Raw genomic sequence first — 56,992 nt, 5'->3', positions numbered from 1 at the left:
GGCAATGGCGCCCATGTTCCAGATGACGGCACGCTGGGTGTCGAGGTTGGTCGTCAGGACGAAGAGGCGACGGCCTTTTCGGTGCTCGGCAGCAACCTGCTCAAGGACTGCGGGCGTGATGAAACGCTCGACCATCCGTTTCAATGGCTCGGATCTCAGCAAGCTCGAGCCCAACAATCCGCCAAGGCTCTTGCTCCGGGCAAGGTCGTTGGCGACGCCGCTCGTGTAGAGATGCACCAGGGTGTCGTCATAAGCCGATCCGAGGAATGCCAACGGAGCGATCAGGGCTCCCGTGCTGACGCCGGTGACGACATCGAACTGCGGGCGCGTCTGTGCAGAGCTCCACGCCGCGAGCACGCCGACACTGAAGGCGCCGCCCGAGCCGCCGCCCGAGATCATCAGGACGTCGAGTCCACCCGGCTTGGTCGCCGGAGCCCATTCGCGGGCATTTTGTGGAAATTCATCGAGCCGGGCGTCGAGATAGCTTCGGATCTCGCCATAGCCCGCGATCGAGGCCCTGTCGGCCTCCTGCGCGTCGAGAGCTCTGTCGAGCGTCTGCATGCAACCGGACAGGATGAAGGCGACCGGAACCAGAGCCATGAGCACTCTGATCAGGGCTTGGGCAAGGCTCGTCACGAGGTCGCGCCGGTCCTGGTGGATTTCCTGCTGGGACACGGTCATCTCTGGCCATGACCTCGCTTTGCGGGGCTGCGCTCAAAGGCGATCGGCTCGCGATCGTTCGAGACATGCGTTTCCTCGCCGGCGATCTCTTGGCGTGGACCGGTTCGGTGCACGAGCCGTTTTAGAGCCTCGAGTAGGTCGTCAACGAAGGTGAAGATGACCGGGATGACAATGAGGCTGAGTAGTGTCGACATGATCACGCCGCCGATCACCACGATGGCCATGGGCTGCCGGAAGCTTGAATCGCCCCCCGTCAGGCTGAGCGCCGCCGGAAGCATGCCCGATCCCATGGCGATGGTGGTCATGACGATCGGCCGCGCGCGCTTGTGGCAGGCATCGACCAGAGCATCGAATCTCGACATTCCCTGCCGGCGCGACATGATCGCGTATTCGACGAGAAGGATCGAGTTCTTCGTCACCACCCCCATCAGCATCAGCAGCCCGATGACGGCCGGCATCGAGAAGCTCGTTCCGGTCACCACGAGCGGCAGCAGCGCGCCGCCGAGCGAGAGGGGCAGGGCCATCAGAATGGTGAACGGCTGCAGGAAGTCGTGGAACAGCACGACGAGGACCGCATAGATACAGAACACGCCGATTGCCATTGCAAGGGCGAAGCTCTGGAACAGTTCCGAACTGCGTTGAAGTTCGCCTTGCTCCACGAGAGTGACGCCCGGCGGCAGATGCTGAAGAGCCGGCAGCGCCTTTGCCTCACGGTAGACGTCACCCAGGATGCGGCCGTTGAGCTCGACGGAAAGAGTGACATTGCGCATTCGATCGATGCGGTCGATCTCGGAAGGGCTGCCACCGATGCGGATGTCGGCGATCGATCCGAGATCGACGCTGCCGGTCGTTCCGGCCACCCGCATGTTCCGGATGTCGTCGAGGTTTGTACGCGTTTTCGGGGCAAATCGGACGACGATGGGGACTTGCCGCTGCGGCAGATTGAGCTTTGGCAGCGCGGAAGAGTATTCCCCGTCTGTTGCCACGCGCACAGCTTCGGCGATGTCGCTGGAGGTCACGCCAAGTGCGGCTGCGCGCGCAAAGTCCGGGGTGATTTGAACCTCGGGGGCCTGCCTGGCGGCGCTCGACGTCACCGCTCCGATACCATTGAGCGTGCGGAGCTGCTCCTCAAGCGCCGTGCTTGCCCCATCGAGGGCATCGGGGTCGTCGCTGGCAAGGGTGATGTCGAGCTGCGTTCCATTGCCGCCGCCGCCGACCGCAACGCGCACACCGGGGAGGAGCGAGAGAGCCGAACGGATGTCGTTTTCGATCTCCGACTGCTTCCGGTCCCGCTCGTCAATAGCCGTCAGCGTGACGACGAGAGTGGCGGTTCCGACGCTGCTGGTGGTGGTGACCTCGGGACCGCCGCCCGACGATGCCGAACCGACCGACGAGAAGACATGCGTCACGTCGGGAAGCTTCCTGACGATACCCGCAGCTTTCCTGGTCGTTGCATCCATCTGGTCGATGGTGGCGCCGGGCTGCAGGGTGAGCGTCACCTGCGTCCGCGCATCGTCGGCAGCGGGCAGAAAGCCCGATTTCAGGAAGGGGATGGTGGAAAGCGAAAGGGCGACGAAGACGGCGGTCACGAAGACGGTGGTCTTCCTGTGGCTCAGGGAGGCCTTCACGATCGCCATGTAGGCACGCATGATGCGGCCATCCTTTTCCTCGGTCGGATGGGCCTTCATGAAATAGGCGGCCATCATGGGCGTCAGCAACCGGGCAACGACGAGCGAGGCGAGCACGGCGACCGCGGCGGTGACGCCGAACTGGCGGAAGAGAAGCCCCGGAATGCCGCTCATGAATGCCGTGGGCAGGAAGACCGCAACCAGCGTGAGCGTGGTGGCGATAACCGCCAAGCCGATCTCGTCGGCGGCTTCGAGTGCCGCATCGACCGGCCGCTTGCCCATCTGCAGGTGGCGGGCGATGTTCTCGACCTCGACGATGGCATCGTCGACGAGGATCCCGACGACCAGCGACAGTGCCAGCAGCGTGATGATATTCAGGCTGAAGTCGGCGAAGTACATGGCGAGGAAGGTCGGGATCACCGACAACGGCAGTGCCACAGCCGATAGGATCGTCGCCCGCCAATCCCGCAGGAAGAGCCAGACGACGACGACCGCGAGGATCGCCCCCTCGAACAGCATGTGCATCGAACCGTCGTAGTTGTCGAGGATCGGCCCGACCGTGCTGTAGGCTTCATCGATCTCGACATCGGGATGTGCGGCGGCGAACTGCTGCATTGCCTTCCCGACGTCGGCAGCAACGCCGGTGTCCGAGAAGCCGTTCGAGCGCTTGATTTCGACGGCCATCACGGGCTCGCCGTCGAGATACGCCAGCGACGAACGGTCGGCGAAGCTGTCCGTGACGGAAGCGATATCGTCGAGACGAACCTGCTGCCCGTTGGCGAGCGGGATACGGAGCCCCTTCAGCGCGTCGACCGACGCGACGGCGCCGAGCGTCCGCAGTGTCTGCCGGGTGCCGCCGATCTCTCCAAGGCCGCCCGACGTGTCCGCCTGCACCGACTTCAACTGCGCCGAGACCGTGGCGGCCGTGACTCCGAGCGACGCCATCGTTGCGGGATCGAGGTCGACATGAACCTCGCGGTCGATCCCGCCGACGCGGCTGACCTGTCCCACGCCCGGTACCGACAGGAGTGCCTTCGTCATGTCGTTGTCGATGAACCAGGAAAGCTCGGTCTCGTTAAGGTGGGTCGAGCGGATCGCATAGGTGACCAGCGCGGCGCTCTGCAGCGTCACCTTCGTGACGCTCGGCGACTCCATCTGCGCCGGCAGATCGGCCTTTGCGCTGTCCACCGCATTGCGGACCTCGTTCAAGGCCTCTTCGCTGTCCTTCTCCAGCTTGAAGGACACTCTGATCGAGACGGTCCCGTCGGTGATCGTCGTGGTGATGTGGTCCAGATAGCTCAACGAGGCGAGCTGGTCCTCGATGATGCGGGCAACCTCCGTCTCGAGCTGCGTCGGCGCCGCGCCCTCGAGCGTGGCGGAGATGCTGATGGTAGGGAGGTCCATGTCGGGGAAGTTCTGGACCGGCAGGCGCTTGAACGCCAGCAGCCCCCCGACGGTGAGCATGGCGAACAGCAGGATCGCCGGTACGGGATTGCGGATTGACCAGGCGGAGAAATTCATCGGCCTTACCCCGCGATATTCACGAGGTCGTTGTCGGACAGAAATGCTCCGCCAGACGTTACGACCTTTTCGGACTGGTCTATGCCGGAGACAATCTCGACTTCGCCATCGTTGCGCCGGCCAGTCTCCACGCGGATCCTTCGCACCCGTCTGTTTTCGTCGGCTGTGAAGACGTAGTTGATCCCATCTCGGTAGACGATCGCCGTCTCTGGGACGGTGAGCGCTGGAGTGGTCTTGAGTTCGATGTTGCCCGTGACATACAGGCCTACGCGCGGATGGACGTCGGCCGGAAGCGCGATGTAGACGATCGCTCGGCCGGTATCCGTGCTGACGGAAGGTCCGACAAGCCTCACTTTGCCCTGAATGGGGCGCTCATCCGGCCCGTTGATCTGGGCGGCCAGTCCTTCCGAAATGCGAGAAAGGTAGCGCGCCGAAACTTCGGCCTGCCACTCGATACGCTGCTGGCGGATCAGGCGGAACAACTCGGTGCCGGAGGAGACGACCCCGCCGAGTTCGGCCGAGCGCGACGTTATGAGGCCGTCGTCAACGGCGGTGATCGTCGTCTGGGCGAGCTTGATCTTCTGACTTTCGAGCGCCGCTTCTTCCGATTCAAGGCTTGCCTTCGCCGTCTGCTCATCGGTCAGCCGTTCGGTGATGTTCTGGGCGGAAAGAGCGCCCGAAGGACGAAGCTGCCGGGCTCGGTCTGCATCTGCCTTGGCCTTGGCCAGATTTGCCTTGGCGGTCTCGACGGCCGCCGCCTGCTTTCGAAGGTCCGCCACGACGCTGTCCTGTGAAAGCCGGACCAGCGTCTGCCCCTTGGTCACGATTGATCCGACATCGACCAGAACGTCGGTGATACGAAGACCGCTTGTTTCGGAGGCGATGATTGCTTCCTGCCATGGTTTTAGCCAGCCGCTTGCAGGGACCGTTTCAGGCCACTCACGTTGCGCCGGCGCCGCCAGCGAGACGGTGAGGGCGGGCGCGGCGGGCTGATCCGCCATGGCGCTGCGGAAGGGAAGCAGAAGCGCTGCTGCCCCGACAAGGGCGGTGGCGAGTGGGATAATCGGCTTTCTCAACGGTGCATCCTCGTAATTTACGACAACGGCGCCTTACCCATCCGCCCCAGTTCGACGAAGGTTCGTTCCGTCGGGGTACGAACATTGGGGCGGCCCGATTCAGGCCCTCAACCGATGTCGCCGTGTCCACGAGTAGCCGGACGAACGTTAAGTGCGGTCAAGTTAGTGTTAAGCTAGGTAAAATCCGGTCGTCCGGTGGCGTTTGTGCTGTATGGGTGGCCGAGATGAATGACGGACGAAATCAGATGAACAAGGTTCTCCTCATCGACGACGATGTCGAGCTGACGACGCTTCTGCAGGAATACCTGACCGAGGAAGGATATGATGTCGCGACGGACACGGACGGTCGCGCAGCTATCGCTGCTGCGGCCGGCAATTCTGCAGACATCATCGTGCTCGATATCATGATGCCTCGAATGAACGGTATCGAGGTGCTGCAGAGGATCAGAAAGATCAGCCAGGTGCCCGTCCTGATGCTCACTGCGAGAGGCGATGACGTCGATCGGATATCGGGCCTTAACCTCGGCGCCGACGACTATGTGCCGAAGCCGTGTTCACCGGGGGAACTCGCGGCCAGACTGCGCGCGATCCTTCGTCGTGCCAGCCAGCCTGTGGTCGGCGCCTCTACCGACACGCTGAAAGCGGGGCGGCTCGTCATGCATCCTGGCAAAAGAACCGCCGAATGGTGCAGAGAGCCTTTGGATCTTACCGGCACGGAATTCAGCCTTCTCGAGGTGCTCGCCCGCAATGCTGGCCAACTGGTCTCGAAGCAGGACATCTCGAAGCGGGCGTTCGGAAAGCCATTGACACCGTTCGATCGCCGCATCGACGTCCACATCAGCAGCGTTCGTCAGAAGCTCGGTCTTAGAGAGGATGGACAGTCCTGGATCCAGTCTGTCCGCGGGCAGGGCTATCAACTTCTTCTGGACTGATCATGCCACGGCTCTTCTGGAAGTTCTTCACGACAATCTGGCTGACGCTTGCAGCGACCATCGCGGTCATCATTGTGATCGTCAACCTCTTCCAGGCGGTTCCTTTTGGTCGGGAACTGGAGCTTCGGCAACAGGAATTCGTTCTGAACCTGACTGCTACGGTGCTTACAATGGATGGAGAGGACGCGGCCGCGCGCTTCGTCCGTACAAGCGAGGGTACGCTGCCGCTGGGCCTAACGATTTCGATGGCTACGGAATCCGGTGCGTGCGCAGACGAGAACACGGCGGAAACAAGGTCCATCCTGAAGGACGGAATTTGCTACCGGATTTCCGTTTCCGGGAAAGCCAGCGTCGTTCTCGACTACCTTGCTCTGTTGATGCCATGGATCGCGATATTCGTCTCGAGCACGATATCAGCGGCTGCGCTCGCCAGATATCTCATTCGTCCGGTCGTACACCTTCGCGATGGTTTGAGCGCGCTCGCCCACGGCCGCTTCGACGTCCGTATCGGCGACAAGATGGCGGGGCGCACGGACGAGGTCACCGCGCTTGCGCACGATTTCGATTCCAGCGCCGCCCGGCTGCAGGAGCTGCAGGATTCACAGCAGCGACTCTTCCATGACGTCTCCCATGAACTGCGCTCGCCGTTGTCCCGGCTGCAGGCCGTCGTCGGCGTCCTTCGGCAAAGTCCGGCGAAGCTCGGTGCCATGCTGGACCGCATGGACCGCGAAGTCGAACGGCTCGACGCGCTGGTTGGCGAAGTCCTGACGCTGGCGAGGCTTACGGCCAGATCCAGCCTTCCGCTGAAAACACAGACTCTGGATGTCGTCGAGCTCCTGAACGAAATCCTCGGCGACGCGGCGTTCGAAGCCCAGGCGCGGGATGTCTCGATCACCACGAGTGTCGACGGCGTCTTCCTCGCCGACGTCGAAGGTGAGCTGATCTACAGGGCGCTTGAAAACGTCGTCCGAAACGCCGTCAAGTACACGGCCGAGCATTCGCGGATATCAGTGCTTTGCGAGACGACGGCCGACCTTCTCAAGATCCGCGTTACTGATCAGGGACCGGGCGTCATGCGCGACGAACTCGAACGGATTTTCCAGCCGTTCTCCCGCGGGAAAGACGCGGTCCCACGCGGTGGATATGGTCTCGGCCTGGCGATTGCCCGGCAGGCCGTCGAGCGGCATGGCGGGCGAGTCTACGCGTCGCTACCGGACACCGGCGGCCTGGCCATCACAATCGAGCTTCCTCGGAAGCCGACCGCGCATGGTCCGGCGAGCAATCAAGGCTGATCAGGATCAATCGACGGAGATGCATGGAGCGTATCCAAGATGGGGCCGCTCAGGTTTGAGTGGTACGCGTTGCAGCGACAGAGAGTGCACTCGAAATTTTACCCAACTTTACACTGCCTTTACCGCCATTAACGCTGGCATCGCTAGAACCTGAACCACGATCCCGGTTCAGAGATTTCGCAAATGCTCTTTAGCTTCCAGCTACCCGAAATACGTCCGCAGGCAGTGCTCTGCGTGTTCCTGCTGTCAACGGTCTCCTCCTGCGCAAACGTACCCTTGCATCAGGGCGCGACGCTCGGTTCCTACGCGGGAATGACCGCCTCGGGCGGCACTCTGACAAAGGCGAAACTGCGGGTGGATCCGGCACCGGTTCTCGCCGCGCAGACAGTGAGAATCGTGCCGACGTCGGCGCAAATCGGCAGCGGCACCGCCTTCGACCCCAAAGACCTGGCGCTCGTCACCAACACCATCGACCGGGCGCTCTGTACCGGTCTCAGCGACCGCTTCAAGGTCGTGGCTCCAAACCAGCCAGCAGACCTCGTCGTCCGCGCGACGGTCACCGACATCGTCGCTACGAACCGGGCTGCCGCAGCGACCTCTACCGTCGCATCGCTCGGCGTCGCGGCGGTGCTCCCAGTTCCGGTTCCGAGGCTTCCGATCGGCCTCGGTGGCCTGTCTGTCGAAGCCGAGGCGGTCGGCCAGGACGGATCGCAGAAGGGGGCGATGCTCTGGTCGCGCGGTGCAAACATGCTCACGACCAAGGCTCGAGTGTCCACCATTGGGGACGCGTATTCCCTCTCTTCCGCATTCGGCACCGACTTCAGCCGTATGCTGGTCACGGGCCGGGACCCCTTCAAGGGGATGATGGCGATGCCGTCGATACAAAGGATGAAGGCGTCGCTTGGCGGCGATCCGAAATACGAGGCCTGCAAGGCATTTGGGTCGGCGCCCGGCATCAAAGGGGCGGTCGCTGGCCAGCTCGGCCTGCCACCGGGCTGGAGCGATAGTGGTGCGGCAGCCTCCCAATAGCAACCGCCAGCGACAGACGAGCGGACCTCGCGCTTCCGGGCGGCCGCTATTCAGCAGCGACGAGGTGCCTGCACGACCTCAAGCAAAATCAAGCAGATCAAGTCAAGAAAGGACAGCGAAATGAAGACGAATCTCCGCGTTGCAGCCGTGTGCGGCGCAATTCTTGCCGCAAGCCCTACATTTGCCGCGGAGGGGCAAGCTTTCCTGCCGCCCCAGCAGGCCGCTGCCGTTCTCGCTGACGGACAGGCCTGGTCAGCGCTTGCGCCGGATGGCAAGACTCTCAAGATCACCCTCAAGAAAGATGGCACCGGAAGCATCCGCGGTCCTCTCCCGTTTACGCTGTCCGTCACCTGGGCGATCAAGGGTGATGGGGTGTGCATCAACGGCAGGATGGGCACCAGGTGCCTTCGGTTTAGCGAGGTTGCCGGAGGGCTTCAGGGTTGGGACGGCGACAAGCCCGATCTGAAGTTTAGCCGCTAGGGACCATCAGGTCAGCCGAAATTCGCAGAAGCATGGCCCTGCTTAACGCGGGGCGAGTAAGAATGAGGTTACCTCGATGAAATCCTTCACGACGTTCGTCTCGGTGGCGTTTCTGTTGGTAAGCCAGTCGGCCGCTGTGGCACAAGTCCCACCCCCGATTCTGCTGCCCCCGCCATTGCCGCTTGGCCCGCCACCCATTGTAGCGCCGCCTCCGCCGCCACCACCACAGCCCGATTACTCCCCGCGATATGGTTCGAGGCACTCTGACTGGTGCACGAACCGCTACCGCAGTTACAGGACTTACGACAATACCTTCCAGCCCTACGAAGGGCCCCGTAGGCAATGTTATTCCCCGTTCAGCTAAGCGGTTGGAGGCATTGAAGCAAAGCCATCGGCGGAGTGGCAGTTAAGGCTGTCACCTCGTCCATCCATGAGGCGTCTTCACGCAACCGATTAGAAGTAAAGCGCCGATTGTTCAAATGCAGGGAAGGGGAAGCACCTGCCGAAGCGAGCCGACGCTCAAGCCGGCACCTGAACTTCTCCAGCACCCCCAACCAAGAAGCGATTATATGACAATCCTCTCTGCCAGGCGAAACGTGCCGCCCGCTACTAGAAGCGGCGCGATGAAGGCCCTCAGTCTGTTGAGCGTCGCGCTGCTTGCAGGTTGCGTCGTCGGACCAGACTACGAGCAACCGCGGCTCGCGCTTCCGACGCATTGGGGAAGCAAGAAGCCGCAGAAGCCCGCCAAGCCGCCCGAGCTGTCGCAATGGTGGCTTCAGCTTCGCGATCCGTTGCTCAACTCGCTTGTTGCCGAGGCAGTCGAGGGCAACCTCGACGTCGCTCTTGCCAAGGCGAAAATTCGCGAGGCGCGTGCGACCTATCGCGAGCAACAGGGAACGCTTTTACCCTCCGTCGACGGTTCAGCCTCGACAACGCGGACGCGCTCGACGTCGTCGGTCACCGGTTCGCAGCCGAGCGTCTACAGCCAATACCAGGGCGGCTTCGATGCAAGCTGGGAGCTCGATCTCTTCGGCGGCAACCGGCGCGGTCTGGAGGCTGCCCGGTACGGGGCGGAGGCGGCCGAGGAGGAACTGCGCGACACCCTCGTCACGCTCGTCGGCGACGTGGCCTCCTACTATATCCAGGCACGCGAATATCAGTCGCTTCTTGCGCTCGCCCAGCGCTCGGCCGCCTCCCAGCGCGAGACGGCGAAGCTCACCCGAGAACAATTGGAGGCTGGCGAGGCAACCGGCGTCGACGACGCCAAGGCGGATGCACAGGCGACGTCGACGGAGGCCGACATTCCGACCTATCAGATCTCCTACGCCCAGGCCGTTCATCGCCTGAGCATCCTGCTCGGCCAACCACCGGCGGCGCTGGAGGGACGGCTGAAGAAGGGCGGCGCGGTCCCGCTGCCGAAAAGGCCCGTCTCGACTGGCATCCCGGCCGATCTTCTCGTGAACCGCCCGGATGTGCGCCTCGCCGAGCGGCAGCTTGCGCAATCCACCGCGAAGATCGGCCAGGCGGAGGCGAACCGCTATCCGTCGATCAGCCTGACGGGAAATATCGCGACCTCGGCGCTGAGCACGAGCGACCTGGGCAAGAAGTCGACGATCGGCTGGAGCTTCGGACCGACGCTTACCGTGCCGATCTTCCAGGGGGGACAACTCAAGGCCGCCGTCGACGTGGCCAAGGCCCAGCGCGACCAATATTACGTGGCTTATCAAGCGGCGGTGCTCTCCGCGATGGAGGATGTCGAGAACGCCATCGTGTCGCTGTCGCAGACGCGGACGCGCTACGCGAAACTCACGGCCTCGACCGCCTCCTATCGCCGAGCCACCGAGTTGTCGCGCACCCTCAACGAGGCTGGCGCCGTCGATTTTCTCGACGTGCTCGATGCGGAACGGTCGCTCTATACCGCCGAAGAGGCACTGATCCAGAGCCGCGCCGATATCGCGATCTATTTCATCGCCCTCAACAAGGCGCTCGGCGGCGGCTGGGACGGTGGCATCGAGGTGTCAAAGCCCGCCGTCGTCGATGCCAATACCGGGCCGCACATCGCGCGCGCCAAGCCGCGCAACAGCGGCTAGACACAGAGCACATCGTTGAGGCGGACCTCTCTGGCTCGGCTCCAATTCCCCGAGCTGCGTGAATATCGAAAGTTGCGTGGCCACATGCCAAATGACACAACATCTGAATCTCCGCATCGATTTCGCGGCTCGACCTTTGAAAGCATGGTTGAGACCTTCACCAGCAGTTTCGGCCCGCTTTTGGTAAAGCCCGTTGGTCGCCCGCGAGACTTTCGCTGGAGTGCCGATTTCTGGTCCGGCGCCGGAGTGACGCTAGTCACCGGATACCATCACTCTGAATGCTCCATGCGAGTAATCGCCGACAGGCTCCAGTACGTCTCGATTATCGTGCCGCAGATCGGCGGTGTGGACGTGGCGCTCGGGCGCCGCACTGTACAAGGGAGGCTGGGCGAACTCCTATTCACCAACAACATCGAGCCGGAACACGTCATCCTGCGAGGCGGCCCTATTGCACTCGATGGACTGCTTTTCGACCATGCAATCTTCGCGAACGCGGTTGCCGCGACTTTCGAAGTACCAGTGAGCGGCTCGCTCGAGCTGGCTCCCGTGCTGTCTCTTTCGACGCCAGCAGGTCGCTTGATCGGAAGCTTGGCGCAGACCCTGATCGAGGGCATGCGCAATGATGGGCCGCTGCTCTATTGTCCCGTCGCGATCTCGAGCCTGGCCAGCACATTCGCCGATCTGGTCATCCGATTGGTTCCCCATCGGCTTTCTCCGCTCCTCGACAAGAAGCCCTTCATGATTGCGCCACGGCATGTCCGCAGCGCCATCAGCTTCATGCACGCCAACATCCACCTACCGATTACGATGCCGATGGTGTCCGAGGCGGTCGGAGTTTCCGTCCGCGCCCTCGAAATTGGCTTTCGAGCCTTCAGGGAAACTACGCCTGGCGCTTATCTACGCATGATCCGCCTAAGAGCCGCTCGAGCGGATCTGCTCGACCCTTCGAACCGCCAGTCCGTACGCGATGTCTGTCTGAATTGGGGCTTCTTTCATTTCGGCCGTTTTTCGATTTTGTACCGCGCCACCTACGGGGAAAGCCCTTCGGACACTAAACGACGCTCGGCCAGAATGTGAAGCACGGCCTGGCGAGTGATGCCGCCATGGCCAGGAGCGTCGGTTGGATCGCGAAGCTGCTCTTCAGGCGGGGCAGGCGAGGGCGTCATTGATCGGCACACTCGGCCAATCGCCGTATAAAATATTGGGATCCGTCCGGTGCTGCCCAAACGGCAACAAAAGCATCGGGAGTGCGCGAAATCTGTGCTTAGCCTCTCAGCGTCTTGAGCGCACGCTCGTGCAGCATTTCATTGGCGGACGCCAGAACATGGCCACCCGCTTCCGGACGCTCGCCTCGCAGCCCGGTCACGACGCCGCCCGCCTGCTCGATAATCGGTATCAGAGCTACGATGTCGTAGGGCTGCAACGCCAGTTCCAGGCAAAGATCGATCTGGCCGGATGCGAGCATGGCGAAGGCATAGCATTCGCCGCCATAGCGCGTCATCTGGACGCTGTTCCGCAAGCGTTCGAAGTTGACGTCCGGAAATTCTCCATAACGGTCGGGAGAGTTTGTGTGCAGGATTGCCCGCGACAGATCTGTCGTGGATCTTGTCTTCATGCGACGGATGCCTGCCGAGTCCTGCGCCCAAGCCCCTTCCTGATCTCCCCAGAAGCGTTCTTTCGTAAACGGCTGGCTCATCATCCCCATGACGCTGCGACCTTCCAGCGTCAGACCGATCAATGTTCCCCATACAGGGATGCCGCAGATGAAGGGCCTCGTGCCGTCGACCGGATCAATGACCCATTTCCAGGGTCCAGTCCCGGTCTCACCGAACTCCTCACCGAGTATAGCGTGATCCGGGTACACAGAAGAAATAAGCTCACGCAATACTTTTTCGGCTTCCTTGTCGGCCAAGGTCACGGGATCAAAACGATAGCCAGGCTTGAACTTCTCTTCGACAGCAAGGGTGGTGCGAAAGCGCGGTAGCGTTTCCTTGGAAGCCTCGTCGGCCAGTCGGTGGAGAAATGATACAGGGGGATTTTCGATCATATGCCCGTCCGAGCTTCGCTCAATTTGATGGACCGCGCCTCGTGTAACTGCAGAGGGCAGTTAGCCAGACAAAAGTTGGCGACGGTGGGGAGGACCACCGTCGCCTACCACCCTTTGCTATTTTGGTAACGTACAGCGGGTGGCAAGTTCGCAGCTAGTTACCCTGAAATATGGTCAGCACGGCATCTCTCTTTAAGGTGGCTTGAGACTCGTAAAGCAAAGCAACCTGGGCGGAAAACTGGCCCACAAGCGGTCCCAGCCACCACAGGCAGAGTGCGGTGAGGATTGCCAAAGTAACTGGCGCGGTTAGCACATTGATTCTGTGTAGCTTCAAGTTCGCCTCCCTACGCCAAAAGCCCATGTGTAGGGTAAGACAACACGCGCGGGAGGTCGCTTTCTCACGTCCGAAATACCTGAAGCAATGTGACGCACGATGTTCCGTCAGTTGCGAATGATGGCTCGAAGTACCGTCCGGAGTCCCGCGGGAAATCAGCCACGGACGAGCTTCGACATCAATGCGTGCAGTTCGCGCGCCACCTCGTAACTGTTCTGCTGCTGTTGTTTCCGGCAGAAGAGCTCGCAACTCCACCACCCATCGTAACCCGTCGATTTGACTGCGTCAGCCCAGAGCTTCAGGTCGATAACACCTGCACCAGTCGGGACGTCTCTCAAAACCACTTCATTGGGAACTCCGCCGGAAAACGCCAACGAGTCGCACACGTGGACGCCGTAAATGATGTCGTTGTCGAGCCGGGCGATGTCGTCGGGGGTATCTCCGGAGGTAAAGCAGTGCCAGAAATCAATGACCATTCGGATATTATCGCGGGCGGCGCCCTCGATGATCATCAGTTGCTTTTCAATCGTGTTCAGGGGCGTCCAGGAAAGCGCCTCGAGGTAAACGAGAAGCCCATAGCTGCGAGCGAGGTCGGCGATCTCGGACAGGTTCCTCGCGGTAAGCGTGATTTGCTCCTTCAGAGTTCGACCGAGCAACCCGCTGTAAAGGTTCGCTGGGCGGCCGGCTTCGTGACGCAGCACCGCTTCCACATTGACGGGGCCAGTCAGCACCTGAACCCCTTTGGCCCCCGCTACGGAAGCGAGACGAAAGAGCTCCTCCGCTTCTTGCATGAGCTGTTTCTTCGCCTCGCCCTGGCGCTCTATGTCTATCAGGAAGCCCATCCCCGGTACGTTCACGCCCCGGAGCAGCGTCGCCAGCTCGGCCTCGGAAAAGCCTGCCTGCAGAAATGCCGCCAGCTTGGCCGCAGACGCTTCTATCCCGTCGAATCCGATCTTTTCAGCGATGTCGAGATCGATCGCGAGCGTAGAATGTTTTGCGACGAGCGAGTGCAGCAGGAGCTGGTTCGTTTTGGTCATGGTCATCAATTTTTCCCGATATGTGTTTCGCTCCCATTCCGGAAGGAAGCCGTTCGCCGTTGCACTGAGGGGTAGGCCCGACACCCCGTCCTCATGATCTGGGCTGTCTCTGAATTCGCGTCCTCGATTGGCCCGAAGGGCGTATTCGTCAATCAGACTGAACGTTGCGTGTTCATGCGCTCTCATCAACCGGTCGGATCGCCGTCGCTCGGCCTGTTCTTGCTGCCGAGGCCACTGCTTCGGTCGCGACCAGCGCCGCGAAACTGTCCATGCCAGTAGCCAAGGGGGAAGCTTCACGTCTCGCCGCGCCGACAAACTCTTCCAATGTGGCGGTGTGCAGGTCTCGCTCACGCACGGGGACGAGCTCGTTACGGCCTGCGAGCCGCCGTACCAAAACGCCGGAACCGCGCGAGCTCAATGTACCGCTTGCAATCAGCACGCCGTCGCTCCCGGCTGCCACCACCATGCTTTCAATGTCGGCTGTGCCAAAACTCTCGTGCGCCTGGAGAAGGCTGCCATCCTCCATGCGAATTGTATAAGCCAGATGGTTGGGCGAGCCGTTCGATTCCTTTGCGAAGGCAATCGCCTCGACCGGCTCAGCACCGGTAAGAAAGCGCGCGAGATCGATGTCCTCGGCGCAGACGTCGAGATAGACGTTTCCGCCATTGTGGGGCATCTCCCCCCTCCGATTTGGGGGCGGCTGAAAGGGGCCGCCGCGCAAGATCGATAGAGACTGTATCGACCCGATCCCTCCTTCGAGAACCAATCGGCGCATCGTCTGGTGAATAGCCGAAGCACGAAGGGGCTGGTTGACTGCGAGCACCACTCCACTGTCCGCGCAGTGCTTGTCGAGCCTCTTTGCGGTTTTGCTGTCTTCCGATAGCGGGCCATCGCAGAGGATGTGCTTTCCGGCATCGGCCGCCGCCACAACATAATGTTGGCGACGCTTGAGAGAGGCGCTGATGTAGACGAACTTGACTGCCGGATCGGACCACACGCGCTCCAAATCAGTAGTGGCCTGGGGAATATCCAAGTCATTGGAGAAGTGGAGGGCATCGCCTTGGTCTTTGCTCACCACCCAAAGCGGCGAATGCCCCATCGCACGGATAGCCGCAACCATGTGCTCGGTTGCGATCGTCCCGGTCCCCATAACGGACCATCCCTCCTCGGCGTTCTTTCGCACTGCCATGGTGCCTCGCGTGTCGGCTTTCGGGCACTGTGCGACAGGGACGCTCGCCGGGCAATTTCGCATCCCATTGATGTCCTTCGCGAAAGGAAGTAGAATGTGCTTCTCATTGCTTCAGGCTGGGACGTAGAACGATGGATCAGTTCGGGGGAAATGCCGCGGCTCTGGCGGCCAATCTCAGAACCCTGTGCGAAGGGCACGGGTCGATTGCGGCGGTCTGCCGAAAGATCAACGTCAATCGGCAGCAGTTCAATAAATATCTTTCGGGCGCTCACGTCCCCTCGGCATCCAATCTGAGGATGATCGCGAACTATTTCGGCCTCAGCGTCCCTATATTGTTTTCGGATCCGGACGAATTTCGCACCCTGGTCGACGGCAATTTCTTCCATGCCATGTCCACCGCCCGCCAGCTACCGGAGTTTTCGCGCTTCGTGTCGAACATGATCGTCGAGAACAACTCGCTCGATAGCGACATTCTGGGTGTCTATGACAGGTATCAGTTTTCCTCCATCTATAAGGGCTTCGTCCTGAGATCCGCCTTTTGCATCTATCGCAACAAGGAGTTTCTTCAGCACTACTATGTCGAGCGGTTCCCGAGCTTCGACGATCCAAAGAAAACGGAGTATGTATTCAAATATTATGGCTTTTGTTTTCCGGTCGCCGATCGCATCTTCACGGCCGATTTTGAGGGAATCCAGCGCAACGAACTGACTTTTGGGGTTTATGCTCAGGTCAAGCGAAATTCCAAGAACTTCATGTTCGGCATAGCGAGCGGGATTGCCGCCAATATGTTCAGGTCGCCATATTCCACGAAAGTGGCTCTCCACTACCGTGGACCGGGCCTTTTGAAGCGCGAGCACCTCAACAACCTGACGGTGATGGATCGGAACGACCCGTCCATACCCCGCGAAGCCTTGCAATATCTGGGTGACGGGTCCGACATGATCCAGATGGGCTGAAGCCCGACCGCAAGGCTGGGCTTGTATTCGTCAAGGATGCAACTCCACCGCCAACCAGACGGAGTCGGTGTCGGCGTAGTAGCGGTGCCAGGGATAGGTCCACTCGTTTTTCCCCGTCACCCTGCAGAACGGATCATGCGAATAGCCGACGGGCATCACCACGTCCTCATACAAGGTAGAGGGGTCCCGTTGCTTGAACTTCTGCATCCGGCCAGTGCCGTGGATCTGCGTATGCGTCTCCAGGAATGGGTGCTCATGGTGAATGAAACAGTCCGTGTCGCCGGGTGCCCACCAGAGATTTAGCTTCAACGTGAACGACTGCGGCGCCTCGTGGTCCGTGCGCTCGTTAGTGAAAACGCGCGGGTCCGTCGTGATCGAGCCGACCTCGTCCTGCTTCGAGATAAAGAGGGGAGTGTCTCTCGGGAAACTGCGGATCCGGTTGCCGAGCCAGTCCCAGCCCCGAAACATGGCTCCTCCAAGATTGGTCGCACGCTGCACCTTCACCAGTGCAACCCGCTCGGCGCTCTTGATGCGCCCGCCGCGCAGCCAAGTCGATTTCCAGGCGGGTACGATCGCCGGATGCTCATCACCCGTTACAAGCGGTCGCGGGCTGAGGTTGACGACGATCGCGTCGTCGACCTCATAGTCAACAACGTTCTCGATGAGCTTCGCGTAAATGAACTCGTCGGCAAACGCGAGATCTCTGATTTTGTTCTCCACGGCGAACTCCTCCTGCAAAGACTGCTTTCCTCAAAGGAAGCCACGACAGGAACGAAATGCCTATTGCGCGGGACTCTGATTTGCCACGCAAGTATACGCGCACAGTGCGTCTAGTTGCGAATCCTCTTGAACCTGCCGCCGAGCGGCGCACAGGTCCCAGACCCACCAGGGGCTCGTACTGGCCTAAGATTATCATGCGGAATGCGCCAAGCGAGTGATGCAGACCTCAGCAGGTCTTGCGTCAGTCTGCGTCAGCTAATCGTGTGCTGCGAACTTGTAAGGTCTACTCGAAAGACGGACTGTTTCTCCCATAGTCGGAAGAGCCACGCTGATGAAGGCTCGCAGGCAGGAACACACCGAGGAGGGTAGATCAGATGAAGCTCACAGGCGGTCAAGTCGTCGCGAAAGCGCTTAAGGAATACGGAGTGGAGTATGTGGCCGGTGTTCCGGGACACGGCATCTGGTCGCTTTTTGACGCCTTTCTTGAAGAAGGCTCTGAGATTCCATTCATCCAGGTCATGCATGAGCAGAGCGCCGTGCATATGGCGGATGGCTATTTCCGTGCCTCGGGACGCCCGATGGCCTGCTCGACCTCAGTGGGTCCGGGTGCCGCGAACACGATCATCGGTCTGGCAACGGCCTATTGCGATTCCACTTCGCTCTTCTATGTCTCCGGTTCGCCGCAGACCTACATGCATGGTCACGGCACGATGCAGGAGCTGGAGCGTCAGCAGGACAACGCCTTCCCACGTATTACCGAGCAGGTGACGAAGCGCGCCTGGCAAGCGAACTCGGTTCAGGTCCTGCCGAGCATTATGCATCGTGCCTTCAACGCGATGATGACGGGGCGTCCGGGCCCCGTCCATGTCGAAGTGCCGATGGATGTGCAGGTTGAGGCGGCAGACGTCACCATTCACCCGTTGGAAAAGCGCCTGCCGATCGGCGTTGCCTATCCGGACCCGAAGGCGATCGAGGCGGCCATCAAGGTGCTGCTGAACGCCGAGCGTCCGGTTATCGTCGCAGGTGGCGGTGCGATCACCGCAAACGCCTCGGCCGAACTGACCCGCCTTGCCGAAAAGCTCGGCGCGGCCGTGTCTATCACCTGGAACGGCAAGGGTGCGATTTCGGAAGATCACGGGCTGTTCATCGGCGCCGTCGGTCAGACCGGCACGACCTGCGGCAACAAGATCACCGCCTCGGCTGACGTTGTCGTCTCGGTCGGTTGCCGCTTCACCGATTGGTCGGCATCGTCCTACGCCAAGGGCGTCTCGTTCTCCATTCCCTCGGCCAAGCTGATCCACATCGACCTTGACCCGCGCGAGATAGGCAAGAACTACGAGACCGAAGTCGGCATCGTTTCGGATGCGAAGGTCGCGCTGGAGGCGCTGCTGGCGATGATCTCCGACGCCGATTCTAAGAAGATGCTGTCACGTCGCGAGACGTTCCTTGCCGACGTCCAAAAGGCAAAGGACGACTGGCGCGCTCAAGTTGAGCCGCGTGAAAATAGTCGCGAAACGCCCTTCACCTCCCAACGTCCGCTCATGGCCCTTCGCAAGGTTCTGGACCGCAATGGCATTGTCGTTGTCGGGTCGGGGAACACACAAGGTTCGGTCAAGCAGAGCTTCCCGGTCTATGAACCGCGCACACACCTGACCTCGGGTTCCTATTCCCCGATGGGTTGGGCGGTCCCGGCTGCACTTGGCGCGAAGCTCGCTTGCCCCGACCGTCAGGTCGTGGCGATCGTCGGCGACGGCGACTTCATGATGTCCCTGCCGGAAATGGGCACGGCGGCGATGAACGGCATCAACGTGGTATTCCTCGTCCTGAACAACCAGGGTTACATGTCGATCCGCGGCGGTCAGCGCAAGTTCATGGGGCGCCACATTGCATCGGAGTTCAACCGTCACGCGGGCAATGGTCAGCCCTACTCGGCCGACATTGCGGCGTCGGCGCGCGCCTTCGGCCTGGAGGCCTGGAAGGTGGAGAAGGACGAGGACCTGGAAAAGAGCCTGAAGGCGGCGCTGGAATGCGGCGGTCCGGCCTTGGTTGAAGTCATTGTGTCGCGCGATGCGGCAGGTCCGTTCGCCACCGGCTGGTGGGACTTCCCGTCGCCGGCCTACTACGAGAAGGAACAGGCTGCCTACGCCGAGATGCGTGCACGCGAGCAGCATCTCTAAGCAGAGCCACGCGAGGGGGCGATAGAGCCGCCCTCGCACCTCATCATCCATCACGTTGAGAGTGCGGCGCTTGCGGCGACCGTAAACGAAGAGTCTTTGTCATGATACGGCACATCAAAACAGCGCGGGCCTCAGTAGAAGAAGGCGGTACCGACAGCGCGGTGACCAAAGCAGTCGAAGCGCTTCTCGCAAAAGTCCGAAATGGCGGGGACAAGGCAGTTCGCGAACTGTCGATCCAGTTCGATAAATTCGATCGCGAATCCTATCGCCTTTCGAAGGAGGAAATCGATCGGTCGATCAATTCCCTCACGAAACAGGAGCGGGAAGACCTCGACTTCGCGCAGGACCAGGTTCGGAAGTTTGCGGAAGCGCAGAAGGCAACACTGACCGATCTCGAGGTCGAGACCCTGCCTGGAGTGATCCTGGGTCATCGCAATGTCCCGATCCAGAATGTCGGCTGCTATGTGCCGGGCGGCAAGTATCCGTTGTTGGCTTCGGCGCACATGACCGTCCTGACAGCGCGCGTCGCCGGCTGTGAGCGCGTCATCACCTGCGCGCCGCCTTTCCAGGGCAGGATTTCCGAGAAGATCGTCGCGGCCCAGGCGCTGGCGGGTGCCGATGAGATCTATTGCCTGGGTGGTGTCCAGGCGATCGCGGCGATGGCCTATGGGACAGAAACGATCGCACCGGTCGACATGCTGGCGGGTCCCGGCAACGCCTATGTCGCCGAGGCCAAGCGCTTGCTCTTCGGGAAGGTCGGCATCGATCTCTTCGCCGGTCCGACCGAGACACTTGTCATCGCCGACGATAGCGCCGATGGCGAACTCGTGGCGACGGACCTTCTGGGGCAGGCCGAACACGGCGTGAACTCGCCTGCGGTCCTGATCACGAACTCGGAAAAGCTCGCCCGTGATACCTTGGGCGAGATCGACCGGCTTCTGAAGATCCTGCCGACTGCGGCGATTGCGGCAAAGGCATGGGAGGACTTCGGGGAAATCATCTTGTGCGACACGGTCGACGAGATGGTTGCCGAAGGCGACCGGGTTGCCTCCGAGCACGTTCAGGTCCTGACCCGCGACCCGGACTACTTCCTCAACCAAATGAGGAATTACGGCGCGCTCTTCCTGGGTGCCCGCACCAACGTCTCGTTCGGAGACAAGGTCATCGGTACCAATCACACCCTGCCGACCAACAAATCCGCCCGCTACACCGGCGGTCTCTGGGTCGGCAAGTTCCTCAAGACCTGCACCTATCAGCGTATCGAGACGGACGAGGCATCCGCTTTGATCGGGCAATACGGCTCGCGACTTTGCCTCATGGAAGGATTTGCCGGCCACGCAGAGCAATCGAACATCCGTGTTCGCCGGTACGGCCGCAAGAACGTCGGCTACGCGATGCCGGCAGATCCCAACTAACAACTTCGCGCAAAGAGCCTGCCAAGGGCCCGCGATAAACCGCAACCAGAGAGGAATACATAGATGTCAAAGTTTATTGCAAGTCTTGTCGCTGCCACGATGTTGGTACCAGCGGCGGCGCGTGCGGAAGGCACGATCGAGGTTCTTCACCACTGGGTTTCCCAGAGCGAGGTTGACGCCTTGAACGTCATTCGCAAGGATTTGGAAACCAAGGGCTTCCAGTGGAAGGATTCAGCCGTCGGAGGCATGAGCGGCGCGAACGCGCAGCAGGCCCTCCGGTCACGCCTGACGTCGGGTGACCCGCCGGGGGCAATGCAGTTCCTGGGCTGGGAAGGTCCCCAGTGGGCTGAGCAGGGCGTCGTCCGTGATCTGAACGACCTTGCCAAGGCCGGCGGCTGGCGTGAGGCGCTTCCCCCGCAGTTGCTGACTTTCGTGACGTCCGGAGACGCGTTCATTGCGGCGCCGATCAATATGCACCGTCAGAACTGGATATGGGCCAACAAGAAAATCTTCGACGAGGCCGGCATCGCCGTGCCCAAGTCATGGGTGGACCTGATCGTAGCCGGCAAGAAGCTCAAGGAGAAAGGCGTCACACCGGTCGCCATGGGCGACGAGCCATGGCAGATCGGGATCATCTTCGACGCGCTGCTGTCGGACCTGAACGGCCCGGAATTCTACAAGAAGGCAGCCATCGACCTCGATCCGGCGGCGTTGAACAGCCCGGAAATGGTCAAGGTATTCGATACGCTGCGTGAGGTCCGTGGCCTCGTCGACGACAATTTCGTCGGCCGAGATTGGGCTGTCGCGACCGGCATGGTCATCAACGGCGAAGCTGCGATGCAGTTCATGGGAGACTGGGCGAAGGGCGAGTTCCTCGCCAAGGGGCTGAAGCCGAATACAGACTTCTACTGCTTCGCGACCCCGGCCAAGGTGACCTCGTTCCAGTACGTCATCGACAGCTTCGGCATGTTCACTGTGAAGGACGAGACTGTCCAGAAGGCCCAGGTGGCCCTGGCCGAAACGATCATGGATCCCAAGGTGCAGAAGGGCTTCAACCTGATCAAGGGTTCCATCCCGGCTCGAACCGACGTTTCCGTGGACGACTTCGATGACTGCGCGAAGCTCGGTTTCAATGAACGGGCCGAAGCCATCAAGGCGGGCAGCATGTTGGGCGCGATGACGCACGGCTTTGCCGCCAAGCCGGAATTCGCATCGGTGTTTGGCGACGTGGCCGCTCAGTTCTTTGTCGGCAACATGTCTTCGGAAGACGCCGTCAAGATGCTCGTCGAAGGCATCGACAACGCCCGCTGACACAACGGCCGGGTGCGCAGCACCCGGCCACCTCAATGGATTCGGTCATCGGAGCTAGCTCATGAACGCCGCCAAGAGTATTTCATCGCGATTGGCAGGCTGGCTTCCACGCATTGTCGTCGCTCCCAGCCTGCTCGTCGTCATCGTCACGGTCTACCTGTTCATCCTTTGGACAGGCGTGATCTCTTTCACCTCCTCGAAGTTCGTGCCGGTCTACGACTTCGTGGGTCTCGAGCAATTTGTTCGGCTGTGGGCGACGCCGCGCTGGCACACCGCCGTCGCGAACCTGTTTATCTTTTCCGCCCTCTTCCTGTTGCTCTCGACTGGCATCGGCCTGGTGATGGCAATCCTCCTCGACCAGAACATCCGCTCGGAAGGGGCCTTGAGGGCGGTCTACCTCTATCCGATGGCCCTGTCGTTCATCGTCACGGGAACGGCATGGAAGTGGATCATGAATCCCGGCCTTGGCATCCAGAAGGTTGTCAACGAACTCGGCTGGACCGGCTTCACGTTCGACTGGATCACCGATCCGACTATGGCGATCTACACAGTCGTCATTGCCGGCGTCTGGCAATCCTCGGGTTTCGCCATGGCGATTTTCCTGGCCGGTTTGCGAGGAATTGACAACTCGGTGATCAAGGCCGCGCAGATCGAAGGCGCGAGTCTCCCGCTTATCTATCGGCAGATCATCATCCCGATGCTGCGGCCGGCGATGCTCAGCGTGATTGTTCTTTTGAGCTATATCGCGATCAAGAGCTTCGACCTCGTGCTGGCGCTGACCAACGGCGGCCCCGGATCTGCAACGGAACTTCCGTCGACGTTCATGTTCTCGGCGACGTTTCGCAGAAACCAGATGGGGGTCGGGGCGGCGAGCGCAATCATGATGCTCATGACCGTCGCGGCAATCATCATCCCCTATCTCTATTCCGAACTTCGGGAGCGCAACAATGGCTAACGCCCTCTCGCAGCAGACACAAATTGGTGACGCCCTCTCGCAGAAAAAACGGATGCGTCTAGGTCGTCTGTTCATCTATGGCCCGCTCGGTGTCATGGCAGTTCTCTACCTGATGCCCCTATGGGTCATGGTCGTGACATCACTCAAGCCGCTCGATGAAATCTACGGCGGCTCCTTCATCGGCCCGCCGCAGACCGTCACCCTTGACGCTTGGCGTGCAGCGTGGTCACAGGCCTGCATCGGCACGGAATGCACCGGTCTGAAGCCCTATTTCGTGAACTCGCTGCTCATGGTGATTCCGGCGGTCGTCCTTTCGACCGGCATCGGGGCCATCAACGGCTACATCCTGACGAAATGGCGGTTTCCGGGCGCGAACTTCGTCTTCGGCTTGCTGCTCTTCGGATGCTTCCTGCCGTATCAGGCGATCCTGATACCGATGGCGCGTACCCTCGGCCTGCTCGGTCTCGCGGGCAGCATTCCGGGACTTATATTCGTCCATGTCGCGTACGGCATATGCTTTACGACGCTGTTTTTCCGCAACTATTTCGTCTCGTTGCCGGACGAACTCACCAAGGCCGCCATGGTCGATGGAGCAGGCTTTTTCAGGATCTTCTGGAGCGTCATCCTGCCCACATCGATTCCGATCATCGTTGTCTCCTGCATCTGGCAATTCACGCAGATCTGGAATGACTTCCTGTTCGGCGTTTCCTTCACATCCGGTGGCAACAGCCCGATAACGGTCGCGCTGAACAACATCGTCAATGTGACGACCGGGCGCAAACAATACAACGTCGACATGGCCGCAGCCATGATCGCCGCCATCCCCACACTCTTGGTCTACATCGTCGCAGGACGCTACTTCGTCCGCGGATTGACCGCCGGCGCCGTGAAAGGCTGATCCAATGTCCACTCTTGAAATCGATCGCGTTCGCAAAACCTACGGCAACCTCGAAGTCCTCAAGGAGGTGAGCATCTCAATCGGAACGGGAGACTTCCTTGTCCTTCTCGGTCCGTCCGGATGTGGCAAGTCCACCCTTCTGAACATGATTGCCGGTCTGGAAAACATCTCAGGCGGAGAGGTCCGGATTGCCGGCAAGGTGGTGAACGAGCTGTCGCCGAAAGATCGCGACATCGCGATGGTCTTCCAGTCCTACGCGCTTTATCCGACGATGACCGTTCGACAGAACATCGAGTTCGGCATGAAGATCCGCGGCATACCGCCGGCTCACCGCGAGAAGGCCGTTCGAGCTGCCGCGGAGCTGTTGCAGATCACGCACCTTCTGGATCGCAAACCCTCGCAACTGTCGGGCGGTCAGCGCCAGCGTGTTGCGATGGGACGCGCCATCGTGCGCCAACCCAAGCTCTTCCTGTTCGATGAGCCGTTGTCGAACCTCGACGCGAAGCTCAGGGTCGACATGCGCACGGAGATAAAGCGTCTGCACGCGCGGCTCGGCACGACGATCGTCTATGTCACGCACGACCAGATCGAAGCGATGACGCTGGCGACCCGCGTCGCCGTCATGAAGGGCGGCGTGGTCCAGCAGCTCGACGAACCCCAGACGGTGTACGACCGGCCGGCGAACGTTTACGTCGCCAGGTTCGTCGGTTCGCCTGCCATGAACATCATTCCAGGCAAGATCGAAATCGAGGGCGGGTCCGCAACCGCCGTCATCGAAGTCGCGAACCGGCAGGCTGCGCGCGTTTCGGGAATCAATCTCTCCAGCCAGGCCGCGTCCAAATATGCCAACCGAAAAGTCCTCATCGGCATCCGGCCCGAAATGTTCAGCGTCGGCAATGGCCAGACCGAGGGGGCAGTCTCCGTGGACGTTGATGTGGTGGAGCCCACCGGCCCCGATACGCTCGCCGTATTCCAGCTTGGCGGTGTGGAGGTCACGGCCCGATTGCCGCCCAAGCAGGTGAGTGCACACACCCCGGCGACGCTCTCCGTCGATACTTCGAAAGTCGTTCTCTTCGATGCCGATAGCGAAGAGCTGATCAATTGACAGGATATTCCATGCAGCAGGTAGCGGACATCGTAATAATAGGATCGGGCATCGGCGGCAGCTCTCTCGCCTACAGTCTTGCGGGCTGCGGAAAACGCATCGTCATTCTCGAGCGCGGGGAGTATCTCAAGGACACGCCCGAGGCTCGGGACGACGTGGCGATTTTTCAGAAGGGCTTCTACAGGTCGACTGAAGAATGGCTCGGTACTGATGGCCAGTCGTTCCTGCCTGGCAACTACTATTATGTCGGAGGCAATTCGAAGTTCTTCGGGGCGGTGATGTACCGCTATCGGGCCGAGGACTTCGCGCCACGGCAGCATATGGACGGCAGGTCGCCTGGCTGGCCTCTGAGCTACGCCGACATGGAGCCCTGGTATGAGAGGGCCGAGGAAATCTACAGCGTCCGCGGTACGGCGGAACAGGATCCGACGGAGCCGCCCCGATCCCATCCCTACCGCTTTCCGGCTGTCCCCGATGAGCCGGCCATTGCCGCAGTACGTGACAGGTTGCGCAAGGCCGGCGTCCACCCGGCAAGCCTGCCGTTGGCGATCGATATCGAGGAATGGCTGCGACGGGCGAAGACGGGTTGGGACGCTTTCCCGAACACCGGACGTGGCAAGATCGACGCGGAGGTCGGCCCGCTGGCCAGTGCCTTGGCGCACCCGAACGTAAGTGTCATAACGGGCGCCAATGTGGTGCGGCTGGAAACGGATCGGTCCGGCACGAAGGTGACGGCCGCAGTGTTCATCAAAGACGGTAGAGAGCAACGGATCGGCGCCGACACTTTCGCGGTCGCTGCCGGCGCGGTTCAGTCCGCCGCGCTACTACTGAGGTCGGCCAATGACGCGCATCCTCGGGGTCTCGCCAACAGCTCCGATCAGCTAGGCCGCAACTTCATGAATCACAACACGACCGCGATGCTGACGATCGACCCAAGGTCTCGCAACACCGCTGTCTATCAGAAGACCTTGGCCTTCAACGATTTCTACAACAAAGACCCCGATACAGGCTTTCCGTTGGGCAATGTTCAACTCCTCGGCCACATCACCGGCAATATCCTGAAGGCCCAAACGCCGACGGTGCCCGCATGGATGGCAGGGCTAATGGCGCGCTATGCCTATGGGTGGTTCCTCACGAGCGAGGACCTGCCGAATCCCGAGAGCCGCGTCATGGTGCGGGACGGCAAGATCGTGATGCACTGGGTGCGCTCCAACATGCGGGCCCATGAAACGCTGATCAAAAGAACCCGCGACGTCATGCGCAGGGCCGGCTTTCCCATCGTGCTGACACGCACTTTCGGCCGTAAAACGACCTCACACCAGTGCGGCACGGCAAGGCTGGGCGATGACTCTCAGAGCTCTGTCGTGTCCCTCGACTGCCGGACACATGATCTCGACAATCTCTATGTCACCGATGCTTCGGTGCTGCCGACATCTGCTGCGGTCAATCCGGCTCTGACGATCGCGGCACTCGCCATCAAGGCGGGGCACGCGATCAAGGCACGGTCGTAAATTTTGACGATCGGGGAGGACCTAATGGTTGACTACATCGTCATTGGCGGCGGTTCCACCGGCTGCGTGGTTGCCTCCCGCCTGTCCGAAGATCCTGATAAGTCGGTCGTCCTTTTGGAAGAGGGGCCGCGAGACATAAATCCTTACATTCACATACCTGGCGCCTACTACAAGACCGCACAAGGCTCTTTGCTGAAGCGCATGCCATGGATCCCGAGGCCGGAACAGGGTCGATCCGAGGACCCGACAATGGTGCAGGCAAGCGTTCTCGGGGGAGGGAGCTCCGTCAACGCCATGATTTATATCAGGGGCGTTCCCTCCGACTACGATCGATGGGTCGAGCTCGGCGCGACGGGTTGGAGCTACAGTGATGTTCTTCCCTATTTCCTGAAGGCCGAGGATAACAACCGGTTCTGCAATGAGAGCCACGCGGTTGGCGGTCCGCTGGGCGTTTCGGATATCGAATATATTCATCCCTTGACGCGAGCATGGCTGCTGGCCTGTCAGCAGGCGGGTCTTCCCTACAATCCGGACTTCAATTCGGGCAACCAAGCGGGCTGCGGCCTGTATCAGATCACCGCGAGGAACGGCAGGCGGAGCAGCGCTGCGGTCGCGTACATCGGGCCGGCGCGAAAGAGACGTAACTTGCGGGTCGAGACCGGCGCCCGCGTCACGCGCGTGATCATCGAAAAGGGAAGGGCAGTCGGCGTCGAATACGTGAAACGGGGGCGAACCCAGGTCTTGCGCGCCGACCGGGAGGTCATCCTATCGGCCGGAGCCATAAACTCCCCGAAGCTGCTGATGTTGTCCGGCATTGGGCCGGCTGAGCATCTCCAGAAGCACGGCATCAAAGTGCACGCCGATCTTCCCGGTGTCGGCCAGAACCTCCAGGATCACATCGAGATATCCCTGATTTACCAGCTTACCGGGCCCCACAGCTACGACAAATATAAAAAGCCGCATTGGAAGGCGCTCGCAGGCCTGAACTATCTTCTGTTCAGGGGAGGGCCAGCGTCATCAAACCTGATCGAAGGTGGTGCCTTCTGGTGGGGTAACAGAGATGAGCCGGTTCCGGACATTCAATACTTCATGGTCGTGGGCGCCGGAATCGAGGAAGGGGTGGACGCCGTGCCAGGAGGGAACGGTTGCACGATCAATCTGGGACAGATACGTCCCCGATCGCGAGGCCACGTAGGCCTCAACAGCGCCAATCCGGTAGAGCCCCCTCGTATCGCTCCAAATTACTTCGCCGAGTCGTCTGACTTGGATGCTTTGGCGGACGGCACCATGTTCGCCATGGACATCATGGATCAGCCGGCGATCCGTCGGTATCTTGCCGGCCGGCATGTTCCCGCTTCCGCTTCTTCCCGTCAGGAGATCCGAGACTTCTGCCAACACGAGGCTCACGCCGCGTTGCATCCGGCCGGGACCTGTCGGGTCGGGCAGGATGAGAAGGCAGTCGTCGATCCGCAGCTTCGGGTTCGCGGCGTCTCGAGTCTTCGGGTGGCGGATGCTTCGATCATGCCCACGCTCATCTCCGGAAATCCCAACGCGGTGTGCATCATGATCGGCGAGAAGGCTGCCGATCATCTGAAGGAGTCGGTTTAGGGACGTAGTGCGCCGGTCCCGGCGGCATCGATGACGGCGCTGGGCGCGGGCCTTGAGTAGGTGCCGATAACTTAGATCACTTTTCGCGGGAGCACGGAATGACGATTGAGCGTGATGCACGGGCGGTTTTTCTTCCGGCTTTCGACTCGCTGGACTTCCACGAGGTCATGGAGCCGTTCCTATTCAACGGAGGCTGCTCAATCCTGATTGGCGAAACGCGAAGCGAGTATGTCGCCAGGAAGATGTCCAAAGACCGCCTGCTGAAGGAAAGCGCGTCACTGTTTCTCGAGAAGATATCGAGGTTGAAGTCTGACAGCCCCCGCCTCATCGTTGCGGTCGATGAGGAGATGTCAGGCATTCGGCGGCTCGAGGGACTTGCGCCTCCGCTGCCTAGCCTCATCGAAGCGAGATCGCTTCCCCTTGTCGAAGTGGAGGGCAGATGCTTTGAGAACGCAAAGGCGGCCAGAGCACTGGGCGTGACGATGTACCTTGCTCCGATTGCCGATATCGTTGATGGGCAAAATCCATGGCTTGCGGGCCGCACGCTCGGTATCGACAAGGAAGAGGTCGGTCGCCTAGTTTCCGCGTATATCAGCGGAGTGCAGCGTGCCGGGGTTATCGCAACGACGAAGCACTTCCCCGGATTCAATCACCTGGACGCCGACCCAGCGCTGGTCGATGTGTCACTTCGCACCTCCCGCGAAAAAATTCTTGAGAACGCCGGGCCTTTTCATGCGGCCATCAAAGCTGGCACAAAAGCGATCATGGTGGGACCCGCACCGGTCGTCACGATAGATCCGGAAAATGCGGCATGCACATCCGAGCCAATCATCAGCATGCTACGTCGCGATTTTGGATTTGATGGTCTGATCGTTACCGATGACCTTGATGCGCCAGCTACAATGCGTCAGCGGACGTTGCTAGACACTGCGGTTGCTTCGTTGAATGCGGGCGCGGACCTGTTGCTGGTTGCCGGAGGGGCCCATCTCGAAGAGTTGTGCGCCGGTGTTGTCGAAGCAGTGAGGAACGGAGAACTTGCCGAAGACCGGCTTGCCATCGCTGCCAATCGCGTCCGTTTACATGCCAGTGCTTAGAAAGTGGTACCCGATGGTCAATGGCTAGAGGAGGCATAGCTAAGGCTGGAACTCCTACAAATCATACTCGCTCTGCATGGTACGCGACTTGTTGGTCGCCTCAGCGGCGGCAAAAGGTTTGCGAAGCTCTGCGGCGCAGAGTTTGGAGCACCGGCAGGATTTTGTTTCCTCTTGGGCCATCGCCCGGCAACTCTTCGCGCGACATCGCGCCATTCTCTCCTCCAAGCGCGAATACCTCCGCAGCGTGATCGAACTCGCCAACAAGGTTGCTCGCAAGGAGCGTGATCGAGCAGTCCCGGATGCGATCCGAGCCGACGACGATGCTCAGGCCCTGTTCGGGCTACTGGAAGGCCGGCTTTCGGGTCACGGAGGGACCATTATCTCGGCCGATGAAGGCGCGGACATCGCCTTGGCCGTGATCGACATCATTCGGTCGCACCTCATTGTGGGAATCTGGTCAAATGAGGTGGCTCAGAACAACCTGCGCAACGCGATCGACGACTACTTCTTCGACATCCTACGTGTCACGATGCAGATCGAACTCCCCATCGAACAGCTAGATGATCTGGAACAACGGATCCTATGAACTCCTGGACCGCGTGCTCCCTGATTGGGAGCGCCGCAAGCAGCGCCTTGAGTGCATTATGGCCTGAGTGCCTCCGCTCTCCATTCTGCCGGCGGTATGCGACGCTTTGGTCTGAGCTCTGGATGCCAACCGGACACCCCAGATGTCTCTTTCACTGGCAGCAGATTCTCAGAATCTCCCACCGCCAGGCGCTTGGTTACTGAGCAGCAGGGTATTACCTGAGTGACCGCTTTTTGCTCGATCTGCGGTGCTGGCCAGCACGCCGCGACTTTCGCTCAATTCAGACGCCGAAAGGAAGGAAAAGGGAAGACACCATTCTGTGCTCGGCCGTCTTAAGACCTACGACGGCCCGAGGCCGAGCGAGGGCTTCCTTTTGGCGTGCAGCACAATTGCGTGCCATTGCGGGCCGCGATTTTGGCCCGCCGGATGTAACGGTGGTGAAAGCATTAAAACGTCGGTCCACACCCGAAATCTCGTCATCCCTGTGGGTCGCGGGTTGCTTTCCTCGATACAGCGCCCTCTACCACGTATCGTGGAGTACCATGCCGAACAGGGCGCCTGAGAGAGGTCCAAGTCGATCAGCTTCGGCTGCTTTGACCCAGGTTTTGCAGATATGCCGGCTCGCCTTCTGTGGACAATAACGCGGCCCCCCGGCCACGACGGTGACCGTGGTGAGACATCGTTTGTCCACCCTTAAGGTCGGTCCTACAGCCGATCATCATGAACAACAAGAATAGGAAAAGATCGAACCTGGTTGATGCGCCTGATGGGCGAGAAGCCCGCGCTGCCGCCGGTCCCGCATTCGATTCCTGTGCGGGAAGGACCCGCGGTACTTGGCACCGAATCGCTCACAACTCTGCGAGCATGGCCGCAGAGACGCGAGCAAATCCACACCAGCGAGGCGCTGTGGCGACTGTGTGGGCCAAGGATTGCGCGACGCTTCGAAACAAATCGTTTGTAATCTCTCTCGTCGGCGAGAGGTCCTGCCTATTGCGAGCGAGCGTTCGGCAGTCATGGAACGGTCGGCATTCCAGACATGCAAAGATGCGGCATGGTGGTTTCGAGGCGAAACGTTCTGCTTTGGGCGTCAACCATTGATTATGAGCCCACATCTTGCCGCGCATCTGCACGGCTTCGGCGGTTTACAAAAAATGCGTCGCCAGCGTCGCATTTGGCTCTTCACGCCGACTAGCGCATAGCCTCGGCGAGCGCGGCATGCGCATAACGGGCGGCAGGCCGCTACCGGACGCTCGGTCGTAGCAGCGGGCCATGTCACGTCGAGTTCGGCAGCCATCTGTCTTTTCCGGGAGGAAACGAACCGCACACCGCGCTGGAAAGCCCACCAATATAAAAGGCGGCTGCGGTCGAGGTAAGCCGTCACGCGGCACAGGCGATCTGCAGCCCCTCGGTCTCAGCCGAAACGATCCCGTCGGGCCGAGGCGACAGCCCCAACGCGCGCATCGGGACGTCAGCGGTGAAGTGGGCCGATCCTTGACGATTTCGGCAAGCCAGAAGTCGTGCTCTGCCTTCATCGCACCGCGCTCACCCTCGATCCGCTGATAGCAATGTCCAATACGATCTCACCAGGCGAACAGCTCTTGCGCTTTCGCCCATGTCTGACTTCCATTGAACAGGCGGCTGGTTGCCCGAGAATCCGTGCATGGCGTTCGCCTCGTCGTCACGGCTGCCGAAGCCAGATTTATGTCTCTCGCCGGCCCTTTCCTCGTTGCTCATCCAGGCCGAAATGATCTTTTGCCTTGAGCGTTCGCCGCAATGCGTCGCTGATCTCGATCGGCTCCTGGGAATAATCCGGAACTTGCGGCGGTGGCCTTGGTGGTGGTCGCACTCCCGACGCGCCCTGAAGCCTCGTGACCAACTGCCGAAAGCCTTCGATTATGCGCGCTCGAGTCGCTTCGTCATTGTTTACGGGAGGGCCTTCCTCCCATGCGTATCTTCGCGCTTCCTCGGCTGCCCGCCGCTCGCGCTCTCGGAACGGCTCCATCACGCGGTCGATCTCGGCGCGCAATTCCGAGGGCGTTGGCATGAAGGCATGACCGAGCGCATTCTGGTTGATCCTGCGTTCCGCCTCAAACAACGCCCATTGGCCGACGCCTTCAAGCGCCTGCATGTAAGGGCCTTTCATGAGCCTGAAATCGCTCGGTCCCCGGCATCGGTAAACCGCAAGGAGTCGGGTAAGCACGGTCAGCTTCTCAGTGTCGCTGGCCGCCCGGGATATATCCGGGCGGACTGCCGGTAGAGTCTTCGGCGTCGTCATCGAACAGTCCTTCTTGCTTCATAAAGGCATGGCGGGTTTCAGCCAGGGCTTGCTCTGCAATGTGGGGCGGGCGTTGCCGGCGCTTTGCCTCGGCGGCATCCTTCCGAGCCCAAAGCCGCCAGGCGGCATTCCAGTCGAGCTTGCGGCCGGCGGCCCCGGGTTTGGATTTCCAGTAGTCGAGGAAGTTGAGGGCGCTTCGCTGTGCTTCTTCGACCGTCATGCCCTCGGCCAGGGCTACGGAGAGATCAGGGCTGAAATTTTCCGGGAGACGGGTGCCGCGCTCGGGGGTGGCGTGCTTGCGCGCCTCCCCCTTAGTGTTCCCTTCAATGTGTTCACATACAGGGGGGGCACTGGAATCTGTCTTCCGGAGGTCCTGCGCAGATTTTCCGTTAGTCGTATCGTTCACCGGAGCCGCGTTTCCGGTGGTCGCGCCCTCAAAAAGATAGAAATTCGACTTGCCGCGTCCCTTCGGGAGCTGCCGTTCTTCGATTTTGAGCCAGCCGCAGGCGCGAAGATTGACGAGCGAGAGGCGGATCGTGCGGTCGGTCACGCCAACATCGTCGGCAATTGTTTCCTGCTTCGGAAAACAAGCGCCAGTTTCCGCGTTCATGTAGGACAACAAGCGATAGCCCACGCGAAAATCAGTTGCCGACAAGCGTGGGTCGGTCGACATGCGGTCGAGCAGATCGAGTTTCCAGGCGACGAAACGTCTCATGACGCGCCCCCGGCGCGTTCGGCGGCCTTGATCGCGGCGCCCTTGCAATCAAGCGCACGTTTCGGAAAGCCAATTAGGGCTACTTGTTCGTCTCTGGCCATTGCGCGGTTTCCGTTCTTGCTGGAAACCGCCGTCCGGTTGCGCCGGGAGTCCGACAGGACTAAATTCTGGTCGCCTCTTCAGTCCTGTTCGAGCCGCCGCGCCCCTTGGCGGCGGTTAGTCTGTCAGGCTTGTTTCCTGTGCCTTGCGCCGATCACGCTCGGCGATCCGATCACACACCCATTGCTCTACCTCGGCCTTGACGAAGGCGACGCGCTTGTCGCCCAGCGGAACCGCAGCGGGAAACAAACCAAGGGATCGCCAGCGATTGATGGCGGTGCGGCTCAGGCTGGTTAGCCTGCAGACGTCATTGAGGGAAATCAGGGTAGGTGCATCGAAAGACGGGCCACTTGGGCGGTTTGCCCTAAGTCCGGCGATCTCGTCTCTGAGATCGGCAAGTTCGCTTTCGAAGCCCAGCACAGCGGTCTCGTGATCTCGGGGCTCACAGAGTTCCCTGATCCGGCCCGCTTGCTGTCTGAGAGCTTTTTCCATTTTGCCGCTCCGGCGTTGGGAGCGGCTGGTTCGACAAAGCCACTCCGTTTGAAGTGGCTGCCGATTATCCGTGCCGAAACGCGGCCGTCGCGCGTTTTAAATTCCTCGCAATTTATTCCGCGTTTTTTATCCCGGCTAATTTTTTCCGTGTTTTTTATTCGGGCTGGTTTTTTGCGCTTTTGGGTCGGAAGCTCTGTAAAGTTTCACGACGTGATCGGCGCGGCTCTTATGAAACTCAGGCGGAACGCCTCTTTTCCGCAATAGCGCTATCGCGGCGGTAGTCGGTTTCATGCCGCCCATCACAAGGACATGAAGCTCCGCCAGCAGCGTGTCATCGGAAACGACCGGCCCTACTCCTCTCCGACGCCCTGGCCGTGCCCGGGGTTTTTTGTAGTACGGCAGATAGGGGAGTTCCTCGACGTACCGCCCGAGCGGCAACTTGCCGATCTTTTCCCAGAGCTTCCTCTGAGGGTGATCCTCAGGCATTAATTTTGCATTTTCAACGTTGCGGTGGGTCTCGTCCACGAGGCCGAGCAGCGCTTCGATCTCGCTTCTATGGTCGCGCATATAAGCGCCTAGAGAAACTAAGCCTCGGTGTACGCCTTGCAACGCGCCGATCCTGGAGCGAATCCGGGTCACATTCTTGGAAATGGATATAAGCGCCGGTCTCAATCTAGCGACCGCGACCTCGAAACCGTGCTGCATCTCCTCGAATGCTTGTTCAAAGTCGCGCGCTCGATCGCTCCGGCTCTTCCGTTCAGCCATGTGCCGCTCCTGCAACGTGCAACCGCGCAATCTTGGCATCGCCTTTTTCAGTTAGGCAGTAGCTCGCCCACGCATCCATGAGCTTCCTTCGTTTCGCCAGCGCCGAGCCGCGCCGATAGGCGAGTTCGGTGTCGTCGCCGACCTTGTGCGCCAGCGCCATTTCCGCCACGTCGCGCGGGAAGTTGGTCGCATCGCCGGCCCAGTCGCGAAACGCCGATCGGAAGCCATGCACCGTGAAAGCACTGGCATTCAGGCGGCGCATGACCATCGTCATCGCCATGTTGGAGATGGGCTTCCGAGGTGCCTGACCCGGGAAGACGAATTCGGAGAACTGCTTCTCGTGCAGCGCATTCAGAATCGCGAGCGCATGAGCGGAAAGCGGCACGACGTGTTCTTTCCCGGCCTTCATCCGCTCAGCCGGAATCGTCCATGTAGCCGCGTCGAAATCTATTTCCGACCAGCGGGCATTCAGCACCTCGCCGGAGCGCGTAGCCGTCAGGACACACAGTTCCAGTGCACGAGCGCCGAGCCCTTCCGTTTCCCGCAGCTTAGCCATGAAGGCGGGAACGTCGGCATAGGCCATCGCCGCGTGATGGCCGCGCTTCAGCTTGGTTCGTTTGCCGAGAATGTGATCGAGATGCCCTTTCCAGCGCGCCGGGTTCTCGCCATCACGCAACTTGAGGATCTTGGCGTAGTCGAGCACCTTCTCGATTCGGCCGCGCAGCCGGGAGGCAGTCTCCTGCTTGTCCTGCCACAGCGGTCGAAGCACGCGCACGACATCATCAGTGGAGACATCGGATACGGGTATCTTGCGCAGCGGTTTGGCGTAGACCTCCAAGGTCATTCGCCATTGCGCCTTGTGTTTATCATTTCGGAAGGTGTTCTCTTTTGCCGCAAGGAAATCGTCGGCACACTCGCCGAATGTCTTCGGCTTCACAGCGGCGATGCGTTCGGGCAATTCCTTGAACGGATCACCACCGCGCCCGAGAATGCACCGTATCGCTTCGGCCTTGTGTCTTGCATCTGCGAGCGAAACATGACGCGCACCGCCACCGTAGGAGCCGAGTCCCATTTCTCGGCGCCACTTGTGCCGTGTCCAAATGAACACCCACGATGCAGTGCCGCTCGCCTGCACGTGCAGCCACAGGCCATCACCGTCCCCGAGCTTGTCCGCTTTCCCGCTCTTCAGCGCAGCCTTGATCTGTGCATCGGTGAGCTTGTGGCGCGCCATTCTTTCCTAACCGTTTTCCTAATCCGTCGCGTTGGCAGCAAAGACGGTAGCGGACATTATGGTTAAAGATATTGGCGCAACATTCGGAAAAGGCAAGGGTGGGTTGCCAGTAAAGACAGCAAAATCAGTTATTTAGATGACCCCCTCTCCGCCATAAATCACGCCCAAGTTTAAACAGGTTCACCGCCGCGTCGTGCCACCGCACGCGGCCGCCACCTTGCTCCGACTCAGGGCGTCGGCAGCCCACCCCGCCCAGAGTTCCGCCGGCGGCAGCCAGATCCATCCTCCGGCCGGATCGCCGACGACCTCCGACTTGCCGGCCGCGGCGCAGGCGGCGGTCAGCAGGCAGATCCAGGCAGCGCGTCTTTCGTGGTCAGTTTCGGTGGTGATGTTCTGCAGCAAGCGGCCATTGTGCCAGCCGATGAAATCGAGGAGGCGAGCGATGACACCGGTCTCGGCCGCTTGCGCATAGAGCCAGTCGAACTTCTTGCGTTTCGCGGCTTTTGATATGGCGAAACGCTCATCGGCGAGAAGAACCCCGAGAAAGGCGTTGGGGAAGGCCTCGATGATTGCGGCGCCGGGGATGACGGCTCGGCCGATCGGTGCGGCAGCGGCCAGGTGGCCAACTTGTGCGGCGGTCTCGGCGGCGGCTTTTCTGAGCGCGAGACCGTGGCCGAAGTGACTGAGGCCCGGCTTGCAGCGTCGCTGGAAGGCGCCGCGGGTCAAGAGGCGCTCGCACAGGCGGTCGAGCCTGTCGGGGGCGTCCGGCGGCGTCAAGGGGCCGTCGATGGCGATCATTGCGAAAGACGTCGAGAGGGGGATGTGCCGCTGCCGCCGCTCCCAATCGGTGTGGGTCCTTGCGGAGCCGACGGCCTCGCCGAGGCTCCAGGCGATGCCGGTGGTCGGGCGGGACCGGGCGTAGCCGACGTCGATGCCGAGCAGCTTGTCGAAGCTCATCCTTTCCGCTCCTGTTTCCGCCCAGGCTATGCGTTTCCGCTCAGCGCCTGTTGGCGCGCAGCCATGCCTCCAAGGCGGCAATGACCGACAGTCTGAGACTGGCGCCGCGGGCGAGTGCGCCGGAAAGCGCGCGGCCCTCGGCTTCGCATCCCATCTCCTGCATCACGTCCACAGGCGTCATGCGGCGCCGGTCCATGATCGCCTTGATCTCGGCGATGGTGGAGGCAAGCAGGTAGCGGCCGCTGGCGATGGGTGTTTGCGCCGGCCGCGGATCGGAAGACGTCGGCGCAGGGGAGGTCAGTCTCGGGGCGAGTGGCCGCGCGCCTTTGGCGGCAAGCCAGATCAGGAAGGCGTCGCGCTCGGCATCCGTCGCTTTCGCCCAGGAATTCTTGAGCTTCTCGATGCGGGTGCGCTCCGGCTCGATGCCGGCGAGGACGAAGGCCTTGCGCGCCGAGCCGATCTCACCGGCGAGCAGGGCGCGATAAATGTCCGGGAAATCGGTCTTCAGCCGCTGCAGGTGGGCGTCATCGCGCCTCGTCTTCTTCGACATCATGGACCTCGACACTCGATTTCGATCGTCCTCTACCGCGCCTGAGCGGCGAGGGCGAGGAAAAACATCGGCCAGCTGGTTGGTCGGCGTCGATTGGCGAGGTTGCGGCGGACCTCAAGCTCTGCACAAGCCGGCCCTTTCATCCTGGCGCCAACAGCCGGAATGATTCGTGGCAAAGGAAGGACGATGAATGTCTGACATTGTTGAGCACTATAGCGACCCGCAGGATGCGAGCGTGGCTCTCTACCTGATGGAAAACGACGGCGACGAACTCACCGATATTCTGGTCGCCGCGCTGGAAGATGCGTTCCGGATCCTCGATGAGGATTGGTCTTTCCATACGATGCACTGAGGGCGGTCGGCGCTACAGCGCCGCGCGTCTTATCAGACGCGCAAAGGTCGCTGTAGCACTTTGAATTGCTGCATGGCTTTGTCCTTAAATCGAGGTCGATTTAAGGAGACATGCAGTAGCCGCCCTGCAACAATCGCTCCACGGATGCGGCCACCCGCAGCAGCGTTCCGTCGAAGCCGTTTCGAGCCATCAGCATCAGCCCCGCCGGCAAGGCAGTGCCGGGCATCGGCAGCGTGATGGCCGCCAGGTCGAACTGGTTGGCGACCTCGGTGTTGCGCAACAGCAGACCCTCGACACGGCGATATGCCTGCCTGTCCTGCTCCACGGAGGCGAACGGGACAGCGGGGATCGGCGTCGTCGGCAGCAGCACGAGGTCGAAGGGCGCGAGGCGCTCGTCCATCGCGCGGACGAGCGCACGCCGCGTCAGCAGCAGGCTTTCGATGGCCGCGTCGGGAACGGCGAGACGGCGGCGGAGCGGGGATTTGACGCGCGCATCGACCGGCGCGTTTTCGTCGGGGAGCCAGTCCGCATGGATGCGGCTTGCCTCGAGCCCGGCGAGGGAGCCGATTGCGGTGGCTTCGGCAAAGCGGCGCAGGAGATCGTCGAGGTCGCATGCGGCAATTGTTGCGCCCGCGCGCGAAAGCCTCTGCAGGCTTGCTTCGAAGGCCGCGGCGATATCGGACGCGAGGTCGTCGAAGAGCACACCCTTCGGGATCGCGAGCTTCAGCCCGGCAATCGGCAGCGGCGTCAGCGGTTCGGATGGCTCGCCGGCCATGATCGCATCGGCCGCCGCGCAATCGGCGACGCTCAGCGCCAGCGGGCCGATCGAATCGAGGCTGGGCGACAGCGGAAAGGCACCGTCGAGCGGCACGCGGCGGGCGGTCGGCTTGAAGCCGACAAGCCCCTGCAGCGCAGCCGGAATGCGCACCGAGCCGCCGGTGTCGGAGCCGATGGCGACTTCGCTCGTGCCTTCCGTCACCGAAACACCCGCTCCCGAGGACGAGCCGCCGGGGATGAGGCTCGCGTCCCGCGCGTTGCCGGGCGGCGGATAATGCGGGTTGAGGCCGACGGCGGTGAAGGCGAATTCGGTCATATGGGTCTTGCCGATGATCACCGCGCCGGCGGCGCGCAGGCGCCGGACGATCGTCGCGTCCGCCGCTGCGGGCGGCGCGCTGCGCCGGATGATTGAACCGGCAAGCGTCGGCTCGCCGGCAACGTCGAAGAGATCCTTTATCGAGACGATGCGGCCGTCCAGCGGACCGAGACCCGTTCCTTCCCGGCCCCTGCGATCGGAGGCATCCGCTTCGGCGCGGGCGGATTCGGTATAGAGCTTCATGAAGACGCGTTCGTCGCCGAGGCGCTCTCCCAAGCGGGTGAGAATGGCTTCGAGCCGATCGCGGGACTGGGCGTTCGAACGGGTCAAGGCAAAGACCTCATAGGTGCCGCGGCCGACGCATACCGGATTTTTGGGATCAGATGGGTGCGAGCGGCAGGCGAGTGCAACCGTTTATGGAATTGCCGCATTGTTATAGAATGCAAGCGGCAAGGATTTCCAGAGACCCAGGAAGACGTCGATGCCGAACCGGAAATCTCCTGTCACTCTCGACTCTACGGCAATCCAAGCGGTGAAATACGACGCGCCGCGCCGGATGGTTGAGCATCTGGTTCGTCGGCAACCACCGACCTTATCATTACCTTGACGTACCGGTGCATGTTTACGAGGAACTCCTGCAGGAGGATTCGGCCGGCGGCTATTTCAACCACCACATACGCGACCATTACGATTTCCTTTTCATCCCGCTGCCGCAACCTTCCTCCCCGCAGGCGGGGCGAAGATGCCGGCAGGCAGATGAGGGGCACCGACATCGGCGGAGGTTCCCTTCGGGAACTCCGCTTCCTTCACAGAACTGTCGCCAATCCGTTCAAATAGTTTCATGCGCCTGTAAAGCCGCTGACATGCATGGCGCCAATGGTCCGCTTGCGAGAACGATGATTCGCGGACCGGAGGCAGGATTTGGCGGCTGTTCGAGACACGCTTACCAGGCGTTCCTTTCTCCTATCGGCTGGCGCTGCCGGTCTCGTCGCTTCTTCCGGGCTTGCGACCCCCTTTTACGCTAGGGGCTACGGCCGGCCGGAGTTCGTTCACGGCGTGCAGTCCGGCGATGTCGATACACGGTCGGGAATGATCTGGACGCGGGTCGACCGGCCGGCGCGGGTCGCGGTCGAATATTCGACCACCGAGAGCTTTTCGAACGCCGCCCGGCTCCCCGACATCGATGCGACGCCGCAGACCGATTGCGCGGTCAAATCCAGCCTCGACAATCTGCTGCCCGACCAGGACATTTTTTACCGCTTCACCGCCACCGATCTCTATGACGGCAACCGCGTTTCCGAACCGATCGTCGGCCGCTTCCGCACCGCGCCCCTGCGCCGCCGGTCGGTGCGCTTCGTCTGGTCCGGCGATACCGCCGGCCAGGGCTGGGGGATCGACGAGGTCGGCATGAAGACCTATTCGACGATGCGGCTGCACGAGCCGGATTTCTTCATCCATTCCGGCGACACGATCTATGCCGACAACCCAATCCCCGACGAGATCAAGCTGCGCGACGGCGGCATGTGGAAGAACCGCATCGTGACGCCGGAGAAGCGCGATGTCGCCCGGACGCTCGAGGAATATCGCGGCCAATGGAAATACAATCTGCTTGACGAGCACGTGCGGGAGCTCAATGCCGCCTGCCCGACCTTCTATCAATGGGACGACCACGAGGTCCTGAACAACTGGTCGGCCTCGACGGATCTTCGCGACGATCCGCGCTATCCGGAGAAGGACGTGGCGGTCTATGCATCGCGGGCGGCGCGCGCCTTCCACGAGATGACGCCGATCCGTACCCTGCCGACGCAGCCGGGGCGGATCTTCCGCAAGATCGCCTATGGGCCACTGCTCGACGTCTTCTTCGTCGATCTGCGCTCCTATCGCGGCGCCAACCAGGGCGGCGAGGCCGGCCTCCTAGGCTGGCGCCAGACGGACTGGCTGAAACGCGAACTTGCGGCATCCAGCGCCACCTGGAAGGTGATCGCCTGCGACATGCCGATCGGTCTCGTCGTCTGGGAGGACTATTCGAGGAAGCGCGGCTCGGACGCGATCGCTAATGGTGACGGAGGTGCGCCCAAGGGGCGCGAGACGGAATTTGCCGATCTGCTGCGCTTCATCCGCGACAATGCAATCGACAACATCGTCTGGCTGACGGCCGACGTGCATTACACGGCCGCGCATCACTACGACCCGTCGCGCGCCGCCTTCAAGGACTTTTCGCCCTTCTGGGAATTCGTCTCCGGGCCGCTCCATTCCGGCACCTATGGACCGAAGGAGCTCGACATGACCTTCGGACCGGACGTTCGGTTCATCAAGGCGTCTGGCGGTGGCATCGACAGCAACCTGCCGCCCTCGGCCGGCCTGCAATTCTTCGGCATCGTCGACATCAGCGGGCAGACGCGGCAGCTGACCGTGCGGCTCATGGACCGGCAGGACAAGGAGCTTTGGCGCGTGACGCTCGATCCGGCGGCCGTTGGGTGACTTGCTTTTTGCAAACCTGCTCCGCGCGCCGGCCCCCTTTCGCTCGTGCAAAAAAACCTGTATGAGCGCGGCAACTGAAAAAGCGGTGCCCGCCCTGACGCGCGCGCCCAGAACTTTCCGAGACAAAAAATGAGCATTCGTAACATCGCGATCATCGCGCACGTTGACCATGGGAAGACCACGCTCGTCGACGAACTTCTGAAGCAGTCGGGCTCGTTCCGCGAAAACCAGCGCGTTGCCGAACGCGTCATGGATTCCAACGATCTGGAAAAGGAACGCGGTATCACCATTCTCGCCAAGGCGACCTCGGTCGAGTGGAAGGGAACGCGCATCAATATTGTCGACACCCCCGGCCACGCCGACTTCGGCGGTGAGGTCGAGCGCATCCTGTCGATGGTGGACGGCGCGATCGTGCTGGTCGATGCCTCCGAAGGCCCGATGCCGCAGACCAAGTTCGTGGTCGGCAAGGCGCTGAAGGTCGGCCTGAAGCCGATCGTCGCGATCAACAAGATCGACCGGCCGGACGGCCGCCACGAGGAAGTCATCAACGAAGTGTTCGACCTCTTCGCCGCGCTCGACGCGACCGACGAGCAGCTCGACTTTCCGATCCTCTATGGTTCGGGCCGTGACGGCTGGATGAACGTCAATCCCGAAGGTCCGAAGGACCAGGGAATGGGCCCGCTGCTCGATCTGGTTCTGAACCATGTTCCCGAACCGACGGTGGCGGAAGGGCCGTTCCGCATGATCGGCACGATCCTCGAGGCAAACCCCTTCCTCGGCCGCATCATCACCGGTCGCGTCCACTCCGGTTCCGTCAAGCCAAACCAGGCCGTGAAGGTGCTCGGACAGGATGGCAAGCTGCTCGAATCCGGCCGTATATCGAAGATCCTCGCCTTCCGCGGCATCGAGCGTCAGCCGATCGAGGAAGCCCATGCCGGGGACATCGTCGCGATCGCCGGTCTCACCAAGGGCACCGTCGCCGACACCTTCTGCGATCCTTCGGTGGCCGAGGCTCTGACGGCCCAGCCGATCGACCCGCCGACCGTCACCATGTCCTTCATCGTCAACGATTCGCCGCTTGCCGGCACCGAGGGCGACAAGGTCACCTCGCGCGTCATTCGCGACCGACTGTTCAAGGAAGCGGAAGGCAATGTCGCGCTCAAGATCGAGGAATCGTCCGAGAAGGACTCCTTTTTCGTTTCCGGCCGCGGCGAATTGCAGCTCGCCGTTCTGATCGAAACGATGCGTCGCGAGGGCTTCGAGCTTGCCGTCTCGCGTCCCCGCGTCGTCATGCACAAGGATGACAACGGCCAGCTTCTCGAGCCGGTCGAGGAAGTCGTCATCGACGTCGACGAGGAGCATTCCGGCGTCGTTGTGCAGAAGATGTCCGAGCGCAAGGCCGAAATGGTCGAACTGCGCCCGTCGGGCGGCAACCGCGTCCGCCTCGTTTTCTTCGCCCCGACCCGCGGCCTGATCGGCTACCAGTCGGAGCTCCTGACCGACACGCGCGGCACGGCGATCATGAACCGGCTGTTCCACGACTATCAGCCCTACAAGGGCGAGATCGGCGGCCGCATCAACGGCGTGCTGCTCGCGAACGAGCCGGGCGAGGCGGTCGCCTACGCGCTGTTCAACCTCGAAGACCGCGGCCCGATGGTGATCGAGCCGGGCGAGAAGGTCTATGAGGGCATGATCATCGGCATCCATACCCGCGACAACGACCTCGAAGTCAACGTGCTGAAGGGCAAGAAGCTCACCAACATGCGCGCCGCCGGCAAGGACGAGGCCGTCCGCCTGACGCCGCCGATCAAGATGACGCTGGAGCGGGCGCTCTCCTGGATCCAGGATGACGAACTGGTGGAAGTGACGCCGAAGTCGATCCGGCTTCGCAAGCTGCATCTCGATCCGCATGAGCGCAAGCGCTTCGAAAAGGCCCGCACCGCCGGCGCCGCGTAATTTCGAGAAAATCGACAGCTGCATGAGGACCCCGGAGCGATCCGGGGTTTTTTGCTGTGTGTGCCTTTCGCGGCCGGCTTGCGGATAAAGTTAAAATCACGTTAACCTTCTCATGGATGCCGCTAAAGTTGCCTGTGGGTTAAGCTTGGCCGGCAGACGGGCGGGATTCCGGTTCGCCGAGCCGTGTGTTTAGAGTCAGGTCATGAAGACTGTTTCGATCGAGGTCAGGCCCGGGGAGCCGCATGAAGCGGCGGCGATTGCCGATGTGCATCGCGCATCCTGGCTACAGGCCTATGGCGGTCTCATCCCGCACCGCCCGCTGGTGAAGATGGTCAACCGGCGCGACGAGACCTGGTGGCGAAAGGCGACGCGCGGCCCGGCGACACTGCTCGTCGTCGACGTGGCGGGAACGGTAGCCGGCTATGCCACGCTTGGCCTGAGCCGGGCGCGAGCGCTGCCGCAGGAAGGCGAGATCTACGAAATCTATCTGCGCCCGGAATATCAGGGCCTCGGGCTTGGGCGGAAGCTCTTCGGCGAGGCGAAGAGCTTGTTGAAATCGCTCGGCTGCGAAGGGCTCGTCGTCTGGTGCCTGGAGGACAGCGAACTCGCCTATAACTTCTTCCTCTCGGCCGGCGGGCGCGACGTTGCCGAGGGCATGGAAGACTTCGGTGAGAAGTACCTGAAGAAGGTCGGCCTCGTCTGGAAATAACGACCTCCAGGGCAAATGCATTTCGCCGCAAGCCCTCATGCATCCCGGCGCTGCCGAAGATGATATCTGGCTGCTATTGCCAAGCGGCTCCGGGCAAGGCGTCTGGCCACCGACTTTCTCCGGGACAAAATCCGCTCTGCCCATATTTGGCCGTGTCGCCTGCCTATGGCAATTCCGCCCGGCTGGACGAAAGTCATGTTGCATCGCCGCATGTTTCCCTTTATCCGACGGGCGACTTCTTAAACGGCCTTGGAGGTGCTCATGCGGATCGACGCGATTTCCATTGGAAAGAATCCACCCGAAGATATCAACGTGATTGTGGAAGTGCCGGTCGGCGGCCATCCGATCAAGTACGAGATGGACAAGGAAGCCGGCACGCTGGTCGTCGATCGCTTCCTCTACACGCCGATGACTTATCCGGGCAATTACGGCTTCGTCCCGCACACGCTTTCCGATGACGGCGATCCGATCGACGTCTTGATCTGCAATACGCGGCCGCTGGTACCGGGCTGCGTCATCAATGTCCGGCCGATCGGCGTGATGATGATGGAAGACAATTCCGGCCAGGACGAAAAGATCATCGCGGTCCCGTCGGCTCACCTGACCAAGCGCTACGACAAGGTCCACGACTATACCGACCTGCCGGAAATCACGCTCAAGCAGATCGAGCACTTCTTCGAGCACTACAAGGATCTGGAGCCCGGCAAGTGGGTGAAGATCTTCGGCTGGAAGGATGCGGGCGTCGCCAAGCAGCTGATCCGCGAAGCGGTCGAGCGCGCCAAGGCGAAGAAGTAATTATGTTGCCGCGCCGGCGATCTCGGCGAGGCGCTTCTGTAGAACCTCCGGATCGGCGAGGCTCGATCCGGAGGATTTTTTTGCGCTGCGTGTCGCCGGAGACGAGGGAGATCCTGTTCCTGGCGATGCCGAAGGATTGGGCTAGCAGGGCGATTAGCGCCTGGTTCGCCTTGCCCTTTTCCGGCACGGCGCGCACCCGCACCTTGAGGTGCTCCTCGCCGTCGGCCGCCGTTTCCAAACCGTCGATCGCGTCTCGGCCGCCGTTCGGCGTCAGCCTCACCGTCAGGCGCGCATGGTCGCCGAAGCCAGCCAGAGCTCGCCGGCCCATGTCAGCGAATGAGCGCCGGCGCGATCGTCGTGTTCAGGAAGAGCTGGATGAAATAGAGGATGACAAGCACGACGAGCGGAGAAAGATCGACGCCGCCCATGTCCGGCAGGAAACGGCGGATCGGCCGGTAGAGCGGTTCGGTCAGCTGGTAGAGCGAGCGGCCGATCATGTTGATCGCCTGGTTGTTCACGTTGATCACGTTGAAGGCGTAGAGCCAGGAGAAGATCGCCGACGCGATGATCAGGAACCACGCGATATTTATGATGAAGTTCAAGGTACCGATGACAGCAATCATGCCAGTCTCCAAATCTATGTCGCCAGACATGTAGACATTGGGAACGAAACGAGCAAGTACGACGCTCGCACCCCGCGCCATCATGTTTAACGATGCGGGGCGTTATTATCCCCGGAGAGTGCTTCCGCCATGTCGGCCGTCCACACTGCGCACCGTTTCGCCGCCTTCCGGCATGTCGGCTACCGACGCTATTTCGTCTCGCGCTTCCTTGCCTATTTCGCCGTGCAGATCATGTCGGTCTCGGTCGGCTGGCAGATTTACGACCTGACGCGGGATCCTTTCGCGCTTGGCCTGATCGGCCTTTTCCAGTTCCTGCCGTCGCTTCTCCTCATCCTCGTCACCGGCAGCGTGGCGGATCGCTACAATCGCCGCGTCATAATGGGGCTCTGCATGCTCGTCGGCACGCTCTGCGCCGCGGCCTTGCTGGTGCTGACGGTCACCGGCTTGTTCGCGCCCTGGCCGGTCTATGCGATCCTCATCGTCTTCGGCATCGAGCGGGCCTTTCTGACGCCGGCCGCGCAATCGCTGGCGCCCAATCTCGTGCCGGTCGAGGATCTGCCGAATGCGATTGCCTGGAATTCGAGCTCCTGGCAGACGGCGACGATCGTCGGACCCGTGGCGGGTGGCCTGATCTACGGCCTGGGCCCGATGGTGCCCTATACCGTCAGCCTCTGCTTCTTCGCGGCTGCGGCGCTGATGGTGTTTGCCGTGCCGAAGCCCGCCCAGCGCTCGCCCGCCTCGGCGCAGAACTGGCAGACGATCACCGCCGGCTTCCGCTACATCAAGGCCGAGAAGGTCGTGCTCGGGGCGATCTCGCTCGACCTCTTCGCGGTGCTGCTCGGCGGCGCGGTGGCGCTGATGCCGGTTTTCGCGCGCGATATTCTGGTGCTCGGCCCATGGGGGCTGGGCCTGTTGCGCGCTGCCCCGGGCGTCGGCGCCGTCGGCATGGCCATCTGGCTCGCCGCCCACCCGATCTGCAATCGGGCAGGTCTCTCCATGTTCGTCGGCGTGGCGCTCTTCGGCCTAGCCACGATCGTCTTCGGCCTGTCGGCGACGCCGTGGATATCGATCGCCGCGCTCGTCGTCATGGGTGCGGCGGACATGATTTCGGTCTATGTGCGCGAAAGCCTGATCGCGCTCTGGACGCCGGACGAGCTGCGCGGCCGGGTGAATGCCGTCAACGCGGTATTTGTCGGCGCCTCCAACGAGCTTGGCGAGTTTCGCGCCGGCACTATGGCGGCCGGCTTCGGCGCCGTCTTTGCCGTCGTCTTCGGCGGGCTCGGCACGCTGCTGGTGTCGCTCATCTGGGCGACCGGTTTCCCGCAATTGCGCAGGATCGACAGGCTCGACGTGCCGGAGAGGCGCTCGACTGCATAATTTCGGCCGGCGCCGCGAAAATGCCAGAAACGGCCCCTCATCCCGCTGCCGCGACCTTCTCCCCGTGTTGACGGGGAGAAGGGGCGACGCCGCGCCGGCCCAAGTCCCCTCTCCCCGTCAAAACGGGGAGAGGGTTAGTCCTCGGGTTAAACCCGAGGAGAGGGGCATTCATCATCGGGCACACGAGGTCCCGCCGCTGTTTCGCCGCGCAAAAAGATCAGCTCGAGAAAATTCTCCATCCAGGTGCGCAAGGGGTGGTCGTGGATCATCCGGCCTTCGAGATGCGCCTTGCCCAATTGGGCGCCGGGCAGCACGAAGCGGTGGGCGCCGTGCACGACCCAGCGATGCATCATCGCGCGCGTCAGTTCGCCGTGGAACTGGATGCCCCAGGCGTTCTCGCCGTAGCGAAAGGCCTGGTTCGGATAGGTGTCGCCGGTCGCCAGCAGTTCGGCACCCTTCGGCAGATCGAAGCCTTCGCGGTGGAAGTGGTAGACCATGGCCGGCCAGTCGAGCAGCGCCTTGCCGGCCTCGGTGGCCTCAAGCGGATACCAGCCGATTTCGGTCATGCCCTCGTGATGGGGGGCGACCTTGCCGCCGAGATTGCGGGCGAGCATCTGGGCGCCAAGGCAGATGCCGAGATAGGGCTTGTTTTCGAGGAGCGGCACCGACAGCCAATCGATCTCGCGGCGAACGAATTCCTCCTCGTCATTGGCGCTCATCGGCCCGCCGAAGATGATCGTACCCGAATGACCCTCGAGCGTTGGCGGCAGCTCGTCGCCAAGCGCCGGGCGGCGGATATCGAGGGAAAAGCCCTTCTGCTCGAGAATATGGCCGACGCGGCCTGCGCTCGACCGCTCCTGGTGGAGGACGACGAGGATCGGTCTGTTGGCGTCGCAAGCTTCTCGCGGCATCGTCAGCTTTCCTGTTGTGCCTCGTTCTCCTCCTCAACCATGTCGATCTTGGCCGCTGCCTCCCGCCGTTTCAAGACCCGGTCGCGCCCGGAGACGCCAAGGAGATCGGCGATCCGCCAGATTGCGTGATCTTCCATTTCGCTGCGTGCGCCGTCGGCATAGACGATGTCCCACAGCATGCCGACGAGTTCGATGCGCTGGTCCTCGGAGAGGTGGCGCTTGATCTCGGAAGTGAAGCGGTAGAAGTCGATCGCCTCGCTTTCGGCGGTTTCGCCGGCCGCGACCAGCGCGTTGAGCGCAGCATCGTCGAGCCTGTAGTGCTCCTTGATGATCTTGCGCAACGTGCGGCGTTCCGACGAACGGATGGCGCCGTCCGCCTCCATCACCTGAAAACAGAGCCCGATGACCGCCACGCGCGGATCGTCCTTGTCGATTCGCGCACCCGTACCCGTCAGTTCTTCGAGAAACCCTCGAAACCGTTCAAACATGCCTATGCCCGCAACCCTTGAAACCAGAACTCAGAACAGCCGGAAGGTGGCCTTGCTGCCTTCTTCCACCACCCGCTCGCGCACGCCGGGATCGTCCGGCGGACGCCCGAAGAACGGTGCGGCCTCCTCGTCCGCGGCAGCGGCTTCCTCGCTCTTGGTGGGCGGAACCAAGGGTTCTTTCCGCTCGGGCACCTTTATCGGGGCAGGTGTCGGCGACGGGGGTTCCGCTTCCAGCACGGGAGGGCCTGCTTCAGGCTTGATCGCAGCCGGGGCCGCCGGCGCGATCGCCGGCTGGTCGGGTGCTACCGGAGGCAGGCTGCGGATGGCATCGTCGGGGCTGAGGCGACCGTCCTCGGTGGGGCCGGCAAGCGGCGACGGGGGTGCCTTCCATTCGAAGGCGTCGAGCCGGCCGCTGACCGGCGAGACCGGCAGCCAGGTCGGCGAGGTCACGCCATCGGCGGTCCAGGCCGGGTCGCGCGGGCTTCTGAGCGCCTGCGCCATCCAGTGGCGGATGCGGCCCTCGTCGCCGGTGTCGGCCTCTTCGATGTCGGCAAGCAGCAGGAAGATGCTCTCGCTCGGTGCCAGCCGGACGGCGGCTTCGGCCTTCTCCCGGGCAAGCGCCAGTTCGCGTGCCTCAAGAGCTGCATCGGCGACCGTTGCCAGGCTGACGGCATTGTTGCCGCGGAGCGTTTCCAGCCTTTTGGCGCGCTTCAGCCGGTCGACGGCGGAATCGCCGCCGCGCGCCCGGACGTAAAGCCGGGCCACGTCCGGATGCGGTTCCTGCTTCCAGATCTTTTCGAGGACAGAAGCGCCCTTGCGCAGATTGTCCTCGCGAAACAGCGCCTTGGCGGCGACGAGCGCCGCCGGCACCAGCCGATCGTCGAGCTTCAGTGCGGCGAGCGCGTCGTCGCGGGCGGCCTTCGGATCGGCCTCCAGCTTGCTCGTGGCCCGGGCGGTGAGCAGCACGGCCTTCTTGCGGTTCGCTTCCTTCTTGTCGAGAACATTGGCGGCGCGGCTCTGGTCGAGAAGGTGAATTGCCTCGTCCCACTCGCCCGCCTGGCTGCGCTGGTCGAGGGTCGCAAGTGTCGCCCAGGAAAGGTGCGGCGCCTTTTCGGCAGCCCGTTCGGCATATTGGCGGGCGGCCTCGTTGGCACCCAGCCGCTTGGCTTCGAGATAGAGCCCGCGCAGACCAAGCTCGCGTGTCTCCTCGTCGTCCGCCATCAGCTCGAACTTCTTGCGCGCATCGTCATATTTGCCTTCGATCAGCGCCGTCTGCGCCTCCAAGAGGTGGATGAGCGGCTCCTGGTCGACGCGGATCAGGCCGCGCGCGCGGCTGGCCATCTTGCGCGCCAGCGCGGCGTCGCCGGCGCCCGCTGCGATCAGGCCGGTCGAGAGCGCCTGGTAGCCGCGATCGCGCTTGCGGGCGCGGAAGTAGCGCGTCACCGTATAGGGCGACAGCCAGATCGTGCGGATCAGCCAAAGGACGATCAGGATCGCGGCGACGACCGAGATCAGGATGGTGGCGGCGCGCATCAGGCTCATTTCGATGCGCTGGCCCTGCCAGATCAGCGACAGCTCTCCCGGCCGATCCGCCAGCCAGGCAAAGCCGAGTGCGAGCGCAAGGACGAGCAGGATGAAGAACAATATCCGGACCATCTAGTCTTGTTTCCTCCCCTTAGCCTTGGGTGCCGTTTCGCGTCATGGTCGCCGCCACGGCCGCACCGATAGCGGTTTCGACGCGCAGTCGCCGGTCGAGCTTCTCTTTGAAATTCTGGCCCGCCGCTTTCGCCGCGTCAGGAAGGCCTTCCCATTCGAGCGAAGCGCCCTTGAGGTCGCCATTGTTGAGCTTATCTTCGATGCGGGCGATCATCGCCTCCGGCGTGTCTCCCTCGACGCTGCCGACCGGCCGGACGCGAATGCCGGACATGGCGCTCGAGATGAGCCGGGCAAAAATGCCTTCGTTCGGGTCCGGCTGGTGCAGGGCGTCGAGCATTGCGGTCGCCGTTGCCGGAAACGCCTCACGCAGATCCGTCCGTGTGGCGACGCCGGTCTTGGCGTCCTCGGCAAGCGCTTTCACCGCAGCGTCTTCAGGCGCGATGCTGCGCAACGCGTCGAGTTCGGCGAGGAACGGCCCGCCGCGATCGATTGCGGTCTTCAGCGCGGTGACGGCGACCGCTTTGGCCATTTCGATGTCGTTCACCGGCTCATTAAGCTTTTGCTCGGCCTGGTCGATGCGGCCGGCGAGTTCGGCCTTGGCGGTGTCCGCCGATTGCCGGGCGTCGGCGAGATCGGTTTTCAGCGCAGCGATTTCCTTGGTCAGGTTGGCGACCTCGGCCTGGAGCGCCGTCACATCGGGTGCGTTCGCCGCCGAGGGGGCCGCCTGTTCCAGCGCGGCGAGGCGGCTTTCCAGCGGAGCGAGGTCGACCGCCTCTGCCGCGGCCGTCGGCCGCGACCGGAGCTCGGCCTTGATCGCCTCGATTTCACCCGTCAGGTTCTGCTCGACCGATCCGTTGCCGCGATCCGGCCCCGGTGCCGGTACATAGCCGGCATATTGCAAGACGCCGGCGCCGAGAAGCGCGACGAGGCCGCCAAGGATGCCGGCGGCAAGCGCCCCGGCGCTCGTCCCCTGCCTTCTCTTCGGTTCGGCTGTCGCGCCGCTGCTCAGATGCGGGGGCTCCTCGTCGAAAGCGGCGGCAGCCGCGTTGGCGCGTTCCTCCTCGGTTTCCGCTTTCCGTTCGGCCTCTTCTTCTACGGCCTTCTCCGCTTCGACGTCGTCCGCCGCAGGTCCGGTCGCGTCCGGGGCCGTTGTCGCCGAGATCTCCGCCGGCTCGTCGGTCACCGGCTCCCGGCTGGCGATCGATTCCGTCTCTTCGGTGACGGTTCTCTCCGCCTCCAGGTCGATCGTCAGCGGTTCCTTTTCCGGTTGCGAGCGGCGCGGCGGCTTCTCCGATACCATAGTGACCTCTTACCGTTCTGTCGGGCTCTGAAAGCCAAACCTAGTCAGGGAAGCGCAACAGGGAAAGTCCCCGGGCCTCGTTTTTGCGGCATTTGGCTTAGATGAGCTGACCGACGGCGGGAAGCCAGCGGAAAATCGTCGCTGCCTTTGCTGATCCCGCCTCAAAGGATCTTCAGCAGGCTTTCCTCGTCGGGCGCAGGTGCCACTTCTGCTGCAGCGCCGCTGGGCAGCGCCTCTTTGACAGTGGCGCTGAGGCAGAGGTAACGTGTGGAAAAGTCGGCGCAATCAACGCCGCTGTCGCGCATCAGCGCGGCAAGCCGCCGAGCCGTTTCGCGTGAGTAGAGCAGCACCGCGTCGAACGGGCCGGAGCGGGTGAGGGCCGGCAGCGTTTCCAGCGGATGGTCGACAGGAATCATGCGGTAGCATTCGACGGTCACGTGATCGATCGCCCGCTGACGAAGCGAATGTTCGAAGCCATCGGCGCGCGGCAAGCCGGCGAAATAAAGCAGAGATCCGGTTCCGGGGCCAAGAAAGCCGGCAACCGTTTCCGCCAGCGCTTCGCCGGTTCCCACGCCGACCCGGACGTCAGTGAAGCCGAGATCGGTGGCGACGGCCGCCGTCGCCGCACCGACGGCGAAAAGCGGCGTCGATAGATGCGCTTGAAGTGCGGGACCGAGCTCGGCCAGAACACGGATCGCCTCGGCGCTGGTCACGGCAATCGCGTCATGGGGCCGCTCGAAGCCGGTGCGGAGCGCGGCGACAAAATGCTGCGCCTGAATCAGCGGCAGGACGGTGGGCTGGTGTCCCATCGCTTCGAGCTTCAGCGCCGTTCGTTCGGCTGCCGGGCGAGGACGGGTGACGAGCACGCGCATCGGTCAGGTCCAGCTCGAAAAGAACCCCGGTCCGGCCTTGGCACGGATCTGTTCGCCGGCCTTGCGCCCAAGTTCCGCCGCCCCCGCAGCCTTGCCGTCGATTTCGACGCGATGCGAGGTGGCGCCGTCGGGCGTCAGGATCATGCCAAAGAAGCGGATATGGGCGCCGTCCGACTGCGCGTAGCCGGCAATCGGCGTGCGGCAGGAGCCGTCGAGCGACGCCAGGAAGCCGCGCTCGCAGGCGACCGCCTCATGGGTGCGCGCGTCGTCGATTGCGGCAAGCAGCGTATTTACCCGGTCGTCGCCGACGCGGCTTTCGATGCAGATCGCGCCCTGGGCCGGGGCCGGCGGAAACGCCTCAGGATCGAGCAGTTCGGTCGGCACGTCGGTCATGCCGAGCCGCTTCAGCCCGGCATAGGCGAGCAGCGTGCCGTCGACCTGGCCTTCGGTGAGCTTGCGCAGCCGCGTCTCGACCTGGCCGCGATAGGTGATGACGTTGATGTCGGGCCTCAGTCGCCGGATCAGCGCCTGGCGGCGCAGCGACGACGAGCCGACGGTGGCGCCCTCGGGCAGATCCACAAGCTTCGGGGCTGTTCGCCCGACGAAGGCATCGCGGATATCCTCGCGCGGCAGGAAGGCGGAGAGACACAGCCCGTCGGGCAGCTTCGTAGGCATGTCCTTCGACGAATGGACGGCGAAGTCGAGATCGCCAGACAGAAGCTGCTGCTCGAGCTCCTCGGTGAACAGGCCCTTGCCGCCGATCTCGGCGAGCGGCCGGTCGGTGATGCGATCGCCCTTCGTCGACAGCACGACGACTTCGAACATTTCCGGCGGCAGGCCATGGGCGGCGGCCAGGCGGTCGCGCGTCTCATGAGTCTGGGCGAGCGCCAGCGGGCTGCCGCGCGTGCCGATGCGGAAAGGTTTTGTTTGCATCCTTGGCCATCCGTTGTTACTGCAGGTTTCCTTCGATCGGAAACGATCTGAGGAAAAACCATGCAGCACTTCAAAGCGTTACAGCGTCCTTTGTGCCTCTGAAAGACGCACTGCGCTGTAGGAGTTCCGTGTACCCACCTTTATGGGTGACCGCAATCTTTGAGTATACCACGTCATGTCCCCGCCCTTGCGCATCCTCGGGATTGAGACAAGCTGCGACGAAACCGCGGCTTCCGTCGTGCTGCGCGACGAGGAGGGCGGCGGCCGGATTCTTGGCGACGTGGTGCTGAGCCAGCTTGAAGAGCACAGCGCCTATGGCGGCGTCGTGCCGGAGATCGCCGCGCGCGCCCATGTCGAGGCGCTCGATGCGCTGATCGAGGAAGCGTTGCTGCGGGCCGGGGTGACGCTCACGGACATCGACGCGATCGCTGCGACGAGCGGTCCCGGCCTGATCGGCGGCCTGATCGTCGGGCTGATGACCGGCAAGGCGATCGCCCGGGCGACCGGCAAGCCGCTCTACGCCATCAACCATCTCGAAGGCCACGCGCTGACGGCGCGGCTGACGGACGGACTTGCCTTTCCCTATCTGATGCTGATCGTCTCGGGCGGCCACACGCAACTGATTCTGGTCAAGGGCGTCGGCGACTACGAGCGCTGGGGCACGACCATCGACGACGCGCTCGGCGAGGCCTTCGACAAGACGGCGAAGCTGCTCGGCCTTCCCTATCCGGGCGGGCCTGCGGTGGAACGGGCGGCCCGAAACGGCAATCCCGAGCGCTTCGACTTCCCCCGGCCGCTCGTCGGCGATGCCCGGCTCGACTTCTCCTTTTCCGGCCTGAAGACGGCGGTGCGGCAGGCAGCGCAATCGCTGGAGCCGGTCACCGAACAGGATATCGCCGACATCTGCGCCTCGTTCCAGCGGGCCATTGCGCGGACGCTGAAGGATCGCGTCGGCCGCGGGCTGAAGCGGTTCAAGGGCGAATATCCATCGGTCGATCGGCCGGCGCTGGTCGTTGCCGGGGGCGTGGCCGCCAACCAGACGCTCCGGCAAACGCTGCAGGCGCTCTGCGACACGCACGGCTTCCGCTTCGTCGCGCCGCCGCTTCAGCTTTGCACGGACAATGCGGCGATGATCGCCTGGGCAGGCGCCGAGCGGCTGGCGGCGGGGCTGCCGGCCGACGGGCTCGATGTCGCGCCACGTTCGCGCTGGCCGCTCGACAGCGAGGCCCGGGCTTTGATCGGCTCCGGAAAACGCGGCGCCAAGGCATGACGGACAGAAGATGAGTGCTAACCAAACGATCGTGCCAAAGATCGCCGTCGTCGGCGCGGGCGCCTTCGGCACGGCCCTTGCGGCTGTTGCGGCGGCAAAGGCCAATGCGGACGTGACGCTGCTTTCGCGCCGCGAGGAAGTGGCGGCGGAATGCCGTCTGACCGGCCGCAACGAAAGGGCTTTGCCGGGCATCGCGCTTCCCGCTGGGCTTGGCTTTTCCGCCGATGCCGCGGCGCTGGCGGGAGCCGATATCGTGCTCTTTGCCATGCCGTCGCAGGAACACAGGACCGCGGCGCAGACCTACGGCGCGGCGATCGGCGCCGATGCGACGATCGTCACCTGCGCCAAGGGCATGGAGCAATCGACCGGCCGGCTGCTGACCGAGTTGCTTGCAGACGAATTGCCGGGCCACAGGATCGGCGTCCTTTCCGGGCCAGGCTTCGCCGCCGACATCGCCAAAGGCCTGCCGACGGCGATGGTCGTCGCCGCTCCCGACATGGCAATTGCGACGCAACTGGCCGAAGCACTGTCCGGACCGACCTTCCGGCTCTACCCGTCGACCGACCGCATCGGCGTCCAGCTCGGCGGCGCGCTCAAGAACGTGCTGGCGATTGCCTGCGGCATCGTCGAAGGGGCGGGCCTCGGCGATTCCGCCCGCGCGGCGCTGATCTCCCGCGGCCTTGCGGAAATGTCGCGCTTCATCGCCGCACGCGGCGGCGAGGCCGATACGGTGCGCGGCCTGTCGGGCCTCGGCGACCTGGTGCTGACGGCGACCAGCCACCAGTCCCGCAACCTGCGCTTCGGCATAGCACTCGGCAAGAACGGCCGTGCCGACGGCAGCGGCGGCGAGCTCGTCGAGGGCGCCTTTGCCGCGTCGGTGGCGGGGCGCGTGGCACAGGACCTCGGCATCGAGATGCCGATCACCGAAGCCGTCGCCGCCATCATCGACGGCAGGCTCGATGTGCGCACTGCTCTCGAACAATTGATGTCGCGGCCGATCACCCAGGAGTGACCGGCCCGCGCATTCTCATAGGAGGAACCATGCTCTTCGCACTGCTCTGCACGGATAAGCCGGGCGCCCTGCAATTGAGGCTCGACACGCGGCCCGACCATCTCGCCTATCTCAACGACCTCAACGCGAAGGGCGTCCTGAAAATCGCCGGCCCCTTTCTCGGCGCCGACGGCAAGCCGACGGGAAGCCTGGTGATCGTCAAGGCCGAGACGATCGAAGAAGCTGAGGAGATCGCCGCGGCCGATCCCTATGCCAAGGCGGGCCTCTTCGCCAATGTCGAGATCAAGGCCTACAACTGGGTCTTCAACAATCCGGACGCGTGAGGGAGCGATGGCCCACTGGCTCTATAAATCCGAACCCAACAAATGGTCCTGGCAGATGCAGAAGGATGCCGGCGAGAAGGGCACCGAATGGACGGGCGTGCGCAACTATCTGGCGCGCAACAACATGCGGGCGATGAAAATCGGCGACAAGGGCTTCTTCTATCATTCCAACGAGGGGCTGGAGATCGTCGGCATCACCGAGGTCTGCGCCCTTTCGCATCCGGACTCCACCGCTGACGGCGATGCCCGCTGGGACTGCGTCGACATCCGCGCCGTGATCGACATGCCACGTCCGGTCTCCTTGAAGGAAATCAAGGAAAACCCGAAACTCGCCAAGATGTCGCTGGTGACCTCGATGCGCCTCTCCGTCCAGCCGGTGACCGAGGACGAGTGGATCGAGGTCTGCCGCATGGGTGGGCTCGACAACCCGCCGAAGTAATTGCTCTCGGCGCACGCCCCCCCGAGTCTCCAATCTTGAAAACGGATCCGGAAAGCTTCATCCGCGCCAATACCGGCATTCTCTCGCCGCCGCATGTACCGGAGATCCGGCTGCATCTGGCGAGCGAAGCGCATGACCTGTGGCTGAAGACCGAGGAGGAACTGGAGGCGATCGGCCTGCCGCCGCCCTTCTGGGCCTTTGCCTGGGCGGGCGGGCAGGGTCTCGCCCGCTATGTCCTCGATCATCCGGAGGTGGTGCGCGGCCGCCGCGTCGTCGATTTCGCCTCCGGCTCCGGTCTCGTGGCGATTGCCGCCATGCTGGCCGGCGCCGCCGAGGTTCTCGCCGTTGATATCGATCCCTGGGCCGAAACGGCCGTGCGGCTCAATGCGGATCTGAATGGCGTTGAAGTGAGGTTTCTCGGCGAGGACATCATCGGCCGCGAGTGTGAGGCCGACGTCTATCTCGCCGGCGACGTCTTTTACGACAAGGGCTTTGCCGATCTGCTGCAGCCTTGGTTCGAGGCGCTCGGGAGCGCCGGTGCCGCGGTTATCGTCGGTGATCCGGGCCGCGCCTATTGCCCGCGCGAGCGGCTGGCGGCGCTTGCGACCTATGAGGTGCCGGTCACCAGGGCGCTCGAGGACAGCGAGGTGAAGCGGACCACGGTTTGGCGGTTTGGGGCCGCCGACACGAACGTTGGAGCGTGATTGGATCCTTACCGTCAGCGCGCGCGGTAGTCGTCGCGGGCGACCGGGATTCACCCCCCTCTGCCCTGCCGGGCATCTCCCCCACAAGGAGGGAGATCAGCCAGAAGCACAGATGCTGCCCCGCCGCTCCGCCGAAGTTGCCGACTCCGGCCGTAAACCCGCAACGGCGCTGATCGGGCGAGACATCGCCGCTTGCCAATCTCCTCCTTGTGGGGGAGATGCCCGGCAGGGCAGAGGGGGTATTAGCACCGCTTCCTGATTTTGGCGCTTTCCTACCCTTCACATCGCTCTACGGCCGGACGACACACACACCGTGCTCCCAGGCGCAGGCGCTGGCATTGGTCTGCGGCGAGACGACGATGATTTTCGGGCGCTCGGCCGGCGGGGCGGCCTCAAGGTTATCCCCGGCGACATAGGAATAGCTGCCGGTCTGGCTGAAATAGATGCCGGTGCCCACATCCTCATAGGCTGAAAGATTGCCGGCATAGGTGCCGAGGCCGGGGATATCGGAGGGGAAATCATAGCCGCCGTCGATGTCGCCGCTATAGCGGCCGACGCCGTAGCCCCTTCCGTCAATGACGATCCAGGGGCCTCGATTGCGATCACGCCGCACGAAGTGCGGGGGCCAGTGCTTGCGTCGGACATGGCGGGTGCGGGTCTGAACGTCGCGGAGGCCGCCCGTCTCGAAGGACGAGAAATCATCGATGCTGGAATTGACGGAGCGGTGGCGCCGATGGCCGGCGAAATGGCGGAGGTGCCGCGCCTTGCGCCAGGCGCGGTGCGGCGGGCGATCCTTGAGCCGGACATGCCGCACGCGCGTCTCCACGTCCTGGAGGCCCCTGTCGCTCCCGGCGCTCGCAGGCAGGCCGGCGGGGATTGCCAAGGCCAGGGCCAGGAGTAGAACTTTGGTCGCGTGGACCGCGCGCAACAGATTCATTCTGC

The 56,992-nt window shown here is 62.2% G+C and carries 52 protein-coding genes and 2 pseudogenes (1 of these 54 cut by a window edge); 30 read left to right on the top strand and 24 right to left on the bottom strand.

Going from position 1 to position 56,992, the window contains the following annotated elements:
* The 3 genes in view from SS05631_RS16730 to SS05631_RS16720 are tightly spaced (at most 5 nt apart) and all read right to left on the bottom strand, a layout consistent with a single transcriptional unit that may run on beyond the window.
* Positions 1–681: the 5' portion of a patatin-like phospholipase family protein gene (locus SS05631_RS16730; protein ID WP_083853981.1), read on the bottom strand. The gene continues 528 nt to the left of window position 1, outside the view; the window shows 681 of its 1,209 coding nt (coding positions 1–681); its start codon is at positions 679–681; its stop codon lies beyond the left edge, outside the window.
* Positions 678–3,830 (bottom strand): efflux RND transporter permease subunit, encoded by a 3,153-nt coding sequence (locus SS05631_RS16725; protein WP_037417894.1) that lies wholly within the window; start codon positions 3,828–3,830, stop codon positions 678–680. Before SS05631_RS16725 ends, SS05631_RS16730 begins: the two co-directional genes overlap by 4 nt.
* A gap of 5 nt (positions 3,831–3,835) precedes the next feature.
* Positions 3,836–4,906 (bottom strand): efflux RND transporter periplasmic adaptor subunit, encoded by a 1,071-nt coding sequence (locus tag SS05631_RS16720; RefSeq protein ID WP_037417890.1) that lies wholly within the window; start codon positions 4,904–4,906, stop codon positions 3,836–3,838.
* A gap of 245 nt (positions 4,907–5,151) precedes the next feature.
* Here SS05631_RS16720 and SS05631_RS16715 point away from each other — a divergent pair, with 245 nt between their 5' ends.
* The 7 genes and pseudogenes from SS05631_RS16715 to SS05631_RS16685 all read left to right on the top strand — a co-directional run bounded on the left by SS05631_RS16715 (position 5,152) and on the right by SS05631_RS16685 (position 11,806).
* Entirely contained in the window at positions 5,152–5,838 is a 687-nt protein-coding gene (locus tag SS05631_RS16715) for a response regulator (RefSeq protein ID WP_037417886.1), read from the top strand.
* Positions 5,839–5,840: 2 nt separating this feature from the next.
* Positions 5,841–7,130: an ATP-binding protein gene (locus SS05631_RS16710; protein ID WP_037417883.1), complete on the top strand. Its 1,290-nt coding sequence runs from the start codon at positions 5,841–5,843 to the stop codon at positions 7,128–7,130.
* Between the two features lie 183 nt (positions 7,131–7,313).
* Positions 7,314–8,159, top strand: coding sequence for a DUF3313 domain-containing protein (locus SS05631_RS16705; RefSeq protein WP_037417881.1), 846 nt, complete (start codon positions 7,314–7,316; stop codon positions 8,157–8,159).
* Between the two features lie 120 nt (positions 8,160–8,279).
* Entirely contained in the window at positions 8,280–8,639 is a 360-nt protein-coding gene (locus tag SS05631_RS16700) for a hypothetical protein (protein ID WP_037417876.1), read from the top strand.
* A gap of 205 nt (positions 8,640–8,844) precedes the next feature.
* Positions 8,845–9,003: pseudogene (locus tag SS05631_RS31945) on the top strand (BA14K family protein); the annotation flags it as partial.
* A gap of 259 nt (positions 9,004–9,262) precedes the next feature.
* Positions 9,263–10,729 (top strand): efflux transporter outer membrane subunit, encoded by a 1,467-nt coding sequence (locus tag SS05631_RS16690; RefSeq protein ID WP_244412152.1) that lies wholly within the window; start codon positions 9,263–9,265, stop codon positions 10,727–10,729.
* Positions 10,730–10,813: 84 nt separating this feature from the next.
* Positions 10,814–11,806 carry an AraC family transcriptional regulator gene (locus tag SS05631_RS16685; protein WP_037417870.1) on the top strand — a complete coding sequence of 331 codons (993 nt, stop codon included), beginning with the start codon at positions 10,814–10,816 and terminating at the stop codon, positions 11,804–11,806.
* Positions 11,807–11,993: 187 nt separating this feature from the next.
* Here SS05631_RS16685 and hisN read toward each other — a convergent pair whose 3' ends face one another.
* The 3 genes from hisN to SS05631_RS16665 all read right to left on the bottom strand — a co-directional run bounded on the left by hisN (position 11,994) and on the right by SS05631_RS16665 (position 15,336).
* Positions 11,994–12,776, bottom strand: coding sequence for a histidinol-phosphatase (gene hisN, locus SS05631_RS16680; protein ID WP_037417869.1), 783 nt, complete (start codon positions 12,774–12,776; stop codon positions 11,994–11,996).
* A 489-nt stretch (positions 12,777–13,265) separates the two neighbouring features.
* Complete coding sequence (locus SS05631_RS16670) at positions 13,266–14,153, bottom strand: sugar phosphate isomerase/epimerase family protein (protein WP_037417861.1); 888 nt, start codon at positions 14,151–14,153, stop codon at positions 13,266–13,268.
* A gap of 166 nt (positions 14,154–14,319) precedes the next feature.
* Positions 14,320–15,336, bottom strand: coding sequence for a Gfo/Idh/MocA family oxidoreductase (locus SS05631_RS16665; protein ID WP_083853979.1), 1,017 nt, complete (start codon positions 15,334–15,336; stop codon positions 14,320–14,322).
* Between the two features lie 131 nt (positions 15,337–15,467).
* Between SS05631_RS16665 and SS05631_RS16660 the strand changes: the two genes are divergently transcribed.
* On the top strand, positions 15,468–16,292 hold the full coding sequence (locus SS05631_RS16660) for a helix-turn-helix transcriptional regulator (RefSeq protein ID WP_015887692.1): 825 nt from the start codon (positions 15,468–15,470) through the stop codon (positions 16,290–16,292).
* A 30-nt stretch (positions 16,293–16,322) separates the two neighbouring features.
* On the opposite strand, the gene SS05631_RS16655 is transcribed toward SS05631_RS16660, so the two are convergent.
* Entirely contained in the window at positions 16,323–17,012 is a 690-nt protein-coding gene (locus SS05631_RS16655; protein WP_037418169.1) for a hypothetical protein, read from the bottom strand.
* A 374-nt stretch (positions 17,013–17,386) separates the two neighbouring features.
* Between SS05631_RS16655 and SS05631_RS16650 the strand changes: the two genes are divergently transcribed.
* The 10 genes from SS05631_RS16650 to SS05631_RS16605 all read left to right on the top strand — a co-directional run bounded on the left by SS05631_RS16650 (position 17,387) and on the right by SS05631_RS16605 (position 29,672).
* Positions 17,387–19,189: a thiamine pyrophosphate-binding protein gene (locus tag SS05631_RS16650; protein WP_037417859.1), complete on the top strand. Its 1,803-nt coding sequence runs from the start codon at positions 17,387–17,389 to the stop codon at positions 19,187–19,189.
* Positions 19,190–19,290: 101 nt separating this feature from the next.
* The gene (gene hisD, locus SS05631_RS16645; RefSeq protein ID WP_037417856.1) at positions 19,291–20,604 is read left to right on the top strand and encodes a histidinol dehydrogenase; all 1,314 of its coding nucleotides are present in this window, start codon (positions 19,291–19,293) and stop codon (positions 20,602–20,604) included.
* Between the two features lie 63 nt (positions 20,605–20,667).
* The gene (locus tag SS05631_RS16640) at positions 20,668–21,915 is read left to right on the top strand and encodes an ABC transporter substrate-binding protein (RefSeq protein ID WP_037417854.1); all 1,248 of its coding nucleotides are present in this window, start codon (positions 20,668–20,670) and stop codon (positions 21,913–21,915) included.
* Positions 21,916–21,976: 61 nt separating this feature from the next.
* Complete coding sequence (locus tag SS05631_RS16635; RefSeq protein ID WP_037417853.1) at positions 21,977–22,870, top strand: sugar ABC transporter permease; 894 nt, start codon at positions 21,977–21,979, stop codon at positions 22,868–22,870.
* Between the two features lie 52 nt (positions 22,871–22,922).
* Positions 22,923–23,768, top strand: a complete 846-nt coding sequence (locus SS05631_RS16630) for a carbohydrate ABC transporter permease (RefSeq protein ID WP_210160753.1) — start codon at positions 22,923–22,925, stop codon at positions 23,766–23,768.
* Between the two features lie 4 nt (positions 23,769–23,772).
* A complete protein-coding gene (ugpC, locus tag SS05631_RS16625) occupies positions 23,773–24,873 on the top strand; it encodes a sn-glycerol-3-phosphate ABC transporter ATP-binding protein UgpC (RefSeq protein ID WP_037417848.1) in 1,101 nt (366 codons plus the stop codon).
* Between the two features lie 11 nt (positions 24,874–24,884).
* Positions 24,885–26,384 carry a GMC family oxidoreductase gene (locus SS05631_RS16620; protein ID WP_037417843.1) on the top strand — a complete coding sequence of 500 codons (1,500 nt, stop codon included), beginning with the start codon at positions 24,885–24,887 and terminating at the stop codon, positions 26,382–26,384.
* A gap of 24 nt (positions 26,385–26,408) precedes the next feature.
* Positions 26,409–27,992, top strand: a complete 1,584-nt coding sequence (locus SS05631_RS16615) for a GMC family oxidoreductase N-terminal domain-containing protein (protein WP_037417835.1) — start codon at positions 26,409–26,411, stop codon at positions 27,990–27,992.
* 98 nt (positions 27,993–28,090) lie between these two features.
* Positions 28,091–29,086, top strand: a complete 996-nt coding sequence (locus SS05631_RS16610; protein ID WP_037417832.1) for a glycoside hydrolase family 3 N-terminal domain-containing protein — start codon at positions 28,091–28,093, stop codon at positions 29,084–29,086.
* Between the two features lie 88 nt (positions 29,087–29,174).
* Positions 29,175–29,672, top strand: coding sequence for a hypothetical protein (locus SS05631_RS16605; RefSeq protein ID WP_193378219.1), 498 nt, complete (start codon positions 29,175–29,177; stop codon positions 29,670–29,672).
* 1,699 nt (positions 29,673–31,371) lie between these two features.
* On the opposite strand, the gene SS05631_RS16600 is transcribed toward SS05631_RS16605, so the two are convergent.
* The 7 genes from SS05631_RS16600 to SS05631_RS16570 form a co-directional block, all read right to left on the bottom strand.
* Positions 31,372–31,800 (bottom strand): hypothetical protein, encoded by a 429-nt coding sequence (locus tag SS05631_RS16600; protein ID WP_050988241.1) that lies wholly within the window; start codon positions 31,798–31,800, stop codon positions 31,372–31,374.
* Positions 31,801–31,882: 82 nt separating this feature from the next.
* The gene (locus tag SS05631_RS16595) at positions 31,883–32,662 is read right to left on the bottom strand and encodes a helix-turn-helix domain-containing protein (protein ID WP_050988240.1); all 780 of its coding nucleotides are present in this window, start codon (positions 32,660–32,662) and stop codon (positions 31,883–31,885) included.
* A 216-nt stretch (positions 32,663–32,878) separates the two neighbouring features.
* On the bottom strand, positions 32,879–33,253 hold the full coding sequence (locus SS05631_RS16590) for an AlpA family phage regulatory protein (protein ID WP_083853978.1): 375 nt from the start codon (positions 33,251–33,253) through the stop codon (positions 32,879–32,881).
* Positions 33,254–33,388: 135 nt separating this feature from the next.
* Positions 33,389–34,018, bottom strand: coding sequence for a hypothetical protein (locus tag SS05631_RS16585; RefSeq protein WP_095678017.1), 630 nt, complete (start codon positions 34,016–34,018; stop codon positions 33,389–33,391).
* Positions 34,011–35,249, bottom strand: coding sequence for an integrase arm-type DNA-binding domain-containing protein (locus SS05631_RS16580; protein WP_050988239.1), 1,239 nt, complete (start codon positions 35,247–35,249; stop codon positions 34,011–34,013). The genes SS05631_RS16585 and SS05631_RS16580 overlap by 8 nt, the downstream gene beginning before the upstream one ends.
* A 180-nt stretch (positions 35,250–35,429) precedes the next feature.
* Positions 35,430–36,206, bottom strand: a complete 777-nt coding sequence (locus SS05631_RS16575) for a DUF429 domain-containing protein (RefSeq protein ID WP_037417828.1) — start codon at positions 36,204–36,206, stop codon at positions 35,430–35,432.
* A 40-nt stretch (positions 36,207–36,246) separates the two neighbouring features.
* Complete coding sequence (locus SS05631_RS16570; RefSeq protein ID WP_037418153.1) at positions 36,247–36,756, bottom strand: hypothetical protein; 510 nt, start codon at positions 36,754–36,756, stop codon at positions 36,247–36,249.
* A gap of 190 nt (positions 36,757–36,946) precedes the next feature.
* Here SS05631_RS16570 and SS05631_RS16565 point away from each other — a divergent pair, with 190 nt between their 5' ends.
* Positions 36,947–37,108, top strand: a complete 162-nt coding sequence (locus tag SS05631_RS16565; RefSeq protein ID WP_083853977.1) for a hypothetical protein — start codon at positions 36,947–36,949, stop codon at positions 37,106–37,108.
* 100 nt (positions 37,109–37,208) lie between these two features.
* Here SS05631_RS16565 and SS05631_RS16555 read toward each other — a convergent pair whose 3' ends face one another.
* Positions 37,209–38,531, bottom strand: a complete 1,323-nt coding sequence (locus tag SS05631_RS16555; protein WP_037417827.1) for an amidase — start codon at positions 38,529–38,531, stop codon at positions 37,209–37,211.
* A gap of 284 nt (positions 38,532–38,815) precedes the next feature.
* Between SS05631_RS16555 and SS05631_RS16550 the strand changes: the two genes are divergently transcribed.
* The 5 genes from SS05631_RS16550 (at position 38,816) to ppa (ending at position 44,142) form a co-directional block, all read left to right on the top strand.
* Positions 38,816–39,226, top strand: coding sequence for a KTSC domain-containing protein (locus SS05631_RS16550; RefSeq protein ID WP_244412156.1), 411 nt, complete (start codon positions 38,816–38,818; stop codon positions 39,224–39,226).
* Complete coding sequence (locus SS05631_RS16545) at positions 39,123–40,682, top strand: alkaline phosphatase (RefSeq protein ID WP_037417824.1); 1,560 nt, start codon at positions 39,123–39,125, stop codon at positions 40,680–40,682. The genes SS05631_RS16550 and SS05631_RS16545 overlap by 104 nt, the downstream gene beginning before the upstream one ends.
* Positions 40,683–40,811: 129 nt before the next feature.
* Positions 40,812–42,638, top strand: a complete 1,827-nt coding sequence (gene typA / locus SS05631_RS16540) for a translational GTPase TypA (protein ID WP_037417821.1) — start codon at positions 40,812–40,814, stop codon at positions 42,636–42,638.
* A gap of 202 nt (positions 42,639–42,840) precedes the next feature.
* A complete protein-coding gene (locus tag SS05631_RS16535) occupies positions 42,841–43,347 on the top strand; it encodes a GNAT family N-acetyltransferase (protein ID WP_037417818.1) in 507 nt (168 codons plus the stop codon).
* A gap of 261 nt (positions 43,348–43,608) precedes the next feature.
* Positions 43,609–44,142 carry an inorganic diphosphatase gene (gene ppa / locus SS05631_RS16530; protein ID WP_037417814.1) on the top strand — a complete coding sequence of 178 codons (534 nt, stop codon included), beginning with the start codon at positions 43,609–43,611 and terminating at the stop codon, positions 44,140–44,142.
* Here the strand turns inward: ppa and SS05631_RS16525 are convergent.
* Together SS05631_RS16525 and SS05631_RS16520 are read right to left on the bottom strand one after the other, a co-directional pair.
* A pseudogene (locus SS05631_RS16525) lies at positions 44,143–44,470 on the bottom strand (DUF167 domain-containing protein).
* A 1-nt stretch (position 44,471) separates the two neighbouring features.
* Positions 44,472–44,765, bottom strand: a complete 294-nt coding sequence (locus SS05631_RS16520) for a YggT family protein (protein WP_012709685.1) — start codon at positions 44,763–44,765, stop codon at positions 44,472–44,474.
* A gap of 129 nt (positions 44,766–44,894) precedes the next feature.
* On the opposite strand from SS05631_RS16520, the gene SS05631_RS16515 reads away from it, so the two are divergent.
* Positions 44,895–46,142: an MFS transporter gene (locus SS05631_RS16515; RefSeq protein WP_037417810.1), complete on the top strand. Its 1,248-nt coding sequence runs from the start codon at positions 44,895–44,897 to the stop codon at positions 46,140–46,142.
* 146 nt (positions 46,143–46,288) lie between these two features.
* On the opposite strand, the gene SS05631_RS16510 is transcribed toward SS05631_RS16515, so the two are convergent.
* The 6 genes from SS05631_RS16510 to hemC form a co-directional block, all read right to left on the bottom strand.
* Entirely contained in the window at positions 46,289–47,053 is a 765-nt protein-coding gene (locus SS05631_RS16510) for a glutamine amidotransferase (RefSeq protein ID WP_037417808.1), read from the bottom strand.
* 2 nt (positions 47,054–47,055) lie between these two features.
* On the bottom strand, positions 47,056–47,541 hold the full coding sequence (locus tag SS05631_RS16505; RefSeq protein ID WP_037417803.1) for a TerB family tellurite resistance protein: 486 nt from the start codon (positions 47,539–47,541) through the stop codon (positions 47,056–47,058).
* A 30-nt stretch (positions 47,542–47,571) separates the two neighbouring features.
* Positions 47,572–49,197: a heme biosynthesis protein HemY gene (locus SS05631_RS16500; protein WP_037417801.1), complete on the bottom strand. Its 1,626-nt coding sequence runs from the start codon at positions 49,195–49,197 to the stop codon at positions 47,572–47,574.
* Between the two features lie 19 nt (positions 49,198–49,216).
* The gene (locus SS05631_RS16495; RefSeq protein ID WP_037417799.1) at positions 49,217–50,497 is read right to left on the bottom strand and encodes a COG4223 family protein; all 1,281 of its coding nucleotides are present in this window, start codon (positions 50,495–50,497) and stop codon (positions 49,217–49,219) included.
* Positions 50,498–50,658: 161 nt separating this feature from the next.
* Positions 50,659–51,369, bottom strand: coding sequence for a uroporphyrinogen-III synthase (locus tag SS05631_RS16490; protein ID WP_037417797.1), 711 nt, complete (start codon positions 51,367–51,369; stop codon positions 50,659–50,661).
* Between the two features lie 3 nt (positions 51,370–51,372).
* Positions 51,373–52,302, bottom strand: coding sequence for a hydroxymethylbilane synthase (gene hemC, locus SS05631_RS16485; RefSeq protein WP_037417795.1), 930 nt, complete (start codon positions 52,300–52,302; stop codon positions 51,373–51,375).
* 175 nt (positions 52,303–52,477) lie between these two features.
* Here hemC and tsaD point away from each other — a divergent pair, with 175 nt between their 5' ends.
* The 5 genes from tsaD to SS05631_RS16460 are packed head-to-tail and all read left to right on the top strand — an operon-like array spanning position 52,478 to position 56,050.
* Positions 52,478–53,572, top strand: coding sequence for a tRNA (adenosine(37)-N6)-threonylcarbamoyltransferase complex transferase subunit TsaD (gene tsaD, locus SS05631_RS16480; RefSeq protein WP_037417793.1), 1,095 nt, complete (start codon positions 52,478–52,480; stop codon positions 53,570–53,572).
* Positions 53,573–53,582: 10 nt separating this feature from the next.
* Positions 53,583–54,584 (top strand): NAD(P)H-dependent glycerol-3-phosphate dehydrogenase, encoded by a 1,002-nt coding sequence (locus SS05631_RS16475; protein WP_037417791.1) that lies wholly within the window; start codon positions 53,583–53,585, stop codon positions 54,582–54,584.
* A 29-nt stretch (positions 54,585–54,613) separates the two neighbouring features.
* A complete protein-coding gene (locus tag SS05631_RS16470) occupies positions 54,614–54,907 on the top strand; it encodes a YciI-like protein (RefSeq protein ID WP_037417790.1) in 294 nt (97 codons plus the stop codon).
* 7 nt (positions 54,908–54,914) lie between these two features.
* Positions 54,915–55,346 carry an EVE domain-containing protein gene (locus SS05631_RS16465; protein ID WP_037417789.1) on the top strand — a complete coding sequence of 144 codons (432 nt, stop codon included), beginning with the start codon at positions 54,915–54,917 and terminating at the stop codon, positions 55,344–55,346.
* Between the two features lie 35 nt (positions 55,347–55,381).
* Positions 55,382–56,050 (top strand): methyltransferase, encoded by a 669-nt coding sequence (locus SS05631_RS16460; RefSeq protein ID WP_037417788.1) that lies wholly within the window; start codon positions 55,382–55,384, stop codon positions 56,048–56,050.
* Positions 56,051–56,339: 289 nt separating this feature from the next.
* On the opposite strand, the gene SS05631_RS16455 is transcribed toward SS05631_RS16460, so the two are convergent.
* A complete protein-coding gene (locus SS05631_RS16455; RefSeq protein ID WP_037417787.1) occupies positions 56,340–56,987 on the bottom strand; it encodes a hypothetical protein in 648 nt (215 codons plus the stop codon).
* Between the last annotated feature and the right edge of the window lie 5 nt (positions 56,988–56,992).

Origin of the sequence: Sinorhizobium sp. CCBAU 05631, assembly GCF_002288505.1 — a bacterium.
In the GTDB taxonomy this organism is placed as follows: Bacteria; Pseudomonadota; Alphaproteobacteria; order Rhizobiales; family Rhizobiaceae; genus Sinorhizobium; species Sinorhizobium fredii_C.
Note: the sequence above shows the minus strand (reverse complement) of the source record. Positions and strands in the feature narration are given on the sequence as shown.

Excerpts from the sequence above, each read along its gene's own strand:
- SS05631_RS16575 (WP_037417828.1), bottom strand. The coding sequence starts at position 36,206 with ATGAGCTTCGACAAGCTGCTCGGCATCGACGTCGGCTACGCCCGGTCC.
- typA (WP_037417821.1), top strand. The coding sequence starts at position 40,812 with ATGAGCATTCGTAACATCGCGATCATCGCGCACGTTGACCATGGGAAG.
- SS05631_RS16515 (WP_037417810.1), top strand. The coding sequence starts at position 44,895 with ATGTCGGCCGTCCACACTGCGCACCGTTTCGCCGCCTTCCGGCATGTC.
- SS05631_RS16455 (WP_037417787.1), bottom strand. The coding sequence starts at position 56,987 with ATGAATCTGTTGCGCGCGGTCCACGCGACCAAAGTTCTACTCCTGGCC.
- SS05631_RS16490 (WP_037417797.1), bottom strand. The coding sequence starts at position 51,369 with ATGCGCGTGCTCGTCACCCGTCCTCGCCCGGCAGCCGAACGAACGGCG.
- SS05631_RS16685 (WP_037417870.1), top strand. The coding sequence starts at position 10,814 with ATGCCAAATGACACAACATCTGAATCTCCGCATCGATTTCGCGGCTCG.
- ugpC (WP_037417848.1), top strand. The coding sequence starts at position 23,773 with ATGTCCACTCTTGAAATCGATCGCGTTCGCAAAACCTACGGCAACCTC.
- SS05631_RS16595 (WP_050988240.1), bottom strand. The coding sequence starts at position 32,662 with ATGAGACGTTTCGTCGCCTGGAAACTCGATCTGCTCGACCGCATGTCG.
- SS05631_RS16565 (WP_083853977.1), top strand. The coding sequence starts at position 36,947 with ATGTCTGACATTGTTGAGCACTATAGCGACCCGCAGGATGCGAGCGTG.
- SS05631_RS16610 (WP_037417832.1), top strand. The coding sequence starts at position 28,091 with ATGACGATTGAGCGTGATGCACGGGCGGTTTTTCTTCCGGCTTTCGAC.
- SS05631_RS16710 (WP_037417883.1), top strand. The coding sequence starts at position 5,841 with ATGCCACGGCTCTTCTGGAAGTTCTTCACGACAATCTGGCTGACGCTT.
- SS05631_RS16500 (WP_037417801.1), bottom strand. The coding sequence starts at position 49,197 with ATGGTCCGGATATTGTTCTTCATCCTGCTCGTCCTTGCGCTCGCACTC.
- hisN (WP_037417869.1), bottom strand. The coding sequence starts at position 12,776 with ATGATCGAAAATCCCCCTGTATCATTTCTCCACCGACTGGCCGACGAG.
- SS05631_RS16535 (WP_037417818.1), top strand. The coding sequence starts at position 42,841 with ATGAAGACTGTTTCGATCGAGGTCAGGCCCGGGGAGCCGCATGAAGCG.
- SS05631_RS16705 (WP_037417881.1), top strand. The coding sequence starts at position 7,314 with ATGCTCTTTAGCTTCCAGCTACCCGAAATACGTCCGCAGGCAGTGCTC.
- SS05631_RS16640 (WP_037417854.1), top strand. The coding sequence starts at position 20,668 with ATGTCAAAGTTTATTGCAAGTCTTGTCGCTGCCACGATGTTGGTACCA.
- ppa (WP_037417814.1), top strand. The coding sequence starts at position 43,609 with ATGCGGATCGACGCGATTTCCATTGGAAAGAATCCACCCGAAGATATC.
- SS05631_RS16580 (WP_050988239.1), bottom strand. The coding sequence starts at position 35,249 with ATGGCGCGCCACAAGCTCACCGATGCACAGATCAAGGCTGCGCTGAAG.
- SS05631_RS16700 (WP_037417876.1), top strand. The coding sequence starts at position 8,280 with ATGAAGACGAATCTCCGCGTTGCAGCCGTGTGCGGCGCAATTCTTGCC.
- SS05631_RS16510 (WP_037417808.1), bottom strand. The coding sequence starts at position 47,053 with ATGCCGCGAGAAGCTTGCGACGCCAACAGACCGATCCTCGTCGTCCTC.
- SS05631_RS16465 (WP_037417789.1), top strand. The coding sequence starts at position 54,915 with ATGGCCCACTGGCTCTATAAATCCGAACCCAACAAATGGTCCTGGCAG.
- SS05631_RS16570 (WP_037418153.1), bottom strand. The coding sequence starts at position 36,756 with ATGTCGAAGAAGACGAGGCGCGATGACGCCCACCTGCAGCGGCTGAAG.
- SS05631_RS16630 (WP_210160753.1), top strand. The coding sequence starts at position 22,923 with ATGCGTCTAGGTCGTCTGTTCATCTATGGCCCGCTCGGTGTCATGGCA.
- SS05631_RS16650 (WP_037417859.1), top strand. The coding sequence starts at position 17,387 with ATGAAGCTCACAGGCGGTCAAGTCGTCGCGAAAGCGCTTAAGGAATAC.
- SS05631_RS16670 (WP_037417861.1), bottom strand. The coding sequence starts at position 14,153 with ATGACCATGACCAAAACGAACCAGCTCCTGCTGCACTCGCTCGTCGCA.
- SS05631_RS16635 (WP_037417853.1), top strand. The coding sequence starts at position 21,977 with ATGAACGCCGCCAAGAGTATTTCATCGCGATTGGCAGGCTGGCTTCCA.
- SS05631_RS16470 (WP_037417790.1), top strand. The coding sequence starts at position 54,614 with ATGCTCTTCGCACTGCTCTGCACGGATAAGCCGGGCGCCCTGCAATTG.
- SS05631_RS16590 (WP_083853978.1), bottom strand. The coding sequence starts at position 33,253 with ATGGAAAAAGCTCTCAGACAGCAAGCGGGCCGGATCAGGGAACTCTGT.
- SS05631_RS16715 (WP_037417886.1), top strand. The coding sequence starts at position 5,152 with ATGAACAAGGTTCTCCTCATCGACGACGATGTCGAGCTGACGACGCTT.
- hisD (WP_037417856.1), top strand. The coding sequence starts at position 19,291 with ATGATACGGCACATCAAAACAGCGCGGGCCTCAGTAGAAGAAGGCGGT.
- tsaD (WP_037417793.1), top strand. The coding sequence starts at position 52,478 with ATGTCCCCGCCCTTGCGCATCCTCGGGATTGAGACAAGCTGCGACGAA.
- SS05631_RS16690 (WP_244412152.1), top strand. The coding sequence starts at position 9,263 with ATGAAGGCCCTCAGTCTGTTGAGCGTCGCGCTGCTTGCAGGTTGCGTC.
- SS05631_RS16495 (WP_037417799.1), bottom strand. The coding sequence starts at position 50,497 with ATGGTATCGGAGAAGCCGCCGCGCCGCTCGCAACCGGAAAAGGAACCG.
- SS05631_RS16600 (WP_050988241.1), bottom strand. The coding sequence starts at position 31,800 with ATGCAGGCGCTTGAAGGCGTCGGCCAATGGGCGTTGTTTGAGGCGGAA.
- hemC (WP_037417795.1), bottom strand. The coding sequence starts at position 52,302 with ATGCAAACAAAACCTTTCCGCATCGGCACGCGCGGCAGCCCGCTGGCG.
- SS05631_RS16660 (WP_015887692.1), top strand. The coding sequence starts at position 15,468 with ATGGATCAGTTCGGGGGAAATGCCGCGGCTCTGGCGGCCAATCTCAGA.
- SS05631_RS16665 (WP_083853979.1), bottom strand. The coding sequence starts at position 15,336 with ATGGCAGTGCGAAAGAACGCCGAGGAGGGATGGTCCGTTATGGGGACC.
- SS05631_RS16615 (WP_037417835.1), top strand. The coding sequence starts at position 26,409 with ATGGTTGACTACATCGTCATTGGCGGCGGTTCCACCGGCTGCGTGGTT.
- SS05631_RS16505 (WP_037417803.1), bottom strand. The coding sequence starts at position 47,541 with ATGTTTGAACGGTTTCGAGGGTTTCTCGAAGAACTGACGGGTACGGGT.
- SS05631_RS16585 (WP_095678017.1), bottom strand. The coding sequence starts at position 34,018 with ATGGCTGAACGGAAGAGCCGGAGCGATCGAGCGCGCGACTTTGAACAA.
- SS05631_RS16620 (WP_037417843.1), top strand. The coding sequence starts at position 24,885 with ATGCAGCAGGTAGCGGACATCGTAATAATAGGATCGGGCATCGGCGGC.
- SS05631_RS16520 (WP_012709685.1), bottom strand. The coding sequence starts at position 44,765 with ATGATTGCTGTCATCGGTACCTTGAACTTCATCATAAATATCGCGTGG.
- SS05631_RS16725 (WP_037417894.1), bottom strand. The coding sequence starts at position 3,830 with ATGAATTTCTCCGCCTGGTCAATCCGCAATCCCGTACCGGCGATCCTG.
- SS05631_RS16475 (WP_037417791.1), top strand. The coding sequence starts at position 53,583 with ATGAGTGCTAACCAAACGATCGTGCCAAAGATCGCCGTCGTCGGCGCG.